General features: G+C 37.8%; 34 protein-coding genes, 10 tRNA genes, 3 rRNA genes and 2 pseudogenes (2 of these 49 running past the window's edge). 44 read left to right on the top strand and 5 right to left on the bottom strand.

What is annotated here, in order from left to right:
* Window positions 1–534 carry the 3' portion of a KinB-signaling pathway activation protein gene (locus RGU12_RS12775; protein ID WP_309536479.1) on the top strand. Its footprint begins 63 nt before the window's first position, so only the last 534 of its 597 coding nucleotides appear in the window; the start codon falls outside the window, past its left edge; its stop codon occupies window positions 532–534.
* 33 nt (window positions 535–567) lie between these two features.
* Here RGU12_RS12775 and pdaB read toward each other — a convergent pair whose 3' ends face one another.
* Window positions 568–1,332, bottom strand: a complete 765-nt coding sequence (gene pdaB / locus RGU12_RS12770; RefSeq protein WP_309536478.1) for a polysaccharide deacetylase family sporulation protein PdaB — start codon at window positions 1,330–1,332, stop codon at window positions 568–570.
* A gap of 144 nt (window positions 1,333–1,476) precedes the next feature.
* Between pdaB and RGU12_RS12765 the strand changes: the two genes are divergently transcribed.
* The 28 genes and pseudogenes from RGU12_RS12765 to RGU12_RS12630 all read left to right on the top strand — a co-directional run bounded on the left by RGU12_RS12765 (window position 1,477) and on the right by RGU12_RS12630 (window position 27,417).
* Window positions 1,477–1,707 (top strand): hypothetical protein, encoded by a 231-nt coding sequence (locus RGU12_RS12765; protein WP_116354098.1) that lies wholly within the window; start codon window positions 1,477–1,479, stop codon window positions 1,705–1,707.
* A 280-nt stretch (window positions 1,708–1,987) separates the two neighbouring features.
* Window positions 1,988–3,539, top strand: a 16S ribosomal RNA gene (locus RGU12_RS12760).
* 271 nt (window positions 3,540–3,810) lie between these two features.
* Window positions 3,811–6,742, top strand: a 23S ribosomal RNA gene (locus tag RGU12_RS12755).
* A 59-nt stretch (window positions 6,743–6,801) separates the two neighbouring features.
* Window positions 6,802–6,917: ribosomal RNA gene (rrf, locus tag RGU12_RS12750) — 5S ribosomal RNA — on the top strand.
* The 16S, 23S and 5S rRNA genes sit together here with 10 tRNA genes alongside, the layout of an rRNA operon.
* Window positions 6,918–6,923: 6 nt before the next feature.
* Window positions 6,924–6,998 (top strand) — tRNA-Asn (locus RGU12_RS12745).
* A 2-nt stretch (window positions 6,999–7,000) separates the two neighbouring features.
* A tRNA-Thr gene (locus tag RGU12_RS12740) sits at window positions 7,001–7,073 on the top strand.
* A 22-nt stretch (window positions 7,074–7,095) separates the two neighbouring features.
* Window positions 7,096–7,170: transfer RNA gene (locus RGU12_RS12735), tRNA-Glu, on the top strand.
* 5 nt (window positions 7,171–7,175) lie between these two features.
* Window positions 7,176–7,251 (top strand) — tRNA-Val (locus tag RGU12_RS12730).
* A 14-nt stretch (window positions 7,252–7,265) separates the two neighbouring features.
* Window positions 7,266–7,341: transfer RNA gene (locus RGU12_RS12725), tRNA-Thr, on the top strand.
* Between the two features lie 8 nt (window positions 7,342–7,349).
* Window positions 7,350–7,434: transfer RNA gene (locus RGU12_RS12720), tRNA-Tyr, on the top strand.
* Between the two features lie 208 nt (window positions 7,435–7,642).
* A tRNA-Gln gene (locus RGU12_RS12715) sits at window positions 7,643–7,717 on the top strand.
* Window positions 7,718–7,882: 165 nt separating this feature from the next.
* Window positions 7,883–7,955: transfer RNA gene (locus tag RGU12_RS12710), tRNA-Lys, on the top strand.
* Window positions 7,956–7,963: 8 nt separating this feature from the next.
* A tRNA-Gly gene (locus RGU12_RS12705) sits at window positions 7,964–8,038 on the top strand.
* Window positions 8,039–8,062: 24 nt separating this feature from the next.
* Window positions 8,063–8,138 (top strand) — tRNA-Ala (locus RGU12_RS12700).
* A gap of 431 nt (window positions 8,139–8,569) precedes the next feature.
* Window positions 8,570–9,472, top strand: a complete 903-nt coding sequence (rocF, locus tag RGU12_RS12695) for an arginase (RefSeq protein ID WP_309536477.1) — start codon at window positions 8,570–8,572, stop codon at window positions 9,470–9,472.
* A 170-nt stretch (window positions 9,473–9,642) separates the two neighbouring features.
* The gene (sigW, locus tag RGU12_RS12690; protein ID WP_309536476.1) at window positions 9,643–10,206 is read left to right on the top strand and encodes an RNA polymerase sigma factor SigW; all 564 of its coding nucleotides are present in this window, start codon (window positions 9,643–9,645) and stop codon (window positions 10,204–10,206) included.
* 12 nt (window positions 10,207–10,218) lie between these two features.
* Entirely contained in the window at window positions 10,219–10,842 is a 624-nt protein-coding gene (locus RGU12_RS12685) for a zf-HC2 domain-containing protein (RefSeq protein ID WP_309536475.1), read from the top strand.
* A 139-nt stretch (window positions 10,843–10,981) separates the two neighbouring features.
* Window positions 10,982–11,803: a diadenylate cyclase CdaA gene (gene cdaA / locus RGU12_RS12680; RefSeq protein ID WP_116354751.1), complete on the top strand. Its 822-nt coding sequence runs from the start codon at window positions 10,982–10,984 to the stop codon at window positions 11,801–11,803.
* Window positions 11,796–13,034: a CdaR family protein gene (locus RGU12_RS12675; RefSeq protein ID WP_309536474.1), complete on the top strand. Its 1,239-nt coding sequence runs from the start codon at window positions 11,796–11,798 to the stop codon at window positions 13,032–13,034. The genes cdaA and RGU12_RS12675 overlap by 8 nt, the downstream gene beginning before the upstream one ends.
* Window positions 13,035–13,066: 32 nt before the next feature.
* A complete protein-coding gene (gene glmM / locus RGU12_RS12670) occupies window positions 13,067–14,413 on the top strand; it encodes a phosphoglucosamine mutase (protein WP_309536473.1) in 1,347 nt (448 codons plus the stop codon).
* Window positions 14,414–14,870: 457 nt separating this feature from the next.
* Complete coding sequence (glmS, locus tag RGU12_RS12665; protein WP_309536472.1) at window positions 14,871–16,673, top strand: glutamine--fructose-6-phosphate transaminase (isomerizing); 1,803 nt, start codon at window positions 14,871–14,873, stop codon at window positions 16,671–16,673.
* A gap of 353 nt (window positions 16,674–17,026) precedes the next feature.
* Window positions 17,027–17,866 (top strand): TnsA endonuclease N-terminal domain-containing protein, encoded by an 840-nt coding sequence (locus RGU12_RS12660; RefSeq protein ID WP_309536471.1) that lies wholly within the window; start codon window positions 17,027–17,029, stop codon window positions 17,864–17,866.
* Window positions 17,863–20,055: a TnsB C-terminal domain-containing protein gene (locus RGU12_RS12655; protein WP_309536470.1), complete on the top strand. Its 2,193-nt coding sequence runs from the start codon at window positions 17,863–17,865 to the stop codon at window positions 20,053–20,055. Before RGU12_RS12660 ends, RGU12_RS12655 begins: the two co-directional genes overlap by 4 nt.
* A complete protein-coding gene (locus RGU12_RS12650) occupies window positions 20,052–21,758 on the top strand; it encodes an ATP-binding protein (protein ID WP_309536469.1) in 1,707 nt (568 codons plus the stop codon). Before RGU12_RS12655 ends, RGU12_RS12650 begins: the two co-directional genes overlap by 4 nt.
* An 11-nt stretch (window positions 21,759–21,769) precedes the next feature.
* Window positions 21,770–23,632, top strand: a complete 1,863-nt coding sequence (locus RGU12_RS12645) for a TnsD family Tn7-like transposition protein (RefSeq protein ID WP_309536468.1) — start codon at window positions 21,770–21,772, stop codon at window positions 23,630–23,632.
* 27 nt (window positions 23,633–23,659) lie between these two features.
* A pseudogene (locus RGU12_RS12640) lies at window positions 23,660–23,865 on the top strand (4-hydroxyphenylacetate 3-hydroxylase C-terminal domain-containing protein); the annotation flags it as partial.
* A 497-nt stretch (window positions 23,866–24,362) separates the two neighbouring features.
* Window positions 24,363–25,841 carry a TniQ family protein gene (locus RGU12_RS12635; RefSeq protein ID WP_309536467.1) on the top strand — a complete coding sequence of 493 codons (1,479 nt, stop codon included), beginning with the start codon at window positions 24,363–24,365 and terminating at the stop codon, window positions 25,839–25,841.
* A 280-nt stretch (window positions 25,842–26,121) separates the two neighbouring features.
* A pseudogene (locus RGU12_RS12630) lies at window positions 26,122–27,417 on the top strand (IS110 family RNA-guided transposase).
* Window positions 27,418–27,946: 529 nt separating this feature from the next.
* On the opposite strand, the gene RGU12_RS12625 reads toward RGU12_RS12630, so the two are convergent.
* Entirely contained in the window at window positions 27,947–32,635 is a 4,689-nt protein-coding gene (locus RGU12_RS12625) for a pectate lyase-like domain-containing protein (RefSeq protein WP_309536466.1), read from the bottom strand.
* 351 nt (window positions 32,636–32,986) lie between these two features.
* Between RGU12_RS12625 and RGU12_RS12620 the strand changes: the two genes are divergently transcribed.
* The 7 genes from RGU12_RS12620 to RGU12_RS12590 all read left to right on the top strand — a co-directional run bounded on the left by RGU12_RS12620 (window position 32,987) and on the right by RGU12_RS12590 (window position 42,698).
* Window positions 32,987–34,762, top strand: coding sequence for a glycoside hydrolase family 2 protein (locus RGU12_RS12620; protein ID WP_309536465.1), 1,776 nt, complete (start codon window positions 32,987–32,989; stop codon window positions 34,760–34,762).
* A 284-nt stretch (window positions 34,763–35,046) separates the two neighbouring features.
* The gene (locus RGU12_RS12615) at window positions 35,047–35,679 is read left to right on the top strand and encodes a YesL family protein (RefSeq protein ID WP_309536464.1); all 633 of its coding nucleotides are present in this window, start codon (window positions 35,047–35,049) and stop codon (window positions 35,677–35,679) included.
* A gap of 186 nt (window positions 35,680–35,865) precedes the next feature.
* Window positions 35,866–37,227 carry an ABC transporter substrate-binding protein gene (locus RGU12_RS12610; RefSeq protein ID WP_309536463.1) on the top strand — a complete coding sequence of 454 codons (1,362 nt, stop codon included), beginning with the start codon at window positions 35,866–35,868 and terminating at the stop codon, window positions 37,225–37,227.
* Between the two features lie 93 nt (window positions 37,228–37,320).
* A complete protein-coding gene (locus tag RGU12_RS12605) occupies window positions 37,321–39,153 on the top strand; it encodes a cache domain-containing sensor histidine kinase (RefSeq protein ID WP_309536462.1) in 1,833 nt (610 codons plus the stop codon).
* Window positions 39,131–40,744: a response regulator transcription factor gene (locus tag RGU12_RS12600; protein WP_309536461.1), complete on the top strand. Its 1,614-nt coding sequence runs from the start codon at window positions 39,131–39,133 to the stop codon at window positions 40,742–40,744. The genes RGU12_RS12605 and RGU12_RS12600 overlap by 23 nt, the downstream gene beginning before the upstream one ends.
* A gap of 163 nt (window positions 40,745–40,907) precedes the next feature.
* A complete protein-coding gene (locus RGU12_RS12595; protein ID WP_309536460.1) occupies window positions 40,908–41,852 on the top strand; it encodes a carbohydrate ABC transporter permease in 945 nt (314 codons plus the stop codon).
* Between the two features lie 12 nt (window positions 41,853–41,864).
* Window positions 41,865–42,698: a carbohydrate ABC transporter permease gene (locus RGU12_RS12590; RefSeq protein WP_309536459.1), complete on the top strand. Its 834-nt coding sequence runs from the start codon at window positions 41,865–41,867 to the stop codon at window positions 42,696–42,698.
* Window positions 42,699–43,330: 632 nt separating this feature from the next.
* Here RGU12_RS12590 and RGU12_RS12585 read toward each other — a convergent pair.
* A complete protein-coding gene (locus tag RGU12_RS12585) occupies window positions 43,331–44,566 on the bottom strand; it encodes an IS110 family RNA-guided transposase (protein ID WP_309536458.1) in 1,236 nt (411 codons plus the stop codon).
* Window positions 44,567–45,379: 813 nt separating this feature from the next.
* Between RGU12_RS12585 and RGU12_RS12580 the strand changes: the two genes are divergently transcribed.
* The 8 genes from RGU12_RS12580 (at window position 45,380) to RGU12_RS12545 (ending at window position 55,268) form a co-directional block, all read left to right on the top strand.
* Window positions 45,380–46,858: a type I restriction-modification system subunit M gene (locus RGU12_RS12580; RefSeq protein WP_309536457.1), complete on the top strand. Its 1,479-nt coding sequence runs from the start codon at window positions 45,380–45,382 to the stop codon at window positions 46,856–46,858.
* Window positions 46,848–47,951 carry a restriction endonuclease subunit S gene (locus tag RGU12_RS12575; protein ID WP_309536456.1) on the top strand — a complete coding sequence of 368 codons (1,104 nt, stop codon included), beginning with the start codon at window positions 46,848–46,850 and terminating at the stop codon, window positions 47,949–47,951. The genes RGU12_RS12580 and RGU12_RS12575 overlap by 11 nt, the downstream gene beginning before the upstream one ends.
* Before the next feature lie 17 nt (window positions 47,952–47,968).
* Window positions 47,969–51,373 carry a DEAD/DEAH box helicase family protein gene (locus tag RGU12_RS12570; protein WP_309536455.1) on the top strand — a complete coding sequence of 1,135 codons (3,405 nt, stop codon included), beginning with the start codon at window positions 47,969–47,971 and terminating at the stop codon, window positions 51,371–51,373.
* Between the two features lie 161 nt (window positions 51,374–51,534).
* Complete coding sequence (locus RGU12_RS12565) at window positions 51,535–52,410, top strand: ATP-binding protein (protein ID WP_309536454.1); 876 nt, start codon at window positions 51,535–51,537, stop codon at window positions 52,408–52,410.
* Window positions 52,411–52,471: 61 nt separating this feature from the next.
* The gene (locus RGU12_RS12560; RefSeq protein ID WP_309536453.1) at window positions 52,472–53,053 is read left to right on the top strand and encodes a hypothetical protein; all 582 of its coding nucleotides are present in this window, start codon (window positions 52,472–52,474) and stop codon (window positions 53,051–53,053) included.
* A 461-nt stretch (window positions 53,054–53,514) separates the two neighbouring features.
* The gene (locus RGU12_RS12555; protein WP_309536452.1) at window positions 53,515–53,766 is read left to right on the top strand and encodes a multiubiquitin domain-containing protein; all 252 of its coding nucleotides are present in this window, start codon (window positions 53,515–53,517) and stop codon (window positions 53,764–53,766) included.
* Entirely contained in the window at window positions 53,741–54,913 is a 1,173-nt protein-coding gene (locus tag RGU12_RS12550; protein WP_309536451.1) for a ThiF family adenylyltransferase, read from the top strand. Before RGU12_RS12555 ends, RGU12_RS12550 begins: the two co-directional genes overlap by 26 nt.
* Window positions 54,894–55,268 (top strand): ubiquitination-like system serine protease family protein, encoded by a 375-nt coding sequence (locus RGU12_RS12545; protein ID WP_309536450.1) that lies wholly within the window; start codon window positions 54,894–54,896, stop codon window positions 55,266–55,268. The genes RGU12_RS12550 and RGU12_RS12545 overlap by 20 nt, the downstream gene beginning before the upstream one ends.
* 126 nt (window positions 55,269–55,394) lie before the next feature.
* Here RGU12_RS12545 and istB read toward each other — a convergent pair whose 3' ends face one another.
* Both istB and istA read right to left on the bottom strand, forming a co-directional pair.
* Window positions 55,395–56,165: an IS21-like element helper ATPase IstB gene (istB, locus tag RGU12_RS12540; RefSeq protein WP_309536044.1), complete on the bottom strand. Its 771-nt coding sequence runs from the start codon at window positions 56,163–56,165 to the stop codon at window positions 55,395–55,397.
* On the bottom strand, window positions 56,165–57,671 hold the 3' portion of the coding sequence (istA, locus tag RGU12_RS12535) for an IS21 family transposase (RefSeq protein ID WP_309536043.1). It continues 44 nt past the right edge of the window; the window shows 1,507 of its 1,551 coding nt (coding positions 45–1,551); the start codon falls outside the window, past its right edge; its stop codon occupies window positions 56,165–56,167. Before istA ends, istB begins: the two co-directional genes overlap by 1 nt.

The raw sequence follows: 57,671 nt of genomic DNA, 5'->3' as shown, positions 1-57,671 counted from the left end.
ATCATTTTTGGATTTGCCGTTAAATGGAGTGAATATAAAGATTTATTTTTAGCCGCTGATGTCGTTGAAATCCTTCTAGTAGTATTTTGGTTTATTGGCGCTGGATTTATTTTTAGTATTATTAGCCAAATGGGCTTCTTTGCTTATCTTACTGTACACCGTTTTGGACTTGGATTATTCAAAGGAGCATGGGCGCCGGCGCAGATAGTGTTAATTGCTTTTGTTTTCTTTGATTTAATTTATTTCCGTTTTAAGGTATTTGCAACTGAGGGTGAAACCATTTCTTCATATGTATGGATACCTATATTGATATTGGTATTTTCATTAATCGTTGCATACTTGAAAAGCAAACAAACAAATAACAAGGCGTTTATTCCAGCAGTCTTCTTTATGTTTGTTGTGTCTGTGATAGAATGGATGCCTGCAATCCGAGTGAATGATACAAGTTGGTTGTATTTAATGATTTATCCACTTTTAATTTGCAACGCCTATCAACTATTAATACTGCCAAAAATAACAAACCAAAAAAGCTGATCGAACGGATCAGCTTTTTTTAATGGCGATTTCTTATTCAACCACTTCACTTTTTACATCAGCGTTATTAAGCATATCGCTAACCGTTACAAACGAGAGACCTTTTGCCTTAATTCCTTTTAAAACACCAGGAAGAGCTTCAGATGTTTGTTTGGCGGAATCTGAAGCGTGGAATAAAATGATATCCCCGCCTTTTACCTTATCTAAAACATTGCTCGTAATTTTTGCGACTCCAGGATTTTTCCAATCATTTGAATCTATGCTCCAATGAATAAGTGTATATCCAAGAGAGTCTAATACCTTTACAACTCTTGAATCGAAATTTCCGTCAGGCGTTCGCACGAATGAAACAGTTTTTACCCCCATTTTTTTAAATGCATCCTGAGCCTTGTAAATATCCTTTTTAATCTGGGCATCCTCTAATTCTGTGTAGTTTTTATAATCATATCCTTTGACGCCAATTTGATGTCCATCCTTCACAATCCGTTCCACAATCTGTGGGTGACGCTCAGCCCAGGAAGCAGAAAGAAAGAATGTTGCATTTTTGACACCTTCCTTTTTTAAGGTGTCGATAATAGGGAGTGCCTTTGTATCTCCCCAACTAATATTAAAAGTAAGTGCAACCGTCTTTTCGCTTTTTTCTCCTGTATAAATCACACGTGGACCATTTTCTGTTGAAAAAACAGGAGCAATATTGCCTTTCTCTATATAAAAAATACTGGCTGTAAATAAGGAAGCGAAAAGAATAATAAATGTTTGTTTAATCCTTTTGCTACTCAGGATGTAGAAAAAATTCATTTTTATCCTCCTTGTCCAATACATCTTCTGTAAAAATAATATGCTTGTCACCGCATTTGTATGTGTAAAACTCTTGGGGAAATTGATTCATAAAATAACTAATTCTGGTAATAACTAGAATTACAATAAATTTGAGGTGAAACTATGATTGGATTATTAGTTGATCAGAAGGAAGTTAAAGAATTAGAATACCTTCTAAAAAGAGAGATGGACGAAATCCTATTTGATGTGGGCGATGCAAGGATCGACCATATCGTAAAAAGAGCAATGGAAGAAAGATATCAAATCTTATTTCGTTTATTTAAAAGAATTGCTGAACCATCAGAATGCAGCAGGTATATTCGTTCAAAGAAGGTAAATAGTAAAAAGGGATAAATGAAGTGGTGAGGATTATATTACATAGATATGGTCCTCTTTTAATAATGAAAATAGATTATTGACATGCGATTTAGATGATGATATATTAATAAACGTCGTCGATGACGATGATTGATTTCAAAAAAAGTTTCAAAAAAATGTTGACTCCAATTTGTCAGCATGTTATATTAAAAAAGTCGCTTCTGAGCGATAAATCAAAAAAGTTCTTTGAAAACTGAACACAATACAAGCGTCAACGTTAATTCTAAGTAACAAACTTATTGAGCAATCAATACTCTTATTGGAGAGTTTGATCCTGGCTCAGGATGAACGCTGGCGGCGTGCCTAATACATGCAAGTCGAGCGAATCTGAGGGAGCTTGCTCCCAAAGATTAGCGGCGGACGGGTGAGTAACACGTGGGCAACCTGCCTGTAAGACTGGGATAACTTCGGGAAACCGGAGCTAATACCGGATAACATATGAGACCACATGGTCTCGTATTAAAAGATGGCTTTTAGCTATCACTTACAGATGGGCCCGCGGCGCATTAGCTAGTTGGTGAGGTAACGGCTCACCAAGGCGACGATGCGTAGCCGACCTGAGAGGGTGATCGGCCACACTGGGACTGAGACACGGCCCAGACTCCTACGGGAGGCAGCAGTAGGGAATCTTCCGCAATGGACGAAAGTCTGACGGAGCAACGCCGCGTGAGCGAAGAAGGTCTTCGGATCGTAAAGCTCTGTTGTTAGGGAAGAACAAGTATCGTTCGAATAGGGCGGTACCTTGACGGTACCTAACCAGAAAGCCACGGCTAACTACGTGCCAGCAGCCGCGGTAATACGTAGGTGGCAAGCGTTATCCGGAATTATTGGGCGTAAAGCGCGCGCAGGCGGTCCTTTAAGTCTGATGTGAAAGCCCACGGCTCAACCGTGGAGGGTCATTGGAAACTGGGGGACTTGAGTGCAGAAGAGGAGAGCGGAATTCCACGTGTAGCGGTGAAATGCGTAGAGATGTGGAGGAACACCAGTGGCGAAGGCGGCTCTCTGGTCTGTAACTGACGCTGAGGCGCGAAAGCGTGGGGAGCGAACAGGATTAGATACCCTGGTAGTCCACGCCGTAAACGATGAGTGCTAAGTGTTAGAGGGTTTCCGCCCTTTAGTGCTGCAGCAAACGCATTAAGCACTCCGCCTGGGGAGTACGGTCGCAAGACTGAAACTCAAAGGAATTGACGGGGGCCCGCACAAGCGGTGGAGCATGTGGTTTAATTCGAAGCAACGCGAAGAACCTTACCAGGTCTTGACATCCTCTGACACTCCTAGAGATAGGACTTTCCCCTTCGGGGGACAGAGTGACAGGTGGTGCATGGTTGTCGTCAGCTCGTGTCGTGAGATGTTGGGTTAAGTCCCGCAACGAGCGCAACCCTTGATCTTAGTTGCCAGCATTTAGTTGGGCACTCTAAGGTGACTGCCGGTGACAAACCGGAGGAAGGTGGGGATGACGTCAAATCATCATGCCCCTTATGACCTGGGCTACACACGTGCTACAATGGATGGTACAAAGGGCAGCAAAACCGCGAGGTTAAGCCAATCCCATAAAACCATTCTCAGTTCGGATTGCAGGCTGCAACTCGCCTGCATGAAGCCGGAATCGCTAGTAATCGCGGATCAGCATGCCGCGGTGAATACGTTCCCGGGCCTTGTACACACCGCCCGTCACACCACGAGAGTTTGTAACACCCGAAGTCGGTGGGGTAACCGTAAGGAGCCAGCCGCCTAAGGTGGGACAGATGATTGGGGTGAAGTCGTAACAAGGTAGCCGTATCGGAAGGTGCGGCTGGATCACCTCCTTTCTAAGGAAACTGAAGTTCTACGAACTTCATAAAAAGACGCTTTGTATTGTGGTCAGTTTTGAGAGTGCTTTTGTACTTTCAAATTCGTTCCTTGAAAACTAGATAACGTAACAAAACATTCATTGAAGTAAAGTTCTTTAAAACTTAAAGGTGAATGAGAAGCGAGAATGTCGAGGAACCGATTGAGGAATCACCGGAGCGTACTTTAACGTACGTGAGGATGATGACGAATGAGGTGACAAAGAGATTCGACGCTTATCAAAGCCGAATAGGTTAAGTTATGAAGGGCGCACGGTGGATGCCTTGGCACTAGGAGCCGATGAAGGACGGTACTAACACCGATATGCTTCGGGGAGCTGTAAGTAAGCATTGATCCGAAGATTTCCGAATGGGGAAACCCACTGCTCGTAATGGGGCAGTATCCTTACCTGAATACATAGGGTAAGAGAAGGTAGACCCGGGGAACTGAAACATCTTAGTACCCGGAGGAAGAGAAAGCAAACGCGATTTCCTGAGTAGCGGCGAGCGAAACGGAAGATAGCCCAAACCAAGAGGCTTGCCTCTTGGGGTTGTAGGACACTCTATACGGAGTTACAAAAGAGCGAAGTAGACGAAGCGACCTGGAAAGGTCCGTCAGAGAAGGTAACAACCCTGTAGTCGAAACTTCGTTCTCTCTTGAGTGGATCCTGAGTACGGCGGGACACGTGAAATCCCGTCGGAAGCTGGGAGGACCATCTCCCAAGGCTAAATACTCCCTAGTGACCGATAGTGAACCAGTACCGTGAGGGAAAGGTGAAAAGCACCCCGGGAGGGGAGTGAAATAGAACCTGAAACCGTGTGCCTACAAGTAGTCAAAGCACATTTATGTGTGATGGCGTGCCTTTTGTAGAATGAACCGGCGAGTTACGATCCCGTGCAAGGTTAAGTTGAAGAGACGGAGCCGCAGCGAAAGCGAGTCTGAATAGGGCGACATAGTACGTGGTCGTAGACCCGAAACCAGGTGATCTACCCATGTCCAGGGTGAAGTTCAGGTAACACTGAATGGAGGCCCGAACCCACGCACGTTGAAAAGTGCGGGGATGAGGTGTGGGTAGCGGAGAAATTCCAATCGAACTTGGAGATAGCTGGTTCTCTCCGAAATAGCTTTAGGGCTAGCCTCGAGTATAGAGTCTTGGAGGTAGAGCACTGATTGGACTAGGGGCCCTCATCGGGTTACCGAATTCAGTCAAACTCCGAATGCCAAAGACTTGATTCTCGGGAGTCAGACTGCGAGTGATAAGATCCGTAGTCAAGAGGGAAACAGCCCAGACCACCAGCTAAGGTCCCAAAGTATACGTTAAGTGGAAAAGGATGTGGAGTTGCTTAGACAACCAGGATGTTGGCTTAGAAGCAGCCACCATTTAAAGAGTGCGTAATAGCTCACTGGTCGAGTGACTCTGCGCCGAAAATGTACCGGGGCTAAACGTATCACCGAAGCTGTGGATTGTTCTTACGAACAATGGTAGGAGAGCGTTCTAAGTGCAGCGAAGTCAGACCGAGAGGACTGGTGGAGCGCTTAGAAGTGAGAATGCCGGTATGAGTAGCGAAAGAGGGGTGAGAATCCCCTCCACCGAATGCCTAAGGTTTCCTGAGGAAGGCTCGTCCGCTCAGGGTTAGTCGGGACCTAAGCCGAGGCTGAAAAGCGTAGGCGATGGACAACAGGTTGAAATTCCTGTACCACCTCATTACCGTTTGAGCAATGGAGGGACGCAGGAGGATAGGGTAAGCGCGCTGTTGGATATGCGCGTCCAAGCAGTTAGACTGGTAAGTAGGCAAATCCGCTTACCGTAAGGTTGAGCTGTGATGGCGAGGGAAATATAGTACCGAAGTTCCTGATTCCACACTGCCAAGAAAAGCTTCTAGCGAGGTAGAAGGTGCCCGTACCGCAAACCGACACAGGTAGGCGAGGAGAGAATCCTAAGGTGATCGAGAGAACTCTCGTTAAGGAACTCGGCAAAATGACCCCGTAACTTCGGGAGAAGGGGTGCTTTTTAGGGTGAATAGCCCTGAAAAGCCGCAGTGAATAGGCCCAGGCGACTGTTTAGCAAAAACACAGGTCTCTGCGAAGCCGCAAGGCGAAGTATAGGGGCTGACACCTGCCCGGTGCTGGAAGGTTAAGAGGAGGGGTTAGCGCAAGCGAAGCTCTGAATCGAAGCCCCAGTAAACGGCGGCCGTAACTATAACGGTCCTAAGGTAGCGAAATTCCTTGTCAGGTAAGTTCTGACCCGCACGAAAGGTGTAACGATCTGGGCACTGTCTCAACGAGAGACTCGGTGAAATTATAGTACCTGTGAAGATGCAGGTTACCCGCGACAGGACGGAAAGACCCCGTGGAGCTTTACTGCAACCTGATATTGAATTTTGGTACAGCTTGTACAGGATAGGTAGGAGCCTTGGAAGCCGGAGCGCCAGCTTCGGTGGAGGCGTCGGTGGGATACTACCCTGGCTGTATTGAAATTCTAACCCGAAGGCCTTATCGGCCTTGGAGACAGTGTCAGGTGGGCAGTTTGACTGGGGCGGTCGCCTCCTAAAGAGTAACGGAGGCGCCCAAAGGTTCCCTCAGAATGGTTGGAAATCATTCGTAGAGTGTAAAGGCACAAGGGAGCTTGACTGCGAGACCTACAAGTCGAGCAGGGACGAAAGTCGGGCTTAGTGATCCGGTGGTTCCGCATGGAAGGGCCATCGCTCAACGGATAAAAGCTACCCCGGGGATAACAGGCTTATCTCCCCCAAGAGTCCACATCGACGGGGAGGTTTGGCACCTCGATGTCGGCTCATCGCATCCTGGGGCTGTAGTCGGTCCCAAGGGTTGGGCTGTTCGCCCATTAAAGCGGTACGCGAGCTGGGTTCAGAACGTCGTGAGACAGTTCGGTCCCTATCCGTCGTGGGCGTAGGAAATTTGAGAGGAGCTGTCCTTAGTACGAGAGGACCGGGATGGACACACCGCTGGTGTACCAGTTGTCCTGCCAAGGGCATAGCTGGGTAGCTATGTGTGGAAGGGATAAGTGCTGAAAGCATCTAAGCATGAAGCCCCCCTCAAGATGAGATTTCCCATAGTGTTAAACTAGTAAGATCCCTCGAAGATGACGAGGTTGATAGGTCAGAGGTGGAAGCATGGTGACATGTGCAGCTGACTGATACTAATCGATCGAGGACTTAACCAAAATCACTTCTAATGAATGTTTTAGTTATCTAGTTTTGAGGGAATGAATCCTTCATATAGTCTAGTGGCGATAGCGAAGAGGTCACACCCGTTCCCATACCGAACACGGAAGTTAAGCTCTTCAGCGCCGATGGTAGTTGGGACTTTGTCCCTGTGAGAGTAGGACGTCGCTAGGCATTTATTCCGCAGTAGCTCAGTGGTAGAGCTATCGGCTGTTAACCGATCGGTCGTAGGTTCGAATCCTACCTGCGGAGCCATTGCTTCCATAGCTCAGCTGGTAGAGCACTTCCATGGTAAGGAAGAGGTCAGCGGTTCGAGCCCGCTTGGAAGCTTAAAAAAAGGGAATTCTTAATTGGCCCGTTGGTCAAGCGGTTAAGACACCGCCCTTTCACGGCGGTAACACGGGTTCGAATCCCGTACGGGTCACCATTTTTGGAGGATTAGCTCAGCTGGGAGAGCACCTGCCTTACAAGCAGGGGGTCGGCGGTTCGATCCCGTCATCCTCCACCATTAATTTAACTTTTGCCGGTTTAGCTCAATTGGTAGAGCAACTGACTTGTAATCAGTAGGTTGGGGGTTCAAGTCCTCTAGCCGGCACCACCTTAAATGGAGGGGTAGCGAAGTGGCTAAACGCGGCGGACTGTAAATCCGCTCCCTCAGGGTTCGGCGGTTCGAATCCGTCCCCCTCCACCATTTACGGTTTTTTATAAGCCTTTATTCTTTCTTTGGACGAGTTCAAACGGATGAAGTAGGCTATTTTTATGGGAATTGTAGATTTAATTAGTAAAATTACTCATATTTTGTAGCTGATTGCGCAAGATAATAGGGTAATTGAATACAACAAATTTCCGGATGAAAGTTCGTGAAGCATTTTCGAAGAAGTTTCATGAAGTTTAATCAATGGGCTATAGCCAAGCGGTAAGGCAACGGACTTTGACTCCGTCATTCGTAGGTTCGAATCCTGCTAGCCCAGCCATTTTAGAGCCATTAGCTCAGTCGGTAGAGCACGAACGAGTAAGCTTCGAAGCATAAGCTTCAGCGTACCAATCGAGATGCTACTTGAACTGGCTTTCTGAGATTGGGACGTCGTAGATGTACTCAATTCGATTACATAAACACATTATTCACCAATCTCGCGTACGAGCCATTAGCTCAGTCGGTAGAGCATCTGACTTTTAATCAGAGGGTCGAAGGTTCGAGTCCTTCATGGCTCATCTCTTATGCGGAAGTAGTTCAGTGGTAGAACACCACCTTGCCAAGGTGGGGGTCGCGGGTTCGAATCCCGTCTTCCGCTCCACGAACTACTTCTTTTTCATATTTAGGGGCCTTAGCTCAGCTGGGAGAGCGCCTGCTTTGCACGCAGGAGGTCAGCGGTTCGATCCCGCTAGGCTCCACCAATACCATGATGTATATTCAATAAACCTCAAAGGTTTATTTTTTTTTGCCTTAATCTAATGTCTTTTCTGTTTTACAATTTCCTGACTTAATATAGGTATGGGGTGTAATAAGGGCGCTTAACAAGCACAGCATCTCCTAATGATCTCCAAATGCGGGCGTGATAACGCTCTTAACAAACAAGGTATCTCCTAATAATCTCCAGTTGCGGGCGTAATAACGCACTTAATAAGCACTGCATCTCCTAATAATCTCCAGTTGCAAGGGTGATAACGCGCTGAATAAATTTATTATTTCCTAACTTTATCCAGTTGCAAACAAAATACCATCTCATCCCCCTTCCAAACTGTATAGATATACATGATTTTGTTGAGTTGAGTCAATCTGTTGAAAGCAGTTACAATAGAATATATGGGAGAGGGGGCATTTTATCATGAAGAAGGATATATCAATCATTGGGGTGCCAATGGACTTAGGTCAGATGCGTAGAGGGGTTGATATGGGACCAAGTGCCATTCGTTATGCTGGTGTTGTTGAACGATTAGAAAGGCTTGACTATGATATAGATGATTTAGGCGATATCGAAATCACCCGTCCAACTCGTGAGGAAGTGGCCAATGATGAAAATTTGAAAAACCTTGAGAAAGTATCTGAAGCCAATGAGAAGCTTGCTGCTACGGTTGATGAGGTGATACTGAATGGAAGATTTCCACTTGTTTTAGGTGGTGACCATAGTATTGCCATTGGAACTCTCGCTGGGGTTTCTAAACATTATAAAAATTTAGGGGTCATATGGTATGATGCTCACGGCGATTTAAACACGGCTGATACATCGCCATCTGGCAATATTCATGGAATGCCACTTGCTGTAAGCCTTGGACTTGGTCATAAACGTCTTACTGATATTGCTGGATATAGTCCAAAGATCAATCCCGAAAACGTTGTCATTATTGGGGCAAGATCACTCGACGAAGGTGAGAAAGCATTAATTAAGCAGCTAGGGGTTAAAGTGTATACGATGCATGAAATTGATCGTCTAGGGATGACAAAGGTCATGGAAGAAACGATTCTATATCTAAAAGAAAGAACAGATGGTGTACACTTATCATTAGATTTAGATGGTCTTGATCCACATGATGCGCCAGGCGTGGGAACCCCAGTACTTGGCGGGATTAGTTACCGTGAAAGTCATTTAGCGATGGAAATGTTGGAGGAATCCAAATTAATAACATCTGCTGAATTCGTAGAGGTTAATCCAATATTAGATGATAAAAATAAAACAGCTTCAGTTGCTGTTGCTTTAATGGGTTCTTTATTTGGAGAAAAACTTTTGTGAGGACGCCACAGTATCTCTTTAAGTGAGGTACTGTGGTTTTTATTTATAAAGTTTTGATTTCCACCACATAAACTAGCCAAAATTTGTTAAAATGAAAATTATGGAGAAAATGAAACCTTTTTAAAGGTGAATCGTAAATAATGATACCCGCAGTGGCGGAGGTATACAAAATGGAGACTATCATCAAAAACAGAATTAGGCAGATAAAAAATGGAGATCAGAATGCATTTGCGGAAATAGTAGAATTTTACAAAGACAAGGTTTTTCAAATATGCTATCGTATGCTTGGAAACCGACATGAGGCAGAGGATATTGCACAGGAAGCCTTTATTCGAGCATATGTTAATATTCATAGCTATGATTTGAATAAAAAGTTCTCAACATGGCTATATCGGATAGCAACGAATCTGTCGATTGACCGCATTCGTAAGAAAAAGCCTGACTACTATCTAGATGCTGAGCTTGCAGGCTCAGATGGACTAACTATGTACTCGCAGATTGCCGCAGATGCTGCATTACCGGAGGACGAGCTAGAAACGATGGAACTTCAAGAGTTAATTCAATCGGAAATAATGAAGCTTCCAGATAAGTATCGTTCGGTTATTGTTTTAAAATACATCGAGGAGTTTTCGCTAAAGGAAATTAGTGGAATTCTTGACCTACCGGTGGGTACGGTAAAAACAAGAATTCACAGAGGTCGAGAAGCATTACGAAACCAGCTTCGACATGTATAGGGGTGAGAAAGAATGAACTGTTCAGAAAACAACATGATTGAACTAATGCACAATTACCTAGATGAAGACATTTCTGAAGAGGAAGAGAAGCTACTACGTGAGCACTTGCTAACATGCGAATCATGTCATCAACATTTTCATGAGCTAAAGAAAACCATTGCGTTGGTACAAAGTACTTCTCACATTTCCGCACCTAACGATTTCACATTAAAGGTCATGCAAAATCTACCGAAGGAAAAACGTACTGTGAGTTTTAGACGCTGGTTTAGAGAGCATCCAATGTTGACAGCAGCCTCACTCTTTCTATTATTAATGGCAGGAAGTCTTTTTTCAGTCTGGAGTGAAAGTGAGCAATTCTCTGTTTCAAAGCAACCAAATTTAATTGTGGAAAACAATACCGTCATAGTTCCCGAAGGCGAAACAGTAAAAGGTGATGTCGTTGTAAAGAACGGAAAGATTGTAATTGAGGGAGCAGTGGACGGAGATGTCACAGTGATAAATGGTGAGAATTATATGGCCTCAGCTGGAAATGTTACTGGTGAAATTAAAGAAGTCAACCAGATGTTTGAGTGGCTTTGGTACCATATAAAAAAGGTAGGAACAGATGCAATTCACATTTTTGATCAAGAAGAATAGGCCATCGGTCACGGTGGTCTTTTTCTATTTTGAATTTGTGCTTATCCTCCTACCAATTTGTAATTGGTACATGAAAGTTATATGATATAATATTATAGCTAACTATGTTGTTGGATTATTTCATAGAGGAAGTGTGAGAATGTCATTTAATGAACTCCCATTACTAGGTTACCTCGGCATTTTTTTAGATGTTCTCCTTGTCTGGTATGTGATATATAAATTATTATCCCTTATACGCGGAACAAAAGCTGTTCAGCTATTAAAGGGCATTATCGTAATCGTTTTTATCCGCTTATTGAGTAGCCTATTAGAATTACATACATTGTTTTGGTTAGTGGACCAGGTAATGGATTGGGGATTCTTGGCGATTATCGTCATCTTCCAGCCTGAATTGCGAAGGGCATTGGAACAGCTGGGGCGCGGAAAAATATTCTCCAGAAGTGGTACGGATGAAGATGATCAGCAGGCCAAATTAATTGAAGCGATCACAAAAGCTACCGATTATATGGCAAAACGCCGTATTGGTGCACTCATTTCAGTTGAGCGACAAACGGGAATGGGGGATTATGTAGAAACCGGGATCCCACTTCATTCAGCTATCTCATCAGAGTTACTAATCAATATTTTTATTCCAAATACTCCTCTACATGATGGAGCCGTCATTATTCAAAAAAATCAGGTCGCGGCTGCGGCTTGTTACCTACCGCTTTCAGAGAGTCCATTTATCTCAAAAGAATTAGGAACGCGGCACCGAGCTGCACTTGGGATTAGTGAGGTAACAGACAGCATTACCATCGTTGTATCAGAAGAGACCGGAGCTGTGTCATTAACAAAGAATGGAGAATTACACCGTGATTTGAAACCTGATGCATTTCGGGATTTACTAAAACAAGAACTAATTACGAACGAAAGCAATACCTCTCATCCACTTTGGCAATGGAGGGGGAAAAAGAATGGATAAATTAATGGATAATCGTTGGGTTACACGGATTATTGCCTTATTAATTGCTTTGCTCTTATTTGCATCTGTCAGTTTTGAAAATCAACCTGCATCCAAGAGTCCTGCAGGGATTCCGTTATTTTCAAATTATTCAGAGACACTAACGGAAATTCCGGTAAATACTTACTATGATGATCAAAATCTAGTGGTATCGGGGGTTCCTCAATACGTAAATGTTACTATAGAAGGTCCATCAGGCGTTACCAAGAGAGAAGGTCTTCAAAAGGAAATTGAAGTATATGCAGACCTTACTCAGTTATCTGTTGGCACCCATAAGGTAAAATTACAATATCGAAATATATCTGATAAAATTAAAGTGAAAATTGATCCTGCTGAAATTACCGTCGTTATTCAGGAAAAGGTGACAAAGGAATTCCCTGTTGAAGTCGATTTTGTTAATCGTGACCAAGTAGCAAATGGATATACGATCGAACAACCAGTAGTGGCACCTCGAGTTGTTAAAATAACCGGGGCCTTAGAGGAAATTGAAAGAATTGCGTTAGTAAAAGCGGTTGTCGACCTTAAGGGAGTTACGGAAACATTTACACAGGAATCAAGAGTAGCTGTGTATGATAAAAATCAAAATGTATTGTCGGTCACGGTTGAGCCGAATGTTGTTGAAATTACGGTACCAATTGTTAGCCCGAATAAATCCGTATCATTTACCCTTAAGCAGAAAGGAAAACTTGCGGATGGGTTAAGCTTAGTTAATATTACGCCAACGCCAAATCAGGTTACAATATTTGGTCCAAAAGAGATCATTGATGCCATTTCTTCTATAGAAGGTGAAATCGATCTTGATAAAATTAAGGAAGATTCAACAGTTAAAGTGAAGGTTCCGATTCCGAAAGGGGTTATCCAGGTATCCCCACAGGAAATCGAAGTAACAGTCGATGTCGAAGAAGAGATATCGGAAACCTTCTCAGATTTATCAATTAGAAGCCAAGGATTGGGTGCCCAATTTGCACTAACCTTTTTAAATCCTGAAGCAGGGACCCTCGATTTAGAAATTCAGGGTGCACCGAGTGTCATAGCAGGGACAAGTCCTACCAACCTTGATGTATTTATCGATGTGACTGACCTAGGAATTGGTGAACACGATGTAGATATAAATGTGAAGGGCCCAGATAATGTGACATGGGCATTACCTCAAGAAAAGGCAAAGATACGAATCACCGAAATAGAAGGGTAAGGAAGTATCTGCAAAAGGAGAGATCATTTAAAATGGGAAAATATTTTGGTACAGATGGTGTACGTGGTGTTGCAAATAGCGAATTAACTCCAGAGCTTGCATTTAAGGTAGGAAGATTTGGAGGTTATGTGTTAACAAAGGATAAAGAAAGACCAAAGGTTATAATAGGCCGCGATACCCGTATTTCAGGTCATATGCTAGAAGGTGCGCTTGTAGCAGGTCTATTATCCATTGGGGCAGAGGTTATGCGCTTAGGTGTCATTTCGACTCCAGGTGTAGCGTATTTAACAAAGGCTTTAGGGGCTGAGGCGGGCGTAATGATATCTGCCTCACATAATCCAGTCCAAGATAATGGAATTAAGTTCTTTGGTCCAGATGGATTTAAGCTTTCTGATGAACAGGAAAATGAAATTGAAGCACTATTAGACTTACCTGAAGACCAGCTTCCGCGTCCAGTTGGGGCTGAATTAGGACAGGTAAATGACTATTTCGAGGGTGGTCAAAAATACCTTCAATTCTTAAAGCAAACAGTGGAAGAGGATTTCACAGGTATCCATGTGGCATTAGATTGCGCTAACGGGGCAACATCTTCCCTAGCTACGCATTTATTTGCTGATCTAGATGCAGATATTTCTACAATGGGGACTTCTCCAAATGGCCTTAATATCAACGATGGTGTAGGTTCTACTCATCCAGAAGCGCTAGCAGCTTTCTTAAAAGAAAAGGGCGCGGATGTTGGATTGGCATTTGATGGCGATGGAGACCGTCTTATTGCAATTGATGAAAATGGCGATATCGTTGATGGTGATCAAATCATGTATATTTGTGCAAAGCATATGAAGGAACAAGGTCGATTAAAGCAACAAACAGTGGTTTCCACGGTAATGAGTAATTTAGGCTTCTATAAAGCTTTGGAAGAGAATGATATTGCAAGTGTACAAACCGCTGTTGGTGACCGCTATGTTGTAGAGGAAATGAAGAAGAGTGGATATATCCTAGGCGGTGAACAATCAGGACATATCATTTTCCTAGATTACAATACAACTGGTGATGGACTATTAACAGGTCTGCAATTAGTTAATATCATGAAGAGCACGAAGAAACCTTTATCACAGCTTGCAAGTGAAATGAAAAAGTTCCCGCAGCTATTGGTGAACGTGAAAGTTACAGATAAATACCATGTTACAGATAATCCTGTGATCAAAGAGGTTATCGAACAGGTAGAAGCTGAAATGAATGGTAATGGTCGCATCTTGGTACGACCTTCAGGAACTGAGCCTTTAGTAAGGGTAATGGCAGAAGCTCCAACAGAAGAGCAATGTAAAGAATATGTAGACCGTATCGTAGCTGTTGTAAAAACAGAAATGGGTGCGGAGTAATTATACAATTTGATTAAAAATATGCAAACTTGGCACAACCTGTTCCACGTTTGCATATTTTTTTAGTATACATGGAAAATTTATTCCATGTTTTGATTGACGATTTTGGATTTTCTGTAGTATTATTGTTCTTGTTCTTTTTTATTGTGGAGAAGGAGGGATAAGACTATCATTCATAATCATTTTTAAAGCGCCAGAACTAAACCATGAACGGAAAAAGTAACAAAGCATAGGCTGTTGTTACAGGTTTAGTTGACGAGGAGGAGGTTTATCGAAACTTCGGCGGATGCCTCCCGGTTGTCATCAATCACGACCGCAATTCCTTTTTGGTAAAACAGAGGGGTGACTCTCTGCACAAACAGAAGGATATGATTGAGTAAACAGATAAATATGGAAAAAAAGGGGCAAGTTAGCCCCGTGCTTTCTTGTTCCCTTTTTTAGGGAGGAAACTTAATTTATGTGCGGAATTGTAGGTTTTATTGGACAGAAAGACTCTAAGGATATTTTGTTAAAGGGACTAGAAAAGCTCGAGTATCGTGGATATGATTCAGCTGGAATTGCAGTGATGAATGATGAAGGTGTTCATGTTTTTAAAGAAAAAGGTCGTATTGCAACACTTCGTGAGGCGGTAGATCAAAGTTTATTTGCTACGGCGGGGATTGGGCACACACGTTGGGCAACACATGGAGTGCCAAGTAAAATCAATGCACACCCACATCAAGCATCTTCTGGACGGTTCACTCTTGTTCATAATGGTGTAATTGAAAATTACACACAGCTTAAGGATGGGTATTTACAAAACGTGGAGTTAAAAAGTGATACGGATACAGAGGTTGTTGTTCAAGTACTTGAGCAATTTGTAAATCAGGGACTTGAAGTTGAAGAGGCATTTCGTAAGACATTAAGCCTTCTAAAGGGATCCTATGCGATTGCAATGCTTGATGAGCAAAACAAGGAAACGATCTATGTTGCGAAAAACAAAAGTCCACTTCTTGTTGGTCTTGGAGACAATTTTAATGTTGTCGCAAGTGATGCAATGGCAATGCTTCAGGTAACCGATCAATATATCGAGTTAATGGATAAAGAAATTGTCATTGTTAAAGAAGAGTCTGTCACAATCAAAAATTTAACGGGTGAAGCAATCAACCGTGACCCATATACAGCAGAGCTAGATGCAAGTGATATTGAAAAGGGAACCTACCCACACTATATGCTGAAGGAAATTGACGAACAGCCTTTGGTAATGAGAAAGATTGTTCAAGAATATCAAAACGATAATGGTACATTGTCAATTGATCCTTGTATTGTCGAAGCAATGAGGGAAGCAGACCGCGTCTATATCATTGCTGCTGGAACTAGTTATCATGCTGGTCTTGTTGGGAAGCAATTCATTGAAAAAATGGCGCACATTCCAGTAGAGGTTCACATTTCTAGCGAATTCTCTTACAATATGCCACTACTATCTGAGAAACCATTATTCATCTTTATTTCACAAAGTGGAGAAACTGCTGACAGCAGAGCGGTTTTAGTACATGTCAAAGAAATGGGCCACAAGTCCATTACGATTACTAATGTCCCAGGTTCAACACTGTCTCGTGAAGCTGATTACACTTTGCTATTACATGCAGGTCCTGAAATTGCAGTGGCATCAACAAAGGCATACACTGCTCAGTTAGCCGTACTTGCAATCCTGGCCTACGTAACCTCAGAATCAAAGGGAATCATGGTGGGGATGGACCTAGCCAAAGAGCTCGGTATTATCGCAAACAGCATGGAGGCTCTTTGTGATGACAAAGAAGTAATGGAAGCAATCGCGTGGGAGTATTTTACAACAACTCGTAACTGCTTCTTTATCGGTCGTGCGATGGACTTCTTTGTTGGTTTAGAAGGTGCCTTAAAGCTAAAAGAAATCTCCTATATCCAAGCAGAAGGTTTTGCTGGAGGAGAATTAAAGCACGGAACAATTGCCTTAATCGAAGAAGGAACACCGGTTATCGCTCTAGCTACACAAGAGCATGTGAACCTAAGCATTCGTGGGAATGTCAAAGAGGTTGTTGCACGTGGTGCACATCCATGTATCATTTCTATGAAGGGCTTAGAAACAGAGGAAGACCGTTATGTGCTCCCGGCTGTTAACGAAATGCTAACACCACTAATCTCTGTTATCCCATTACAGCTTATCTCCTATTATGCAGCGCTTCATCGTGATTGCGACGTTGATAAGCCACGGAATTTAGCAAAGAGCGTAACGGTGGAATAAGGAATAAATATAAATTAAGACTGGTGTTTAGAGACAAAAAAGATGGTAACTAACAAAAAAAGTTGAACACTAGAAAAAAAAGAGTGGAACCAACAAAAAAAGTTGTAAATTTTAATTAGTTGAATAATTAATAAGAAAGTTTACCATATTAATGCTTAATAAAAAAATAATTCTGGTGAAAAAATGAAAATTTATACCTTAATATTCATTAATAATAAAATAACAACTTTTTTAAAAAACTCTGTCCATAACAAGGGCAGAGTTTTTTTTCTTTGTATAGAGTCTAATATTAGACTCTATACAAAAAACCTATACGTAGCAAGGGATTGACAGAACTTAAAAGGAGAATAAATGTGGCTAAAAGAAAAAGAGAAACTAATCAGGACCAAATAAGTCGGTGGATAAAAGAAGGGCGTGGAAAAGGAGAGGGTTCCAATTATAAACCCTGGTTAACTATTCATGATGTTCCTTCAAAGGGGATGGTAACTAGGTCTAAAGGATGGAAGACAGAAAGAATTCATCATGTACTATCTGACCTAGAATTACATTATTTTTTTACTTTAGAATGGTCTGACTCTGTAATTGATATAAGGGAACAGTATCCACTCCTTCCTATAGAAAGAACATTAGAAATTGCAGAGTTTTTAGGTGTTAAGCATCCAACTGATCCAAAATCAAATGAATTTGTTGTAATGACAACAGATTTTTTTATAACAGTAAAGACAGAAAAGGGAATTGGGTATAAGGCAAGGCAAATAAAACCTGCTAGTAATTTAAAGAAAAGAGAGGGTGAAAAATTTGCAATAGAACAACAGTTTTACAAAGAACTAGGAATTGATTGGGGCATTGTAACAGATAAAGATTTTTCTGAAATATTTATAAAGAATATGGATTTGATTTATAACGCGAAGTATTTAAGCTATTCAGGTTTGAATGAAAAAATAGTTCATAGGATTGCACCAACATTATTTAATGAAATCTCAACTTCTAAGGAACCCTTATCAATGGTTGCATTACAATGTGATGAAAAATTTGGATTTGAGCTAGGGACGTGTTTATTTATCGTAAAATATTTAATTGCAAATAAGTATTGGCTAGCCGATATGGAACAGGAAATCAACCCAACAAAAAAGGTCAATTTATTAATTAATAATAGAAGTCAAATATATAAAGGTAAGGAGATGTTCGGATGAATGAAATCTCGGTGAATTCAATAATAGAATGGTCTGATGAGGAGAATAAACATCTTTTTCTTGAAAGGGTATTATGGATATCTCCTAATTTAGAATATGTTGTAGTAACTAAAATTGGAGAGAAAAAGCAACAGATGCCAATATGGAGAACATATAGTGAAATTATTGAGGCGCTTGAAACCCCTTTTGTAAGGAAATTATCGAAAGAACCATTTATTAAATTACTTTTTCCTGAACAAGAGTATCTTCAAAAGCATTCTATAGAAAGGGACGAAGCGTGGGAAATCCTAGAGCCCGTTTTGCAACTAGAACCACAGATATATGACCGAAATTACAGAGGTGAATTAGTAAATGAACTAATTAGAAAACACGGTATAAAGAAGAAATGGATATATAAAAAAATGAAACAATATTGGGCTTTTGGAAAAGTGAAAAATGCGCTATTACCAATGTATGTAAATAGTGGTGGTCCCGGAAAAGAAAAAAAATTGGGCGATAAAAAAGTAGGAAGGCCACCAAAGAAAACACAAGAAGATATAACCTTAATTGGTGTAAATGTAACTGAGGCTGATAAAAAAATTTTTAAAATAGCTATTCGATTATATTATGAAAAAGCTGAAGTTCCTGATTTAAAGTTTACACACGACCAAATGTTGAAAAACTTTTATCACCAAGGATATCACATAGTAAATAGTGTGAAAAGCCACATACTTCCCAAAGAAGAGGAAGCACCAACGTACAGACAATTCGTATACTGGTTTAATAAAGAATATAGCGTAAAAGATAAATTAATGATGAAGTTTGGGGAAAAAGATTACTTGTTAAATTATAGAGCGAAAACAGGGAATGCAACTAAACGGGCGGCTGGTCCAGGTGCAATTTTTGAAATTGATGCAACTGTTGCTGATGTGTATCTTGTTAGTTCACTAGCACGGAACAGGATCATTGGCAGACCAGTTGTTTATTGTGTAAAGGATGTTTTTTCGAGAATGGTGGTTGGATTATATGTTGGCTTAGAGGGGCCATCATGGATTGGTGCAATGATGGCATTAGAAAATTGTTCTCTTAATAAGAAAGAGTATTGTCAATCTTTGGGGATTAATAATATTGGTTCAAGTGACTGGCCAGCCCATTATTTACCTTCCTCTATTACTGCTGATAGAGGGGAACTAGAAAGTGGCAATATAGAAAATTATATTGATGGACTTGGGATATTTGTTAAGAATACTCCTCCATATAGAGCTGATTTAAAAGGTATTATTGAGCAACATTTTCGAACTATCAATACAAAAATAAAAAAATGGATTCCAGGAGCTGTACATAAAAATTACAAAGAAAGAGGTAGCAAAGATTACAGGCTAGATGCAAAACTTACATTGAAATCATTCGAGAAAATAATGGTTCTTTCGATTATTGAGCATAACAAAAAACTTTTAAAAGATTATCCTCTTTCACCAGACATGATAAAGGATAATATAACGCCTACTCCATTAAATTTATGGGAATGGGGTATTAAAAATAGGTATGGACACCTAAAAGAAATAAGTAAAGACTTGGTTCGTTTGCATCTAATGCCCAGTGGTAATGCATCAATAAGGGAAGCGGGGGTATATTTTAACCGTCGGTATTATTCCTCTGAATATGCTATAAAAAATGAGTGGTTTGAAGCGGCTCTAATAAAAGGGAGTAAGACTATTACAGTCTCTTATGATCCAAGAAATATTAATAATATTTATTTTCTTAAACCTGATGGAGAGTTTGAAAGGTTCGACATGACTGATAGTCTTCATGACGGTGAGGAAGTTACACCGAGAGTTGAAGATTTACTAGAGTATTATGAAGACAAATTCGTTAAAGAAGAACTTTTGAAAGGAGAACAGAGGCAAATGTCAGCAGATACTGATGCACAGGTTGAGGCTATCATTGAAGAGGAGTCAACTAAAACAAATAACGCTCAAATTCCAGGGCAAAGTAAGCATAGTAAAACAAAAGATATTAGGAAAAATCGGGGTATCGAAAAAGAGACTTTAAGAAAGAAGCAGGCCTGGAATGATACTCTAAAACCAAATAACCCGACTAAATCGGCAGAGATTATAGATATTAAAATGCATGTCCCGTATGAAAATAAAGATGAAAAAGGAATAATAAATTTATTAAAAAATTTAGGAAGTGGTGAAGAAAATAAGTGAAAAAAGAATTAAATATAGGAGGTAGTATTATCTATGCTCTCATGGGGAGACAATGTAGAGCGGTTTATAAAGAACAGGAAATAGATGACTATAGTAAAAATCCCTTGATAGAGGCACTACCAAAAATATATACAATGAAAGAGGTAGCAGAACTACTATTTAATCTACCAAAATTAAGAGAAGGTGATTGTGATAAACCACCTGAAATTAGATTACATATCGTTGAACAGATTCGTAATTTTATGCAACCATTACCTCTCCATTTAAAAATAGAATTTGAGATATCCTTATTAATTAGGAGAGGGTACGTTGGTAGGAATCCATTATCGCCTTTTTATGCAAGGCAATTTGCGGTTGGTGTAAAAAATATTTTGGACCATGATTTAGATGAAAGTGGTAAAAATTTGATTGGAAATCGTTCAACAGCTAATTGTTATACAGTAATGGGGATAAGTGGTATTGGTAAAACAACCGCTGTTGAAAAAATATTATTAATGTACCCTCAAGTAATAGTTCATACCAATTATCAAAGAGGGGAATATTCCTTAGGGTACTTAAAACAAATAGTTTGGATTAAAATAGAATGCCCTTTTAATAGTAAACGGAAATCTTTATGCCAGAACTTTTTTAGGGTAGTAGATCAAATTTTACAACAAAATTATTTTGATAAATTCGTAAAAAGTCGTTCTACAGAGGAAGAGCTAATTGATGATATGGCTCATATCTGTGCATTACATTGCGTAGGAGTCTTAGTTATTGATGAAATCCAACGGATGAAGCCTGGGGAATCTGGACAAGAAATGATTGATTTTTTTGTTGAATTATCAAATAAGTTGGGTATTCCTATACTATATATAGGTACTTATAAAGCTGCTACGCTATTTAATAAGTTAATGGCAAACGGGAGGAGGGCTGAAGGTAACGGTGCAACGTTCCTAGATCCAATGATTAAAGGAGAAGAATGGGAATTATTTATTAATAAATTATGGGAACTTCAATTGACTAAAGAGCGTGTTGTACTTTCTGAAGAGATAAAAGATACATTTTATGAATTAACTATGGGTATTACCGATTATATAGTAAAACTCTTCATTAAGTCACAACAACATGCAATCGCTTTTGGGCAAGAAAAGTTATCTAGTAGATTAATTAGAACTGTTGCTCAAAACAATATGAAATTTGCTCAGCCTGTTATTCAAGCACTAAGGGCAGGAGATAAACAAGCAATTATCAAATACTCAGATTTAAAAGCTGATTGGGTGGATGTAAATGAGTATATAAAAGCACTCGGAGACAGGTTAGATATATATGGTAAGGGGGAATTAGAACATAAAAGGGCAATGAATCAGGTTAAGAATCATATAAATTTCGATAACTTGGTAGAGATAGCAATGAACCTTGGTTTAAATGATGATGAAGCAATAAGAGTTGTATCTGAAGTAATGGAATCTAATATTGCTATGGATAATATTGTTGAAGTACGAAAAAGAGTTGCTAGTATCGTACTTCAAATGCAGGATTCCGAAGTTAAAGATTCAAACACTTCTAAAGGAAAAAAATCAAAAGGAAAGAAAAATATTCATTATTCAGGTAATGATGATATTCGTTTAATCATGCAAAAGGCTTTAGAAAAAGATAGAGCTATTGAGGAAGCACTTAGGGAAGTAGGTATAATTAAACCTTTTAATGAATTTATAAGTTAGGGTGAGAAAAAATGCTAAGTTTTTTCCCTAGATGTTATGACGATGAGTTACTTTATAGTGTTCTTTCTAGATATCATTTGCGAAGTGGGAACCACAGCTTTAAAAGAACAATAATGGAGCTATTTAGTATTGATAGCCTAATACCTACATCAGATTTACCATGTAATTTAGTAGAATTATGTAAAAATATAGGTTTTTTGTATGATCCAATTTACCTAAGAGATAACCATACATTATTGCCATATTACCGTCCTTTTTTGAAAGAGAGCATTGTAGAAAAGGTAGAAAATATGATGCTTTATGAAAAAGGGAGTAGTTTGCATATGAGTCTTGGAATAATGGGTAGTAATATTCCATTTCCGAAAAATCTCAAATATTGTTTAGACTGTTATAATCAAGATCAATTAAGATATGGTGAACCTTATTGGCATAGGAGTCATCAATTGCCAGGTGTATATATTTGTCCCATCCATAATTCTCAGTTAGTATGTTCTGATGTGTCATTTAAAATCCAAAGTACTAGACAGAAATTCTATGCTCTAAGTGAGGTTGATATTGTAGAACCATATGAAGGTTTATTACACCACTTTGAAATCTTAAAGTTTATTTCTAATGAATCTCAAGCACTCCTTAAACTAAATCTTGATGTAATTGGGTTAAAAAATTTAAGAAATTATTATTTGATGAAATTAAAAGAATATAGTTATACGACGACTTCTTCCAGAGTTAATATGGCTAAATTTGTTCCACAATTTATAAGTAAATTCGGACGTGATGCCTTGAAATTATTGGAGTGTAATATTAATTCTGATGATCAAGATACATGGTTACACAAAGTACTGAGGAAACCACGTGTTTCGTGTCATCCTTTAAGACATTTATTGTTGCTATATTATTTCAATACTAATATTAGTTCATATCGTATTGTAAAAAAGCATTCGAACCTTTTCTTTAATGATCCTCCTTACCCATGTTTAAACAAAGCATCAGATCATTTTGGAAAAGCAATAGTTACTAATATCAAAGAAAAATTTGATAGGAAAAATGGGCAACCGATAGGAATATTTACTTGTAAGTGTGGTTTTGTATATACAAGGGTAGGACCTGAACGATGTTATTCAGATAGATATACTAAAAGAAGAATAATATCCTTTGGTGATATCTGGATTAGTAAAGTAAAGTATCTATACGCGAAAGGTGACTCCATATACAAAATAGCAAAAAAATTAGAAGTTGATTACAACACTGTAAAAAGTATTATTCAACGTAAAGATATAGTGGAAAAGCCTAATCAAGTAAATAATTCAGCCTATAACAGGAAGTTTGAGTATAGAGGAAGATGGATACATCACAAAGAAAACGGAATAGGATTAAGTAGAACTGAATTAAGAAAGTCATTGCCTAGTGTTTATATTTGGCTTTACCGTAATGATAGAGAATGGTTATTTAAAAACTTACCACCAAAATTAAAACCGGTTTGTAAAAAAAATATCATCAATTGGGAAAATAGGGATAATGATATTTTTTTACTAATAAACAATGAATTTTTGAAGTTGATTAATACTGTACCGTTAGTAAGGATAACGAAAAGTAAGATAGGAAGAGCGGTTGGGAAGATATCATTATTAGAAAAACATTTGGATAAGTTGCCTAAGTCTCGTAAGCTTTTGGAAGAGGTTACAGAAACAGTAGAAGAGTTTCGAATAAGGAGAGTTAGGCACGCTGCTAAAAGTCTTAGGAACAAACATTCCAGAATAACGAGATGGAAGTTAGTTAGAGCTGCAAACTTGCCTCAAAATTTTGGAATTAATGTAAATGAAATAATAAGTGAAGAATTAAAAAAAAATAAAAATAATCAATTTGATATTTCATAAAAGAGAAGAGGTTTTAAAGTGGGAGGGGTCCAGGCATACAGTAAGAATGCTGAAGAACGAGTAAAACTATTCCGTTTAGCATGGGAATTAACAATGAGTCCATTTGGCACAAGGCAAACCCAGTATGAAAGGTACTTCTTTGGTGATCCCATTCGAAAAGCCATACTTTGGACTCAATATATCTCAAGGATAAACACGTAGAAAAAGTCCGTTCATTTTTAGATTTAGGCTGATTGTGAAGTAATGTATTTAAAGTAACGGGTGCGATGCTTCAATAGCGAAGATCGCCCTTTCTTATTGAAGTAAAGGTCCAGGTTATTTGAAAAGAGAAATTTTAAAAAGATTGTTTTTTTGCGTTAGAGTTAATTACAACCTTTCATATTCTGGACCAACTCTTCAATTTGAAATTAGGTAATAATGATGATAAATATAGGAAATTGTATCCAAATGTTTTTGTTGTAGGAACTGGCTTAAGAATAATATGGTATAGGTCATTTTTTGAAGGTACCCTTTTTTGTTAATTTATTTTAGTAACGAGGCATGATAGTTCAACAAGGTTCGCAGCTAAAAACCTTAGACAGAAATTTGGAAATATAAAAAAGTGGAAGCTAATAAGAGAGGCTAACTTACGTCTTAATTATGATCCTCTTGTAGATAAGATTATAACAGATGAAATTAATACAAAAACTTGGTTATTAGAGTAGTGAAAAACACTTTAGGGGGATTCTTTTTGTTTGAAACTATCGCATTTTTCCCTGTACCTTATAAAGATGAAGATTTTAGAAGCATTGTTCATAGATACCATATCCGTTCAGGAAATCCATCATTTAAATTAACAAAGCTCGAATTGTTAAATTTTAATACACATAAAAATTTACATTTTCCAAGGAACTTGGACTATCTAATAAACAAGTTACCAAAGGATAATTTCATTTCAAAAAATAAAATAATAAATGAGCATACTGTATTTCCAATAATCAAGCCTTTTATCTCTATGGATAGATTGCCAATAATTTTTGAGGATTTAGGGGGAGGAACCAGTAGAAAAACTTTTAATGTGGGGGGGCTCTTAGGTAGGCGGAGTAACAAAGTAATTCATGAAAAGATTCATTATTGTCCGGAGTGTTTAACTTTTGATGATAATAATTTTGGTGAAGTATTTGTTCATCGGTTGCATCAAATTAGTTTTTTGAAGCATTGCCCAACCCATAAAAAGAGATTATTATCTAAATGCCCAATTTGTAATGATCCTTTATCAAAATCAAATGATACCAAACTAATTACTACTCCATATTGTTTTAATGGGCATAAGTTATATAGTGAAGATAGTTTAGGCATATCCAATGTTATTCAATTAATGATAAAGAATATAGATAGGTTAATAAACTACTCAAATGAAATAAATAAGAATATCTTTGTTTCTAAACTTAAATTTTGGTTAAAAATAAGGGGATATTCATTTGGAAAAAACAAAATAGATAGAAAAAGGTTTATTTTTGACTTGTTGCGGTATGCATCAATAGATCTTGAAGAGCTTAATTTATCTAGCGATTATATAAATTCTAAAGATGTATATACGAGTTTAATGTCACAGGAAATTATTTCAGATATGAGACTAAATTTATTAGTAATACAATTTCTTGTAGGGTCAGTTGATGATTTTTTTTATGGAGAATATGATGTAAACCTAAACGAAAATAAGCTTAGATTCGATATAGAAAAATTGGCGAAGACAGAAATTCTAGAAGGATTTAAAGAGGTTTCTGCAACAGTTGAGAAAGTAACAGATATTAAATCTAAAAATAGAAGAACGTTAAATTTGCAAAATTTCACACTTGATTGGGTCAGCATTGATATTGAACTAAGTGCGAAAATCAAGAAAGCAGCTAATAAAGCATATCGAGAAAACCAAAATACACCAATCAAAAAGAACACAATAATTAGATATTTATCATCATTAGAAAGAGGGAGAATAAGAAGAACAGGTAGTAATAATATTTTGCCTATAAGTAATCGAACTTTAGAAGAATATGTTGAAACTCTAGAAGACTATCTAATAAAAAAGATTCCAATGGTTATACGTCAGCTTAAGAGAAAAGGATGCAAAAATATCACATTTAAGACTATTGTTAGTCATAGACCAATATATAAAGATTGTAGTCAAAAAGTTATAAATGAGATTGAAAAGAAATTATTGATGGAAGGTTAAAAGGGTGTTTGCTATTCATTGATAACTAAAAAAAGACAAAAATAATTTATTGAGGAAATTAGTATATAAAACTATTAAACGTACTAAATTATCTTTATTCTATATTAAGGGTGCGATTCTACTATAACAAAAGATTATTTTCCTTATTCAATTAACGGGGCAGCATTCCTGTAATGAATGAAAATGGGGTTTGAATAAAAAAATAACCTCTTGGTAGAATGAGAGAGTCCCAAAGCCGGCAAGCGAAAAGGACGAACTCAATTAACCAGGAGGATATAAAATGAATTATAACCAAAATGAAAAGATTGCTCAAATCACTTCTAAGACTCTTATTATTGGTGTTGATATAGCCAAGTTTAAGCATGTTGCACGTGCACAGGACTATAGAGGAATGGAGTTTGGATCGCCTTGTTTTTTTGATAATACGAAGCCGGGATTTTAACTGTTTCTCGATTGGATCAATCAATTAAAACTAAAACAACATATGAAAAAAGTGATAGTAGGTATGGAACCTACCGGACACTACTGGCTAAACCTAGCACATATACTGAAAGAAAATCATATAAAGTTTGTTGCAGTAAACCCGTTACATGTAAAGAAAAGTAAGGAACTCGACGATAACTCACCGACAAAAAACGATGTGAAAGACGCTAAAGTTATCGCACAGTTGGTCAAGGATGGGAGATACGCCGAACCAACGATTCCACAAGGTGTCTATGCAGAACTCCGTGTGGCGAAAAAAATACGCGATCTCCTAACTGATGACCTTCAAACGGTCCAAGGCCAGGTTCACAATTGGCTAGATAGGTATTTTCCTGAGTTCCTAACAGTCTTTAAGAGTTGGGAAGGAAAAGCAGCCTTGCAATTTTTAAGGCTAGGAGCCTTACCGCATGAACTGATTCATTTCACTGATCAGCAATTATTGGATCATTTACGGAAAGCAGTTAGTCGCAGTGTAGGATTAAACAAAATACGAGAGTTAAAACAAGCAGCTAAAGAGTCCATCGGACTTCTTCAAGGTGCTGATATGGCTAAATTAGAACTAGCCACTCTTCTTGATAAATATGACTTAATACAAGGGAAGTTCGAAGAACTAGATAATAAGTTAGATAATTTAATTGAACATATCCCTGGTGTTCAACAAATGTTAGCTATTAAGGGAATAGGGAGAGATACGGTAGCAGGCTTCTTTGCGGAAGTGGGAAATCTTCAAGATTATTCTCACCCTAGACAAATCATAAAGCTAGCTGGATTGAGCTTGAAGGAGAACACTTCTGGCAAGCATAAGGGGCAAACAAAAATTACAAAACGAGGCAGGAAGAAGCTGAGGGCTCTACTCTTCAGGGTTTGTATGATTTTAGTTGCGAAGAATTCAGCCTTTAAAGCGCTGCATACCTATTACACGCAGCGCCCTGATAATCCACTAAAGAAAATGCAGTCCTTGATAGCCCTGTGCAATAAGTTAATTCGTATATTCTTTGCCATTGGTAAGAAACAATTTGAGTTTAGTGAAGAGAGAATGTTGCAGGATATCCCTCATATGAGATCAAACATAGAAGTAGAAAAAGCCGCTTAATCCAATAAGAAAAGTAGAGTAGAAAAGAATTTTTAGTGTTTTAAGTCTCGTACATTTGAAGCACGGATTAGTCAGCAAAGCAACTAAACTTCGGGCAAGGACCCTGTGGGGCAGCATGACTGACATCCACCTCATGGAAAGGTTGGACGAAGGAATTTGAGAGCGAAGACTCTGTGAGGCATGGGAGGGTTGACCTCCATGAGAAATGTGGACATCCACCAGTGCAGTCATATTTTAACTCATCCACCATTTTTTGTAAGTGTGTGGCTAATGGGCTATTAGTCTTTTTGCTTCAAAAGCCCAAAATTATCCTTACGAGATAAATCCATCCATAATTACGAGTAGTAACTCTAAAAATAACATTCTATAAAATACTGAGAATACTGGAGAAAACGTGAGTTTTCACTTTGTTTATTGAGGGAGTTTAGTTGAACATTAGCTTTATTTAACAAACGGGCATGGTTGTAGAAAAAGTCTCTTATAACAAGAGGCCATGATGATGCTGATCATAGCCTCCATTTTATTAGTTTTAAAACGAAATTTGATTGCCGTTCATTTCGAAATAATTAAATTCGGCAGTTTTAGTAGCTGGACCTAATTTCCTTGTGAAGATGCCCACTTTGGGATCTGTTAACGAAATATCGATGGAACCGGCATACGCCCAAGTTACACCATCACTGCTATAAAATGCACGATACGTATCATCTGTTTTTTCAATTTTTAGCTGAATGTCTTGTGCGCTTATAGTGTCAGTATAATTTTTGTCAGTTGCTCCGCCATTGCGACCTTCCGTAAACCTGATTATTTTGCTCCCGGAGAACGCTCTCCCCAGGGATACATAGTTTTTATCATCTTGATACACGATGAGTCCTGCAAATTCAAAATTTTGCGTGGCATCAAATTTGACTTTCGTGGAAATTGTGAAATCACCAGCTTCGTTTGTGAAAGGATCCCTTAACAATATATTGCTGGGCTTTGCTGTTTGCGTGTTCGTAAAGCTTCCATCCTGTGTCGTAATTTTCATGATTTTCGGATTGCCTTCCACGTACCAATGGCTACCGGTTTCTCTCACCCAAAACCATCCACTGCTCAAGTTTTTGCCGGGACGCGGTCCGGGTTCCGGATATTGTCCGTTATAGCTGTATACTCTGACATAATCAACAAGCATTTGTTTCGGTGTCGACCAATCCGTGGTCACGTCAGGATTTCCTGGCCAATCGCCGCCAACCGCCAGATTTAATCGGAGATGAAAGTCTTGGTCAAAAGGTGCTGGATAAGGGTATTCCACCACTTCATTGTTGCTTTTGCTAAACCAATCGTTTTTGGTGGCGTATAGATTTCCATCAACGAACCATTTGATTTCACCCGGAGCCCATTCGATACTAAATGTGTGGAAATCATCCGAAAACTTTTGGTTGTCGGGAAGTGTATAATTTCCTCCAGAGTGTACATGAGGATTGCCATAATGAATCGTTCCGTATATCTTGCCCGGATCATGACCGAGCAATTCCATAATATCAATTTCACCGCCAACCGGCCAACCACCGTATTCATTGCTGGTGGGCATCATCCAGATGGCAGGCCACATCCCTTTACCTTCAGGTAATTTGGCGCGGATTTCGAATCGGCCATAAGTCCAATCGCCTTTGTTTTTAGTGTCCAGCATGGCAGAGGTATATTGGTTTCCTTGATAATTCTCTTTTCGTGCTTCAACCACTAAATTCCCATTATCAATACGGATATTTTCAGGGCGATTCGTATAGTTCTGCAGTTCGTTGTTCCCGTAGCCGCCACCACCTTGGACATAGTTCCATTTGGATTCATCCAATGAATTGCCATCAAACTCATCGCTCCACACAAGCTTCCATAGTGGGTCATTCGAATCGCCGGGTTCTGTCCCTTCTTCGTTTTTGCCAGGGGTTCCTTTACCTTTATCGTGCGGGACAGTCACGATTCCTGTTGCCGTTGTTGTTTCCCCGGATGTAAAGGTAATTGTATATTCAATCGTATAAACTCTTCCTATTCCATTCCCTAAACGAGTGGCGCGCAACTCGAACTCATAATCAGCAGTGCCAAATTTAGCTCCGCTTATATCGTTTTTTGCCTGTTCATTACTTGTAATTGATGTTAATGATACGCCGGCAATATCTTTCGGGTCGCCATCGTATTGCAGTGTTGCATGAATCGGAACCATCTTATTGTTTGCAGGCCAAAGTTCTGTCTTATCCAATGTGAGTGTTATCTTCCCATAGTCTTGGACTGTTTGACCGCTAATATCAATCGTCATGCTACCTGTGACACCGGAACCGTCTTTGGCAGTTGCCACGACTTTCACCTGTCCATCTTTCACTGCAGTTAAAAGTCCATCAGTATCAATGGTCGCTTTGTCTGTTTCCGTACCGTCCGGATTTATGACGGACCAAATGACTGTTTTATTATCGGCATCTGCGGGCAACGCCGCAGCAGACATCTGCAGTGTACCATCTTTAGCCGTAATTGCTGTAGCTCCGCCTTCTCCCGTTACAGTAATAGAAGCAACAGGATTCCAGAACGGAATTATACGATCATTTAAAGTAAAATTCGTAAATTCCGCAGTCTTAACAGGAATAGAAGTATTTAATTTTCGTACAAAAATTCCCACTTTGGGATTCGTTAGTGAAATCGTAAAGGTATCGGCCAATTGAGTCCATGTGACTCCGTCCTTGCTGAAATGGCCGGTATAAGTATTGCCTGTTTTTTCGATTTTTAAATAGATATCTCCAGGTGTAACCTGGTCCGGGTAATTTTTATCGGTTTGCACAAGGTTCGGACTGCTTTTTCCTTGTGAGAATCTGATTTGTTTAGCAGCACCAGGGTTTGATCCATTTGCCTGGCGGCCCAAGGAGATAAAGTTGCCATCATCTTGATAAATAATCAATCCCGCCCATTCAAAGCCCATGGTTGCATCAAACTTCAGTTTAGTGGAGATGGAAAAATCCCCAGTTGTCCCAGGATTCCTCAAAAGAAGACTTGGTTTCGTTCCTCCCCAGCTTCCTTCTTGTGTAGTTAATTTCATTACATTCTCATTTTTGGGGTCAATCGCCCAATTCTCTTTGTTTTCTCTTACCCATGTCCAGTCATTCCCCAAAATCATCGTTTGGCCACTGATGGTAATTGTCTTACTCCCAGTGACACCAGATCCGTCCTGTGCTGTCGCGATTACTTTCACGGTTCCGTCGCCTTGTGCCTTTAACAACCCTAAAGAATCAATTGTTGCTTTGCCTGTAACGTTTTCAACAGACCAAGAGACTGTTGCGACATCGGCATTGGCAGGAGTCACAGCCACAGACATTTGCAGGGTGCCGCCTTTCGTTGTGATGCTAGTTGCTCCGCCTTCTCCCGTTACGGTGATGTCAGTAACGTTGACGTTTCGCCCGCTGTATTCCGTAATTGTTTTCCTGTGGCCGGCATAGGTTACAGCTTCACCAAAATTGTTTACAATATGCGTAATTTCACTTCCAGCCATACCAGCTAAAAACACACTGGTGGCATGTTTAACTTTTACCCCTGGGGTATAAGGAACCTCTATCGCGCTATTGAGTTTCACAGCCGCATCCCTAAAAAACGAATAAATACCAAGTCCATAGGCTTCATGTGTGGTCACCGACTCTGCTACTTTATATGATGCGTAGCCATTCACCGTGCCGTTGTTGCTCATCCAACTAGATTGGTCAGGAACATCATACGGGATTTCAGATTGATAGAAGTACATTCGGCCATTATCGCCATTCCATAACGTTTGGTACTCATGAAAGTGTTCAACAAACAAACCATATATCGTTACATCGTTTCCATTTACAACCAAGCCATTTGTAGTAGTGTTTAAATCCCATGCAACATCTTTGCCATGATCGGCACGCCATACCCAGAAATGGTCGCCAATGACATTGTTGCTGTTTATTTTAAGGCTGACATCAGCTCTTCCAACTGCATCTCCGCCGCCGACTCTAAAGAATAGATCGTGCAGAGATGTAGGGTTGTCAGAGTGATCGGCTGAACTTCCTACCGGTCCAACTTCCATTAAAGTAGGTGAACTTTCCGAGCCGGCATCAAATAGGAGTCCTGCAACTTTTACGCCATCTACATCTGAAACCGATAAAGCGGCAACTCCTCCGTGTGGCATCAGAGTGGCGAATCCAAGGCCAAGTACAACAGTGTTGGGTCTTGTTACCCGAATAGTATCATTGAGATGATATATTCCTGGGGTAAACAAAAGATTTTTACCCTGAGCAAGCGCAGCATTTATGCTTGCAGCATCTGATGTTTCCGGTTTTGCGATATAGAACTCTTCTATAGGTATTGATTTTCCTGCCGTTTTCCCGCTTGCCCATGTGGTTCCCTTTGCGTCAGCATGAAGATCCGGAACAAAAACATGGTATCGATCATTTTCGTTTATGGTAAGGAACGGTTTTTCCCGCATAATCGGTGCTTCGTTAATGACTGTATTTGAATTCGTAGGCCAGTTAGACTCAGGTGGATTATCAACCCCAAGGAAAAAAGTGTTCCAAAGTCCACCAGACCAGCTTTTCATTTCACTATTTCTAGTAAACCATTGCTGTTGTCCTCCGGAAGTGATTTGATTATCAATTTTAGAATCAGCTAGGAAGCCTCCGCTTGCCCAACCTCCGTCATGAAGCTGCAGATTGCCCTGAACATGCATACGTCTAAAAGGCACCGCTTGCGATACAGCCCATTTATTGGTACCTGTGGCAGGTTTAATTGCGAAATTTTCAGCTGCACGCCAAAAGTTTTTGGTAGCATTCCCGGGTGGCGTATTCCACCATTCTGCATCAACTGTTACTCCACCATTAATGGTGACATCGTCGGGTAGCTGCCCCAGGCCGGCTACATGTGTGTAAAAGCCTACTCTGATATTTGCGTTATATGTACCTGGCTTGAAGAGAAGGGCATACCTTTCATTTCCAAATTCATTTGATTCTTGTTTTTTAAATACTTCGTTAGTAATTCTTTGTATTTCTGAATCTGGGGTTGAATCATCAAATACATAGACATTGGGACCAAAAGGTCCAGTGGATGCCTCTAGTGCCTCGTCTGCATTAGTGATCATTGGTTTGGGTGCTTCCAGTGATTCTTCTGCATTGGTAATCCCCGGTGTAGCTGTGAAAAGACTTACGAACATAGAGAATAAAAGAATGATAGATAAACTTCTATTTCGCATATTCACCCTCCTAAAAGTTTAAATTTACCTTCGAACCTTTTTACTATCTAAATTCACTATTTAAAAGCACTACAATTATTAATCCACCTCCTTTCTTTCTGTTACTTTCTCTTGGTTTGAAAGCGCTGTCTATTTTGAGCGCACTGAAGACATACGAGAATATTCATATATTCTTAATTTAACAGTTTTCTAATAATAGATATTTGACTATTTTGAAAATAATTTGACATCCCCAACGAATCGAAAAAGCATTTAGGTAAAAATATTTTGGATTTTGGTCAATTCTCTTTCTTGTTCTTAGTTTTCCTAAGAGATTTAATTAATGGTGTATGATAACAGAAAGAGGTGTTTATGGTGGAAAAAGCTCCAAACTTTGTCGATCATCTTCATAATGAAAATTTTGAACAGCCATATCTATCAAAAAGTATTACTCATCATAGCATGGTCTACGATAGCGGCAGGGAGAAAGGATCTCTAAGCGGTTTTTGGAATTTTGGAATCGATCAGTATGATACTTGCCTTAGGGCTAAATGGTATGAAGAAATTTACGTGGATGATGAAGGTCGAAGGCATCCCATGGATTTCAGCTTTGATGAATGGGAGAAAATCAAGGTTCCTTCCTGCTGGAATACACAAAAAGAGAAGTTTTTCTACTATGAAGGAAGCGCGGTGTACACTCGAAACTTTTTATATACCAACCACGGAGAAGAGAGGGTTTTTATTAAATTTGGTGCGGTCAATTATGACGCTAAAATCTTTTTGAACCGTAAATATCTTGGCTTTCACAAAGGCGGTTCGACTCCCTTCTTTATAGAAGTTACAGGCGATCTGAAGGAAAACAATCGGATACTTGTAGTGGCAAACAATACACGCAAACCGAGCAATGTTCCTACTGAGAATACAGATTGGTTTAACTACGGAGGTATCTATCGGGATGTAGAATTAATCCGCCTTCCTGGAACCTTTATTAATGATTTCATCATCAGTTTAGTGCCTGGCAGCAATTTTTCGAAAATCAAAGTGGAACTCGCTGTTAATGGAACGGAGCTTGACGGCCGTGGAGTATTGACGATTGACGAGCTTGGGATTAATACTTCGTTTGAGGTAACTGGCGGAAAAGGAGTGCTTGTACTTGATGCACAGCCAGAATTATGGAGTCCTGAGAATCCAAAGCTATATGCTGTAACGGTTGCTTATAAGGATGATGTCATCCATGAAAAAATCGGGTTTAGAGAAATTCGAGTTGTGGGCACGGACATTCTTTTGAATGGAGAGAAGATCTTCCTTAAGGGAATCAGTACGCATGAAGAAAGCGTGTTGAATGGTAAGGCCATTACGGATGATGAAATTATTGAAAACTTCAAACTGGCCAAGGAAATGAACTGTAATTACATGAGACTTGCCCATTACCCTCATACAGAAAAAGCAGCCAAACTGGCTGATGAAATGGGAATCATGCTGTGGGAGGAAATCCCTGTTTATTGGGCTATCCAATTTCATAATGAGGAAACGTACAAGGATGCTGAGAATCAGTTAACGGAGCTAATTAAAAGGGATCGCAATCGAGCTAGCGTCATTATTTGGTCAGTTGGCAACGAGAATGCCGATACGGAGGCAAGGCTTAAGTTTATGAGTTCACTTGCCCTAAAGGCGAAGGAATTGGATCCGACTAGACTTGTGTCAGCTGCATGTATGCTTGATCATGTTAACCATATTATTGATGATAGACTAGCCAAGTACTTGGACGTTATCGGGGCCAATCAATATTACGGCTGGTATCAGACGAATTTCAACGATTTGATAAGGCTATTCGAGAACAGCCTGCTGGATAAACCCGTAGTCTTGACTGAGTTCGGTGCTGACGCCAAGGCAGGACATCGAGGGACAATCGATGACAAGGGTACCGAGGACTGCCAGCTTGACATATATAAGAAACAAGTGAAAGTAATTGGGGAAATTTCTTATGTTAAAGGAACTAGCCCATGGATTCTTTATGATTTTCGCTGTCCTCGCAGGCTACATCCAACCACTCAAAACTATTACAATACAAAGGGACTGCTTTCCGAAGACAAGAACTATAAAAAGCCAGCTTTTTTCGTTATGCAGGAGTTTTATAAGAATAAATAACGCTAACACAAATGTGGGTTGCCATCAGTTTGAGGGAGCTTGGATAGATGAAATGATAAACAGACTTTTTCTCAAGAAAAAAGTTGAATTTATTAAAATTGGGAGGCTTAGACTCTTTCGCCATTTAGCATAGCGGCAGAGTCTTTTTTTAATCCAGTCCTATATGGATAAAAAGATGTAAAAATATTTCTGATATTAGTCAAAAATATGCTAAAGCGTGGCTGGGTTTTCCTAGTAAAATTAATTATTCAAAGAAGCGTCTATGAAAAAGGGGGGATATCCTTATGGAATCTACCGGTTGGATGGATAAAATTTATAGTCTTTGTCAATGGATTTCCCGATTAGCCTATGTAAATCTTCTCTGGCTCCTTTTTATGGGAATCGGTTTGTTTGTCCTTGGGGCAGCTCCGTCAACAGCGGCGATGTTTTCCATTTTTCGCAAATGGATCAAGGGGGAAACCGGCATACCTGTCTTTTCATTTTTTTGGGAAAACTATAAAAAAGAATTTTGGAAGGCGAATTGTTTGGGAACTGTATTAACAGGAATCAGCATTGTCTTATATCTTGATTGGCGTTTAATTAGTTCAATACAAGGATTTTTAAAGCCGATTTTAATAGGTTGTTTACTTGGTGTTGGTTTCCTGTTTCTGGTTGTGATGATTTATATTTTCCCAGTGTATGTCCATTATGACTATAAAACGCTGCAATATATTAAAACTGCATTTCTCATCGGAATCTCTTATCCATTACACACGATTGCCATGATTTTTTCTGTAATATGTGTAATTTTAATCAGCATTGTATTTAATGGTGTTGGCCTCCTCTTTTTTGGTAGTGGTTTAAGCTATATCCTAATGTATATTTCTAATCTTCTGTTTAATAAAATCTCGAAACAATATAATCCACTAGCTTTATAGTGCTGTCTATTTCACAAGCATAGAAATAGACAGCATCTGGTGATTTTCATTTACTTAGTTTCCTATAAACTTAATTCTTGTCAAAATAATCATATAACAAGTAAATTTATTGATATACTTGTAAAAATTGAATTTGTTACACTTTTTATGTAAGGGTTTCCAATATATTAGGCAGGGGGAAAAGTAATGAAGAAAAAACTTTGGTCAATGTTAATCCTCACCATGGTAGTTTGTCTTGTCCTATCCGCATGTTCGGGAAATGATAACAAGGAAAAGGCATCTTCGTCATCGGATGTACCAAAAAAAGAGGAACAAGTCACGATTAAATTCCATACTCATGGAACGGAAGAAAATTACAACTGGAAAACCACTATCGCGGCATTTGAAGAAAAGTACCCTAACATCAAAGTTGATTTAGAGCTTCTCAGTGAAAAGGGAGATTCGCAGGAGGCCATCAAAAAGCTGGATCTTGCGGCTGCATCTGGAGAGCAACTGGATGTGCTGATGTTTACTGACCCGGCATTTTATGCCCAGCGTGTAGGCATGGGAATGGCGGCTCCCATTGATGAGTTCATAAAGGAAGATGGATATAATGTTTCCGAAGAATACAAAGTAGATACACAAATTGATGGCAAGTATTATGCGCTGCCAGGTAAATTCAACCCTTGGTATGTTCTTTTAAACAAAGACCATTTAGATGCATCTGGTCTTGAGGTACCGAAAGATTGGACATGGGATGAATTTGCTGAATATGCAAAGAAATTGACGCGTGACGGCCATTATGGGACATACTTCCATGGACCGCAAGATGGCGGCTGGATGGAGTTTACGAAACTTGCACAGGCAAGTGAGGCTGATAATACTGAATTTATTACAGCGGATGGCAAGTCAAATGTCAGCAATCCACTATTCAAGAAGACACTTGAACTAAGGGTGGAAATGGAAAAAGAGGACAAGTCTGCTGTTCCATATACAGATATTTTATCTCAGAAGCTTCATTACCGTAACCAGTTCTTTAATCAGGATGCAAGCACCATCGTTATTGGCAGCTGGATGAATACCGAACTTGGCGGGACCGACCAATTCCCGTTAAACTTCAATATTGCAGTTGCTCCATATCCGAAAAATAAGAAAGACGATAAGGGCGGTTATGCACCGGTTACGACCGACTATATGTCAGTTGCTTCCGCATCGAAACACAAAAAAGAAGCCTATACCTTTATCCGTTGGTATACTACCGAAGGACAAATTGTTCAAGGTAAAAGCATCCCTTCGTGGAATAAAGTAAGTGAAACTGATTTAATTGGTATTGTCGATAAGATTCTCAGCACTCAAAAAACGCCTGAAAAGGTCGATAAAGACTCCTTGATTTACGTATTACAAAATACAAAATCATCGAAGATTATTCCACCAGTATCCTATCAGGCCGAAATCTATAAAGTGATCAATGAAGAGTATGAAAAATTGATTTTAGGCGAGCAGGATATTGACAAGACGATTAAAGCTTCAGAGGAAAGAGTTCAGGAAATTATTAATAACAACAAATAATCATAGACAAATGGTTGAGATAAAATGATAATTTAGAAAGAGGGGTTGTAATTTATTACAGCCCCATCTTTCTATTAGAAAGGGGGACCTCATGTGTGGAATAAAAAACAGCAGCGTATGAAGGCACCTCGATCTTTTCGTTTTAAAGTCATTTTCATTTCGATTATTTGTCTGGTAATCCCCGCAACGCTTACGTTATTTATCTATAACTATTTAACAAAAGACACGTTAATGAATCAGGCGCTTGCCAATGCGAACCGGGAACTGACAATCGCAAATGAATATGTAGAGAAACTCTTGAAAGATATGATGTACATTGTCAATTTTATTCAACTCGATGCCGAAATTAATACCATTTTAAAAGACGTTGCCAAAAGTAAACCAGAATCGGAGTCGGATTATCAACGGTTTATCGATGAAAGCAAAATTAATAGAACGATTGAAAATATTACATTGGTGGGAGAAAAAGCGTACGTAACGATTATTTTAAAAAATGGGAAATCGTACACCAACTATTCTTATTATGAATTCGACCCTAGTAACTTAGTGACAAAAGATTGGTTTAAGCAATTAAACAAATTACAAGGATATGAGTCGGCCTGGATTGCAAGCCAGCCGACCATGATTAATTCGGAACAAAGGAACAATCCTTATCAAATATCAGTTGGAAGGACCTTAAGGGACGAAAACTTAAAGATTTACGGGTATGTACTCGTCACCATCATGGAAAACAAGGTGAATCAAGTATTTGAAAAGCTTCAGGGCCGAGAGGAAATGATGATTCTGGATTCATCGAACCATATCATTTCACATCAGGATAATTCCAAAATCGGTGAGCAATTTCAATATAGTGACCAACTCACGAAAAATAATTCTTCCAATATTTTTCAAATATCAAATCGAAATTATTTAATTGCGGAACACAATATTTCATTTGTGGGGTGGAAGCTGGTCTCGATTATTCCATACAAACAAGCTATAAACCAAATTAATGTGATTTTTAATAAAGTGTTTATTATTCAAGTTCTTTCTTTTACTATTTTTCTTCTTTTGATGACTTATCTGTTGCGAACGATCACGAAACCAATCGTCTACTTAGGGACTATTGCTGAAGCGGTTAAACGGGGGAATTTATCGATTCGTTCCCGCCTTCGGAACAACGATGAGGTTGGGAGATTATCTGAATCATTTAACCATATGCTAGACCGTATCAATGAAATGATTGAGGAAATAAAAGATACACAGGAAAGAAAGCGAAAAGCTGAGCTGGCGATGCTTCAAGCGCAAATTAATCCCCATTTCTTGTTTAATGTCCTTAACTCGATCCGAATGAAGGTATTGGTAAAAGGAGATAAGGATAGTGCAGACATTATCAGTTCCTTGTCCAAATTGCTTCGTATGACAATCGACAAAAATAAAGAAACCATCACGTTTCGTGAAGAAGTCCAAATTATCTTAGACTATATCAACATCATGAATATGCGGCAAAAAGAGAAGATCAATGTTGAAATATCAGTCAATGATGCGGCATATGCGGAACGGTTTCCGCGTTTTATCCTGCAGCCAATCATCGAAAATTCCATTATCCACGGCCTTAATCAGGGAGCAGGAACTATCATCCTAAAGTCAGAATTAACGGAAAATCAGCTAGTGATTATGATTGAAGATAATGGACAGGGGATGGATATGGAAACGTTAGGTCAATTGCGAAGCAGGCTAATTCAATCGAATGGAATAGAGCAAGGCGGTCATGGAAATAACAAAGGGTTCTCATCATTGGGTTTGTCAAATGTTTATGAACGAATGTATATCACCTTTGGTAAATCATTTCAAATGGATATTCAAAGTTCACCCGGAGTAGGTACAAAGGTCATTTTAACCATTCAAAAAGGAGGAAATTCTGATGTACAAAGTAATGCTAGTTGACGATGATTATCCGGTATTACAATTGTTATCCGAAGTAATTGAATGGGATCAGCTTGGGGTGACACTAAAAAGCATGCATGAAAATGGCGCCAGTGCCTTTGAATCAGCTTTAGCGGAAATGCCTGATATATTAATCACTGATATTGGTATGCCGAAAATGAATGGCATTGAATTGACGCAAAAATTAAAAGAGAGAAATCCAAATTTACAGGTTGCAATTTTATCATGCCATGCCGATTTTGAATATGCCCATCAGGCACTCAGGCTGCAGGTACAAGATTATCTGGTTAAAGACACCTTTGTCCCTGAGGAATTATCGGAACTTATAAGGAAATTTAAGAAAAATCTCGATGAAAAAACCAATAAAGCCTTGAAAGAAATTGAGCTAAAACAGGTGTTCAACCAAAACAAGGAGAGTATTAAAGAACGGTTCATTAGGAAAGTCATTGACTCTTCTGCCCTAAATGAGAACGAATGGCTGACAGAGGCAAAAACGTTTGGTCTTGATTTTGGTAAGACCGGGTATATTGGCGCCATTGCAATGATTCATCATTTCCAAGTTCTAAAGGAGCAATTTAAATCAGAGGATGCGTTGACATTTGCGATTAATAATGTTGTATCAGAAGTGGTTGGAAAATTCTGGCGAGATTCAGTCCATTTTCAACTAGGTGCCAGGCAGTTCTATATATTTATTCCCTCCTCTTTAAAGTTAAAAAGGAGTTCAATTTCTAATGTTAAGGAATGTTTGAGAAGTATTCAGCAATCAATAAATAAAACGCTTAATATATCGTTATCGTTTGTTATAGGTGAAGGTTGTAGTACAATGTTAGAGTTCAAGCGGGAGCTAGTCCTTTTACAGAATAGCGAGCATCAAAGTTTTTATTTGGAGCCTGGGGAGATTATAGAAAGAATGGAAGTGCTTGAAGCGCCATCTGAAGATTTATTCTCCAAATATGATGAGGCTGCAGTACAAATGAGAGAGTTAATCATGCTTAGGGATCAGGATAGCATTACTCGTTTTGTTTCCAAATGGATTTCGTTTTTAAAACAACGTCAATTCCCACCTGAATTGGTAAAAGAATGGGTCCTTAAATTAGTATTGGATTTAAGAATAAAGCTGAGCGCATTACAGTTTTTTCGGGCCCAACAAACGGTTGAATCTCAGTACGAAGAAATTTTGGAGGTTAAATTTCTGAGTGAGTTGGAGTCATGGCTTATGGATAATTTTCATTCTATCATCTCCATTGTTAATGAAGTATATGAGCAAACCCGGCGCAAAGAAATCTTGGATGCTTTTAAATATGTGGCAATGAATCTGGAGAAGAAGATTAGCTTGGAAGAAGTTTCCGGCCACTTGTATTTAAATCCAAGCTATTTTAGCCGCTTGTTCAAGAAAGAAGTTGGAGAAACGTTTGTAGAATACGTCACGAAGATAAAAATAAACCGGGCAAAGGAATTGCTAGAACAAACAACGGACTCCGTCGGAAAAATATGCGACAGGCTTGGTTATGATAATCAAAGCTATTTTATCAAGATATTTAAAAAAAATGTCGGCGTCACCCCTATCGAGTATCGGGGCGGGAAGGCATGACAAAAAGTCCAGATCATTTCGATGCTGGACTTTTTGTCATTCTGAAAAACAACTCACATACAGGAAGAAGTCAAAATTGTGTATGTATTTATCAAAATACCGTTAATCGAAGAATCCGCCATGACTTTATAATAGAAGTATACTAAAAATCGAGGTGAAGACAATGAACTTAAAAACTGAACTCACCACACCTGTAAAGGTCTCAGAAGCTCCTAAACAGAGAAAGGTTCGTAAGGAGAAAAATGAAAATTTAATAGGCTTGCTTTTTGTATCGCCAATGCTCATCGGGGTTTCCATCCTAGTGATGCTCCCAATTATCGCCACTTTTGTTCTTAGTTTCGTAGACTGGAGCTTTATCACCCCGCTCTCAGAATTGAAATGGGTAGGATTCGATAATTTCAGCAGATTGTACCAGGATAAAGCTTTTTTAAAATCACTTATGAATAATACACTCTTTATCTTAACTGTACCGACCTGCATGATAATCTCGCTTCTATTGGCTATTATCATTGATAGAAATGTATATTTCAAAGGATATTTTAAAGTAGCCTTTTTTATGCCGTATATATCAAGTATTGTAGCTATTGCGGTTGTCTGGCAGGTTCTTTTTCACCCATCAGCCGGGCCGATTAATCAGGTGCTTATGTCCTTGGGTATTGAAAATCCGCCAAAATGGATTGCTGATCCAAATTTTGCGCTCTTTTCTATCATGCTTATTCAGGTATGGATATCCATTGGTTTTAACTTGATTGTCTATTTAGCAGGACTGCAGAACATTCCAAAGGACTTATATGAAGCGGCAGAAATTGATGGTGCAAATGCCTGGGTGAAATTTCGACACATTACTTTGCCGATGATTTCACCCACGTCATTCTTCTTATTTATCACCGGCATTATTGCAACCTTTAAGGTGTTTGACCTTATTGCCGTACTGACAAAGGGTGGACCAATAAATTCTACCTCCATGATCGTCTGGAATCTCTATGAAACCGCTTTCGTTAATCTGAAGATTGGCCCAGCTTCAGCCATGGCTGTTGTACTCTTCGTAATTGTATTCACAATTACGGTAATTCAATGGGTCGGACAGAAAAAATGGGTGAATTATTAAGGAGGGGAAGACATGGCAAAGTCATTAAATATTAGAAAAAGTATTATCACAATCATTATGCTCGCCTGCAGCATTCTGTTCCTATTACCATTTGCGTGGATGCTTTCGACATCTTTTAAAATTGAAGCAGATGTCTTTAAATTTCCAATTCAATGGATCCCGGAAAGATGGAATGGTGTATCTAATTATAAGGAAGTTTGGTTTGGAAAACATCCATTTTACATTTATTACTTGAATACGATTAAAGTAACGGTATTAACTACACTGATCTCAGTTACTGTATCTTCACTTGCCGCTTATGGTTTTTCCAAGGTCAAATTCCCATTGGGAAAAGTCCTCTTTATTTTTGTATTGGCAACTTATATGGTACCGCAGCAGGCAATTCTCGTTCCCCAATTTATTATATACAAAAATATTGGCTTATTCGACAGCCATTTGGGACTGGTGTTGCTCGGCAGTTTTAGTGTTTTGGGAACGTTTATGCTGAGGCAATTTTTTATGAGTATTCCTAACGACTTGATTGAAGCTGCAAAGATTGATGGTGCAGGGCACTGGAAGATTTTTTGGTCCATCGCTATGCCAATTGTCAGACCGGCAATTGCGACGTATGGGATACTCAGATTTATTTGGACCTGGAATGACTATCAAAATCCACTGATTTTCTTGCGTACTGACAGTTTATTAACGATTCCGGTAGCAATGCAGAAATTTTCCACTATCAATGGAGAATTTTATTCCTTGATTATGGCTGCAGCAGTATCAGCGATTCTACCGTTAGTGATCGTCTTTATTATTGGCCAGAAACAAGTGATTGAAGGGATTGCATTAGGAGGAGTAAAAGGGTAAGGGGCTAAAATAAGTTGATGTTAGCTCCCTGCTGAAGGTATCCATTTTGGCTAGTTTAGGAATTGCCGATTCCTCCTTTACAAGAAAGATGGTGCAAGCCCCGCCGTGGTTTATTGTTTGGCGACAAGAATAACTAGTCCATGGCTATTTTAATGCCGGATAGCAGCACATCAACGAATACCTACATAAGGGCTTCAAACTTTGACTAAATGCTCGCCCTCAGTGATAGAAGTAATGGACATTATACTTAATAATATTCATATGTATGCTAATTTCGAGGGAGTCAATCCGTCAGGGATGAATTAATTTTTTGAATGACCATTATTGTGCAAACGGGTGCGTTCAACAAGCCAACGATTTTAGGACTAAATCCATTTTTTTGTTATTCCATTAAAGGACGCTTTTCTTTAGTAAAGGCGTCTTTTTGATATGCTCTCACACATTAAGGGAATAGATTTTGTTTAGATGAAAAAGATGGAATATTTTCACTTAAACTAAACCAGCTAATAGTTTGTCAATATTTTTCAATAAAAACTTAAATTATCTCATGCTATACTAAATTTATGCATGCCAAATAACCTTCCAATGTTCGATGTTTGGAAAGTTTTGGTCTGTTTAGTTATATTTTTAAATTAGGCTAGATCTTGGAAAGCTGATTTACTTTTTAAAAGTGCATAAATCCAATGTAAGAGTTTATTCGCACATGCTATTACAGCCACTTTATAGGGTTTTCCTTCTTCACGTTTCTTATCATAAAACTCTCGTAATCGCTTGTTACGAGGAAGGATTTCATCTGTCGTTTTCTGTTTCCGGCAATCACGAATGGCACATTTAACGGCCATATACAGGGCATGTCGTAGTCTACTAGAACCTCTTTTGGTAATCCGATTTAAAGTACCTTTGAATGTACCAGATTCAAAGACACTTGGATCAAGTCCGGCAAATGCAACTAACTTTTTAGGGTGATTAAACCGATCAATTTCCCCAATCTCAGAAATAATCGTGGCAGCGATTTTTTCGCCGATTCCGTGGATTGATTGGATAATTCTATATTCTTCAATACTTTTCGCTAAAGCATTTAACTCATTTTCAAGCTTGGATAGATGCTTTTTGTATTCGAGAAGCATATTAATATACATACCCAAGCTTAAAGAAAGGCTATGATATAAGGTTTTCTGGAATGGGTTTTGAACCGCGGCAGCCATTAGTTTTTCTGCCTGATTGTTTGCCCATTGTTTTGAACGACTTTTACATAGCTCCTTTATTTTATTAGCGATGGTTTCTTTGCTTTCTTTCAAGATTTCTTCTGAAGTGGGAAATGCTTGTAGCGTTAGTAAAGAAACATCCGAATATAAGGACCCAAAAACCCCACAGTATTGAGGAAATACTTGATCCAGAACTGCCTGAAATTGCAGTTTAGTTTGTACAAACATGCCTGTAATATTTTCATGTTGCCTTGTCAGATTACGCAGATTTAAAAGTTGGATTAATCGTTGTCTATAAGGCTCCAAGTCTTCTTTATAGTACAGCTCGCAGAGGTGATGAGCATCAACAATATCCGTTTTTACCTTGCGTAAACTAGAACTCTTAGCCCGATATGATATGAGAGGATTGACGATAATCAATAAATATCCTCTGTCCTCAAAATATTGCATAATCGGTGTGTGATAATGTCCAGTGGATTCTAATACAATAGGAGGTCGTCCTCCTGATACGTCCTCTACCTCTTTAATGAAATCTAGAAGAATACTTAATCCTTCGAGAGTATGTGCTATTTTAAAACTCTTTTTGTATGGCTGCTTTTTATCCAAGAATGCTTGAACCTGACTTTCGCCTTTTGCCACATCCAGGCCTATGACTGGATTCATCATTTATCTCCTCCTGAAATTCTATTAACCGGTAACCCCTATCCCTCCATGTAGTTTCATAGCTTCGCTTGTTATACGAGATCATTGTCCCAACCAGCCTCAATCATGTTTCTACAAGTAGGGGGCGAACTGTTTAGTTGACGGGATCAAAGTCCCACGGGTGCTTACGTTCTACCCCGGCTACGGTTATCATATATCGATATAAAAAATGGTCAACCAGAAAAATTTTCTTTTCTGATTGACCTTATAATACGATCGGGTGCTTTAACACAATAAGGAATAAAATAAAATAGCCTAAAATATGCAGTGTTTTATGCATTACCTGCGTATTTTAGGCTTTCTTATATTCATAAGAGATACTGCCATTAACATCATTTTTAAAGTGCCAAATACACATGTGGAAACTCTGTAGCAGATAATTGATCCACTTTTCTTAATAAAAAAATCTTGACGGTTATATGTCAGCTTAAGAGAAAAGGCTGCAAAAATATCACATTTAAGACTGTTGATAGTCATAGACCAATATATAAAGATTGGAGTCAAAAAGTGAGAAATGAGATTGAAAAGAAATTATTGATAAAAGGTTAAAAGAGTGTTTTTTATTAATTGCTATTTTGAAAAATAGACACTTATTGAAAGAAATTGGATGTTTATTATATTGTCTAGTCAATGGATAATTAGATATAGGTGAAATTTAATTAAGTATAGTAAAAGTGTTTTGCCTATTAATATGGTATTATATTGGTAAATAAGTACTATTAGTATAGACTAAGAAATTTTATTATTATAACAGAAAGCATTAGGTGAACCAAGATGATTACTGGAGAAATAAAACATAAAATTGATAAAATTTGGACGGATATATGGGCAGGGGGAATTACACAACCTCTCACCGTTATTGAACAACTGACTTATTTGATGTTTATCCGCTCTTTAGATGAAAAAGAAATTGAATATGAAAGCCTTGAAGCAATTGGTGTGGAAGTGAAAAACAAGATTTTCCCACAGACCGAAGAAGGTCAAGCTATGCGTTGGTCAAAATTCAAAAATAAAGATGCAAGGGATATTTATGAAACAATTGGTCAAAGGGTGTTCCCCTTTATTAAATCAATAAATAGCAATAAAACATCTGCATTTTCAAGATATATGGAAGATGCCATGTTCCTTATTCCAACACCACAAGTGTTACAGAAAATCATCACCGGATTAGATGAATTATACGAACATGACATTAAAGATTTAGATATGCAGGGGGATTTGTACGAGTATATGCTCGGTAAATTGTCTGTGGCAGGTCAAAATGGACAGTTTAGAACACCGAAACACATACGAGATATGATGGTTAAGTTACTCAATCCTACACCTGATGACAAAGTTTGTGACCCAGCCTGTGGAACTGCTGGTTTTCTAGTTTCTGCTGCGGAACATATTAGACATCGGTATGAAAGTGAAATGACTACTGGACAGTGGGAGAAATTTGAAGGTGAGGCTTTTAGTGGGTTTGATACGGATCGAACGATGCTTCGTTTATCCGCAATGAATCTAATGCTACATTCTATCCCCAACCCACAAATCAATTACGCTGACAGCGTATCAAAGGAAAATGACGTATCAGATACTTATGATGTTATACTAGCAAATCCACCTTTTACAGGCACAATAGACCCTGAAAGTATTCATGAAAACTTAAAAGCAATTAGTAATACAAAGAAGACTGAATTACTTTTTGTAGCTTTATTTATTAGGATGCTTAATGTTGGTGGAAGATGTGCTTGTATTGTCCCAGACGGTGTACTATTTGGTACATCAAAAGCTCATAAATCACTGAGACAGGAATTAGTTGAAAACCAGAACTTACAGGCAGTTATTTCTATGCCAAGTGGAGTATTTAAACCATATGCTGGAGTTTCTACGGCAATTCTTGTATTTACCAAGACAAATGCAGGTGGCACAGATAAGGTATGGTTTTATGATATGAAGTCGGATGGTTATTCATTGGATGATAAGAGAAATAAGTTGGGGGATGAAGGTGATATCCCTGATATTATTAACAGATTTCATAATCTCGAAAACGAAAAAGATCGGAAGAAAACAGAACAAAGCTTCCTTGTTGATAAGGAAGAAATCAAGAACAATGGATACGATCTATCGATAAATCGATACAAAGAAATTGAATATGAAAAAGTAGAATATGAAAAGCCGGAAGTAATAATGGCTCGCCTTGATGAATTGGCAATCAATATAGGTTCCAAGATGGAGGAATTGAGAGGTCTGATGGAAAATGAGTGTTGATTTCATAAAAGAATGGCAAGATGTGTTAGAGATTAAAAATGGTAGAGATTATAAAAAAGTAAAAGATGATAATGGAGAATACCCTATTTACGGTAGTGGGGGAATTATGGGACACGCTAATGATTATATTTGCCCTCCACACACTGTAATTATCGGTAGAAAAGGAAGTATTAATAATCCTATATATGTAAAAACAAAGTTTTGGAATGTGGATACTGCTTTTGGTTTAGTAGCAAATCCAAACTATTTATACCCCAAATATTTATACTATTTTTGTGTGGATTTTAACTTTGAAAAATTAAATACTACAGTTACAATACCTAGTTTAACCAAAAGTAACCTTCTAAAAATAAAAATGAAACTTCCAAACATCGAAGACCAAAAAAAGATTGCAGATATCCTTGATAAAACACAAGAAATCATCGATGGTCATAAAAAACAGCTTGAAGAACTTGATTACTTAATTGAAGCAACTTTTTATGATATGTTTGGTGACCCTATTTTGAATGAAAAGGATTGGGAGAAGGTACCTCTTAGTAAAAAAGTAGATGTTATTGGTGGATATGCTTTTAAAAGTGGTGGATATGTAGAAGATGGCATACCGGTTATAAAAATTGGAAATATAAATTCTGGTACTTTTAAAAATGAAGGAATTAGTTTTTGGACAGAAGATAGTAAATTGACAAAATACATTGTATACCCAAACGATATTGTTATTTCCTTAACAGGAACAGTTGGTAAGGACGATTATGCTAATGTTTGTGTATTACCAAATACCTTTCCAAAATACTATTTAAATCAACGAAATGCCAAATTGGAAATTAAAAATCCACTGAACACTAGATATTTACAGTACTTATTAAAGGATAAAGAAATAAAACGAAAATTAACTGGCATTAGTAGAGGAATACGTCAAGCTAATATATCAAATGGGGATATATTAAATTTAATTATTCCTTTTCCTCCACTAGAACTTCAAAACAAATTTGCAGAAATAGTATTAAAGATTGAAGAGAAAAAATCAATTGTAAAACAATCTATCACAGAAAGCCAAAATCTTTTCAATAGTCTTATGGGTAAATATTTCGATTAGCGAAAGCAGGTGATTATGTGGCAACAAATTTTCAGTTTTTAAAAGATAGCACTGAATATAAGCTATTTTCCAAAGCTTGCTTGGATGCCGAAAATGTATTAATAACTTCTCCTGCCATGTCTGCGGTTGGAAGTAGAAAGGCGTTCGAGTTAGCAGTTAAATGGGTTTATTCTGCAGATACTACCATGAAAATGCCATATAAAGATAACCTGCAGGCTTTAGTGCACGAAGAATCATTTCGTTACGCCGTAGACCCGACTACATGGGGGAAACTTCAGTATATTGTTAAGGTTGGGAACATGGCTGTACATACAGAAAAATCAATTTCTAAAAATGATGCGATTCTATCACTTTCAATTTTATTTGAATTTATTCAATGGATTGATTATTGCTATGGATCTGATTATGAAGAAAGAAAATTTGATGAGAAGCTTATACCGAAAGGGGAAGACAATGCGGAATTTGCAAAGAAAATCGAGACTCAATTATCTAATGAACTTAAAACCTTTAAAAAGAAAACTGATAAGTTAATCAATGAAAAGGATAAGGAAATTGCCAGACTTGTGGCAGAGCTCGAGAAAAAGAGTAAGGAATATACTGCAAATAAGGATGAGCATAAAACAGAAAGAAAATTCACAAGTAAAGATCTCTCAGAATTTGCAACAAGAAAAAGGTATATCGATGTAGACTTAAAAACACTAGGTTGGAACTTTTCTCAAACTTCAAAAAAAGATTGTGTAGAAGTAGAAATGCCAGTTGTTGGAATGCCAAAGGAATTAGGTTCAGGACAAGGCTTTGTTGATTATGTACTATGGGGAAAAGATGGTACGCCTATTGCTATAATTGAGGCAAAAAGAACAATTAAGGATCCAAAGAATGGTACTCACCAAGCGTGGCTATATGCTAATTGCATAGAACAAATGACGGGTCATCGGCCAATCATTTTTAATACGAATGGATATGATTACTTTATTTGGGATGATAAGACCAGTCCTCAAAGATCAGTTAGTAGTGTCTTTTCAAGAGATGATTTACAAAAAATTTATAACCGGCGATTTTCGAGAAAGAATCTAAGTGAAATTAAAATAGATGATAAGATTACAGACAGATATTATCAAAAACAAGCAATAAGAGCTGTTTCTGATAACATCGAAAAAGGGCATATGCGGTCTCTTTTAGTTATGGCTACTGGGACGGGAAAGACAAGAACGGCTGCTAGTTTAACAGATGTCCTTTCAAGAGGCGGTTACATTACAAATATATTGTTTTTGGCTGATAGAACGGCATTAGTTACACAGGCAAAGAGCGACTTTAAAATTTATCTCCCGGATATGTCCTTATGTAATCTGATATCAAATAAAGATGATAAAAATGCTCGTATAGTATTCTCGACTTATCCGACCATGCTAAATTCTATAGACAGTGCTAGAAATCCTGACGGTAGTCGCTTATTTACCCCTGCACATTTTGACCTTATTATCGTTGATGAGAGTCACAGAAGTATTTTCAAGAAATATAAAGCAATATTTGACTATTTTGATGCATACGTTGTTGGTTTAACAGCAACACCAAGGGAAGACGTTCATAGTAGCACTTATGACTTTTTTCAGGTTCAAAAAAATGTGCCAACTTTTGCTTATGATTATGACACGGCAGTGTATAAGGACCATGTACTAGTTCCGTTCCGTAATATAGAGGTTACTATGAAATTTTTATCACAAGGAATTACCTATCATGATCTTTCTTCAGAAGAAAGAGAAAGATATGAAGAAGACTTTACGGATGAAGACGGTGAGATGCCAGAAGAAATTCCTGCACCTGAAATCAATAAATTTATCTTCAACCATAATACAGTTGATCATGTAATTAATGATCTTATGACGAATGGTTTAAAAGATGCGAGTGGTACACGACTAGGAAAAACAATCATATTTGCTACCAACAAGAGACACGCCCAGTTTATTGTGGACCGTTTTAATGAACTATACCCAGAATACAAAGGGGGATTTTGCAAGCGTATTGTAAGCGATGATGATTATGCACAGGACTTAATTTTACAATTTAAAGACCCGATTAAAGAACCACATATAGCAGTGTCGGTTGATATGCTCGATACAGGAATCGATGTTAGGGAAATAGTAAACCTTGTGTTTTTTAAACGCGTTCGTTCAAAAATTAAATTCTGGCAAATGATTGGTAGAGGAACAAGAATACGACCCGATCTTTTTGGAAAGGGAAAGGAAAAGGAATACTTTTATATATTTGACTATCTTGGGAATTTTGAGTACTTCAGAGAGAAAAAGAATGGAATTGAAGCAAGTGCAAGCATGTCTACACAAGCGAATATTTTTGCAAAAAGAATAAAGCTAATTTTCCATATGCAGGACTCAGCTTTCGTGGGAGAAGATTTTCAAGAGCTTAGAAGTACAATGGTGGAAAAAGTTTTTCAGCAAATTGCAATGCTGTCAGTTAATAGAATTGATGTGAAAATGAAAAGAAAGTATGTCGATAAATTTAACTCGAAAGAAGCTTTTATCTTTCTTACTGAACAAGACAAATCCGATTTAATCGGAAACATTGCTGACCTAGTTTCTATGAACGATAAAGATGAAAAGGCCGTTGAATTTGATAACTTAATCTATGGATTAATGTTGTCACAAATAGAGGGTACGAAGAGTTTAACAAGATTCAAAAACATAACAATTTCAAAGGCCTCCACCCTTTTAAAGAAAACAACGATTCCAGCTGTTAAAGCGAAGATCCCTATCTTAAAAGAGGTCACAGAAGATGAGTTTTGGGATGGAGCAGATATCCTGAATTCCGAAAGAATTCGGCAAGAGCTTCGTGATTTGATGAAATTTGCGGTAGCAGATGCACCAAAGTTTGTTTATACAAATCTTGATGATGTCGAATTAGAACGTACAGTAGGAAAAGAATTTGAATTATCCTATGATTTTGAGGACTATAAGCTTAAAGTCAATAAGTATATAGAAGAAAACAAGAACAATATAGCTATTCATAAATTAAGAAATAATATCCCTCTCAATGAGTCCGATTATAAGACATTGGAAAAAATCTTCACGGGTGAACTTGGGACGAAGGAAGACTATAAAAGTTATTTTAAAGACACGCCGTTTGGTTTACTCGTCCGTAGAATTGCGAAGATGGAAAGAGAGGCAGCATTAAAAGCTTTTTCCTCATTCATAAATGAGGAGAATCTTAATGCAAACCAAATTGCATTCGTAAACAAAGTCATTGATTATATTGAGCATAACGGCTATTTTGAAAATGTAGCTGAACTTACCAAGCCGCCTTTCGATAAACCACAGAGCTTTATCAAGTTGTTTGATGCAGGCAAACAGAAGAAACTTGTTCATATAATCAATCAGGTTAAAGAGAATGCGACGAAAACGATTAGTTAATACAAAAAGTCCTAGAGCTTTCATGTGAAGATTCTAGGACTTTATTTCAATTCATAATTTAGTACTGCTCAATAAACCTTAAATCCACTGAAGATCCTAACAACTCAATTGGATAAATTTGCTATAATCATATGGTACACATAACCGAAGGCGGTTTTTATATGAGAATAAAACCCTTTAACAAATTAGATAGTGTCTTTGCGATACAGGATTTATTGAATAAAACAATGGATGTTACTAGTACGCTAGAACCTGATGCGAAAATTAGCTTAGATTTAAGAGGATTAAAGTATATAACACCAATTGGTTATACAGGTTTGTTATCAATCCTTGAATTCTTGGAAAAAGAATATAATGTAAAGGTGAAAGTACCAAACGATGATCGTCCAGTTAAATATATGCAACGGATGAATTTTTTTGAGGTTTGTAGTAAAAATATCAAATCCCAATTTGATGATCAGATGTATATGGAGTCAATTTATAATAGAAACAGGTACAATCTAGAAACTGAACTAATGGAAACTAAAAAAGCTACAAATTATGAAGATATCGAAGAAATAAATGATTCTATAAAAAAAATTTTAAAGAATAAAGGGTTCCGGGGAGCACGTCTTTCAAATATACAAACATTTATTACCGAATTGGGGAATAATGTAATAGATCATACGGAAACACCATGCTTCATTTCTGTAAAAAGTAACAATGAAGATAGGGAAATGGAGATAGCTGTAACAGATAACGGTGATGGAATATATGAAAGTTTAAAAGATACGCTTCGTGGGTTAACTACTGATGAGGTTGTAAGAGCTGCTATAATGACGAAGGCTTCTAGACTGGAACAAGATGATAGAGGAAATGGACTATTAGATGTTAAACAGAAAGCCTTTCATCCTTCGAATGAAGTGATTTTAGATTTATGTACAAATAACACTGTGTATAGAGTCTCAAAGAAAGATGTTCAATCTTTAAATAAAGGATCTAAAAGTTTTGGAACCTTCTTTCAATTAAAAATAAAATACCCTCTTGACAATAGTTAATAATTGATATTAAATATAAATAGATTTCAAAATTGTAATTGAAGTCGAAAGGGCGAAAAAAATGCATATTATTGATTTAAAAATAAATGATTCTCAAGAACCCTTAAAACTACTAAGTCGTCCCAAACTTAAACAAGTTAATTACGAAATAATTAATCAAATTAAAAATACGCCATCAAAAACTATATTTAGGTTGGACATGACCCAGATTGGTGATTCAAATGCCTCTGGAATTGATGAAGTCATAGCTAAGCCTTTAAAGTGGATGATTGAACAATTTCAGGAGAATAAAATTGAGAAGTTTTTGTTTCTTGATAACTTAAGTCCTGAAGATGAATATGACCATGAATATAATATTGAAAGTACCTTGAATATTGAGGAATTATGTATTGTTGCAAAATCTAGTGATTTATATACTATTATTGGCTATATAGGCGGTACAAAGGAATCGCTTAAGGAAATCCTGGCTTTTGTTTATGACCATAAACAAGTTACTGCTAGAGATGTAATGGATAATCTAGGAAAGAAATTAAATACTGCCAGCACACAACTTTCCAAACTTTATGCGAAAAGATTAATCTATCGGGAAGAAGTTCAGATGCCTGAAGGAGGCAGACAATTCGTATATAAAAGCCTGTTTTAAGCAGGTTTTTTATAAAAATGGTATTCAATTTCAAAATTGAATACCATAAAAAAGAACGGTTTTCAATTTTGAAATTGAAGCTGAGAGGGGAGCAAGAGAAGTGGATATTCAAGTAATATGTAGAGGACCAACAAAGTTAAATATTTTAAAAAAATTATAGGAGAAGGGTGAATTATTATTACACATTTATATGATGTTTTAATTGCTAGGCTGTTTGGCCCTGTTATCACATTTTTACTTGCTGCATCTATATTAAAAGCATTAGGAATAGATTTAACCCAAATGCAAGAGTAATAAATGGATTTTCACAAAAAAATAGTGGAAAAAACGCCATCGATAGCTTTTCCACTGAAAAAAGTACGTAAATAAAATTATATTAGTTTAATAGTACACTAAGGTAATAGAGACAACAAGTATAGTTGCAAGGAATTATGAAAATGAAGTCTTAGGAGGATATGTATATGAACAAAGATAAAGGAAAAGTATTTAATTTAATTATAAACGGACGAATGAAAGAAGTTGATGAGAAAAAATTATCTTATCAACAAGTCATTAACTTAGCTTTTGGTCAGGTTGTTCCAACACCCAATATTGTTTTTACAGTTAAATATTCAAAAGGTAAGCATGAAGATAAGGGGTCCATGGTAGAAGGTGATGTAATTACAGTGAAAGAAGGGATGATTATTAATGTCACAAGAACTGATAAATCGTAGTCCGGACTTAAAAAGGTTAAGAGACGAAGGTTTTGAAATTGATGTCATAAACGGATACGCACTTGTTCACCATGTACCTTATGTAAATTCAAATAAAGAAATTAATTATGGGACACTCGTTTCAACCCTTTGTTTAGCTGGAGACAAAACAATTAAACCAGACAATCATGTAATTCATTTTATAGGAGATCACCCTTGTGACAAACAAGGGTCGATTCTTAGTGGTATTCAGTATACATCTACTCAACAAGTTTTAGCAGAAGGAATATCAATAAATCACTCCTTTTCAAATAAACCGCAGTCTGGATATAGTGACTACTACGAAAAGTTTACAACATATATAAATGTTATTATGGCTCCTGCCTATTCTATGAATGATTTAGTTACCGCAAAAACTTTCCGTACGGTGGGAACTAATAATGAAACAGTTTTTAATTACTATGATACTAATTCAAGTCGAGCAAATATTATTCAAATTTCACAAAAACTAAATGGGCTAAAGATTGGTATTATTGGACTTGGTGGAACCGGGTCTTATATTTTGGACTTGGTATGTAAGACACCGGTCTCTGAAATACACATATTTGATGGGGATATCTTTTTACAGCATAATGCATTTAGAGCACCTGGGTCACCTTCAGCGGAAGAGTTGGAAGAACAGAGTTACAAAACTCAATACTTTTTTAATATTTATAATAACATGCATAAAAAGATTACTTGTCATAATGAATATATTGATGAATCAAATATTCAGGAAGTTCTTTTGAATGATTTTGTTTTTATTTCTATTGATGATGGTGCTGCTAAAAAACTTATAATAGATAATTTATTAGAAAGTTTTATACCATTTATAGATGTTGGAATTGGAATTGAAGTCGTTAACGACTCCTTAATTGGTGATGTCAGGGTGACAACTGGTACACCAGAAAAAAATGATCATCTGTCTAAGCGAATTTCCTTTTCTAATAGTGTGGATGACGACTATTCTACTAATATTCAAATCGCTGAATTAAATGCATTAAATGCAGCTTTAGCAGTAATAAAATGGAAGAAGCATTATGGATTTTATCAAGACAACTATCTGGAACATGATACGACCTATTCAATTAATATGGGAGAATTAATAAATGAAGATCAAAGTGCTTAAACATTCTTTTGTATCACTGATTCCGGATAACATAGAAGAAAACAAAATTTATATAAGCTTAGATTATAACACTGCCATTCATAAATGCGCATGTGGATGTGGAGAAGAGGTTGTTACACCTTTGTCACCCAGTGATTGGAAGTTAATTTATAATGGGGAAAGTGTTTCTCTTTCCCCATCTGTTGGGAACTGGTCTTATATGTGTAGGTCCCATTATTGGATAAGGGATAATAGGATAGTTTGGGCTGAAAACTGGTCTGATGAAAAAATTAATAAAGCTAGAAAAGATAATGAAGAACAAGCGATTAAAGAAAAGAAAGGATTTTTCAATCTTCTTAGACGTATTTTTAGTTAGGAATACGATGTAAAATGTAAAAATACAAACAGAATCTCTTCAAAAATCCAGTAAAAAATAATTTGGATATTTATTATGATAGGAGAGATTTGTAACCGTCAAGTAGTTTTGAACACTTTTTGCTAATTAATTTTGAACACTTTCTTTTCCAAAAATGGTCGAACGATGTTTTATTCTATAGCTGTCATTTCCATTTAGTTGAATAACTTCTACTCTATGGAGGATGCGGTCTAAGATTGCTGTCGTGATTCCCTGATCTCCTATAAGTTCTCCCCATTCTTCCGGGCCTTTATTTGAAGTCAAAATTATAGAACTACGCTCGTAAAGGAAATTAATTAAATGGAAAAGGAGGTTAGCTTCTCTTTGGTCCATTGCCATATACATTAAATCATCGATAATGACCATATCGGAATCCTTTATGCGTTTTAACTGAATTTGAGATTTTCTAATATACTCTTCTGTTTTTAGTAAATGTACAAGTTCACCCATTGTTGAAAAGGCAACCTTATAGCCACTTTGAATGGCCTCTATACCTAGCCCAATACTAATATGGGTTTTACCCGAACCTGGCGGTCCCAATAAAATTAGATTATATTGTTGTTCTAGCCAGTTTAGCTCACTTAACTGACTTAATTGACGTGTACTCAGAGAAGTTTGTTCTTCGATATTAAACTCATCAAGTGTTTTGACATACGGGAATTTAGCCCATTTTAATCTCTTTTCAACGTTCTTTTCTTCCCGTTTCTTCACCTCGTACATTAGAAGTTCCTGCAGAAACTCTTGATAAGTCCAAGATGATTTCTCCGCTTTTCGTAGTAATACTGGCAACTCATCCGCCGTTTCCGCCATCCGAAGATGGCGAAAATGCTCTTGTAAAAGCTGTACAGTGCTAGTCATTATGAAACACCTCTGATTATGTTTGTGTAATATTCTATTTCCCTTTTTGCTGCTGTAGCTTTTGTTGCGAGGTTATCTTGTTTAGCTTCGAAAGAAGTTGGGGACACATCTTTTCCTTCTTTTAATCTAGTTAAGTGTTGTGCAATATCACGTAAGTCGTTTGCACTCCAAAGCTGTTCTTTTAGACAAACAGCGAGGGCTTCCTCGATTTGAGGGCGAAAATGGGTAATAGCGTATTGAATGATCTGCAACTGATCTCTTACATATCTCGGATATTGAGCGGATACTTCATTCACAAACTTTATAGCCTTTTCTTGATCTTTGAATTGACGAATAATTGTCTCTTTATAGGCTTGAATTCCCTTTGAACGATCTCTCGTATGTTGCCTGTTTTTTATCAATATTCCTTTTCCGTGACATATTTGATGTTTTGCTAATATTTCCCCTTGAAAGTCTGATTTAATAATGAGCATTTCATCTTGTATTTCAAGATATACCGTATTAGCTCCCCTTGGTCGGTATGTCCCTAATGGAAGAGAATAACGATTGGATTTATATTTGATAACATTGTCCTTATGAACAGTTCTTGTTATACTATTTTTATGGTTGCTTTCGAAAGAAAGCATGGAGGAGACTTTGGTTAAGTGTTGCTTTTCGAGGGCGTGCACTTCTACCGGTCTCTTTTTAGTTGTATGATGAATATTGTAATTTCCCGTCCTCTTTAACCACGCTAAACACTTCTCATTCCACGCTTCAAGATTTGGAAATACTCTATTTTTTGCAAAGTTCATTTTTACGTATTTCACTACATTTTCAACTTTCCCTTTGCTTTGTGGATCTGACTTCCTGCAAAGATATATTCGGAAACCACGTTCTTGCTTGTATGCTTGAAACTCTCCCGTTAAGATAATATCTCCGGCATTTTCACTGACTGTTATTAAATGGTCTTGATCATAGACGATTTCCTTCGGAATTCCCCCGAAAAATTGAAATGCCTTTTCATGACAACGAATTGTATCCTTTGTAGTAAAAGGTCTGTCCATCCATTCCACATATTTGTAACGAGAATGAGAGAGTACGAAAGTAATAAAGTATAATTTAACTGGCTTTTTATCTTGATTCTTTACGGTTATTTCCCCCCAATCAACCTGGACTTGATGTCCCATAGGCAGTTCTTCTACAGCTTCATGATCTCGAACACGAACTACCTTTGGAATATGGTAAATATTCCTTAATTCACTGACATACCCGCGGACTGTACTGCCGCCAACTTTTATAGTAGGATATCGTTCTTTCAACCAGTCCTCCACTTGTGCAGAAGAGAGATCTGGATGTTCTTTAAGCCAACTTAATATTAGATCTTGATGTGAATCTAATTTTTTGGTTCTACTCTTCGTGGATATAGCCCATTCAGATGCTTCGTCAAAATCCATATTCAGATACTTATAAACTGTGTTTCTTGAAATATTTAATTTTTTTGCAATGGCTGCTATTTTAAATCCTTGT

Source organism: Ferdinandcohnia sp. QZ13 (assembly GCF_031324165.1).
GTDB lineage: Bacteria > Bacillota > Bacilli > Bacillales > Bacillaceae_L > Ferdinandcohnia.
Note: the sequence above shows the minus strand (reverse complement) of the source record. Positions and strands in the feature narration are given on the sequence as shown.

What these genes read in the sequence shown, in the direction of transcription:
- istB (WP_309536044.1), bottom strand. Translation starts at nt 56,165, where the DNA reads ATGACTAGCACTGTACAGCTTTTACAAGAGCATTTTCGCCATCTTCGG.
- pdaB (WP_309536478.1), bottom strand. Translation starts at nt 1,332, where the DNA reads ATGAATTTTTTCTACATCCTGAGTAGCAAAAGGATTAAACAAACATTT.
- glmM (WP_309536473.1), top strand. Translation starts at nt 13,067, where the DNA reads ATGGGAAAATATTTTGGTACAGATGGTGTACGTGGTGTTGCAAATAGC.
- RGU12_RS12575 (WP_309536456.1), top strand. Translation starts at nt 46,848, where the DNA reads ATGAGTGTTGATTTCATAAAAGAATGGCAAGATGTGTTAGAGATTAAA.
- rocF (WP_309536477.1), top strand. Translation starts at nt 8,570, where the DNA reads ATGAAGAAGGATATATCAATCATTGGGGTGCCAATGGACTTAGGTCAG.
- RGU12_RS12565 (WP_309536454.1), top strand. Translation starts at nt 51,535, where the DNA reads ATGAGAATAAAACCCTTTAACAAATTAGATAGTGTCTTTGCGATACAG.
- RGU12_RS12645 (WP_309536468.1), top strand. Translation starts at nt 21,770, where the DNA reads ATGCTAAGTTTTTTCCCTAGATGTTATGACGATGAGTTACTTTATAGT.
- RGU12_RS12600 (WP_309536461.1), top strand. Translation starts at nt 39,131, where the DNA reads ATGTACAAAGTAATGCTAGTTGACGATGATTATCCGGTATTACAATTG.
- RGU12_RS12615 (WP_309536464.1), top strand. Translation starts at nt 35,047, where the DNA reads ATGGAATCTACCGGTTGGATGGATAAAATTTATAGTCTTTGTCAATGG.
- RGU12_RS12595 (WP_309536460.1), top strand. Translation starts at nt 40,908, where the DNA reads ATGAACTTAAAAACTGAACTCACCACACCTGTAAAGGTCTCAGAAGCT.
- sigW (WP_309536476.1), top strand. Translation starts at nt 9,643, where the DNA reads ATGGAGACTATCATCAAAAACAGAATTAGGCAGATAAAAAATGGAGAT.
- cdaA (WP_116354751.1), top strand. Translation starts at nt 10,982, where the DNA reads ATGTCATTTAATGAACTCCCATTACTAGGTTACCTCGGCATTTTTTTA.
- RGU12_RS12675 (WP_309536474.1), top strand. Translation starts at nt 11,796, where the DNA reads ATGGATAAATTAATGGATAATCGTTGGGTTACACGGATTATTGCCTTA.
- RGU12_RS12560 (WP_309536453.1), top strand. Translation starts at nt 52,472, where the DNA reads ATGCATATTATTGATTTAAAAATAAATGATTCTCAAGAACCCTTAAAA.
- RGU12_RS12555 (WP_309536452.1), top strand. Translation starts at nt 53,515, where the DNA reads ATGAACAAAGATAAAGGAAAAGTATTTAATTTAATTATAAACGGACGA.
- RGU12_RS12620 (WP_309536465.1), top strand. Translation starts at nt 32,987, where the DNA reads ATGGTGGAAAAAGCTCCAAACTTTGTCGATCATCTTCATAATGAAAAT.
- RGU12_RS12765 (WP_116354098.1), top strand. Translation starts at nt 1,477, where the DNA reads ATGATTGGATTATTAGTTGATCAGAAGGAAGTTAAAGAATTAGAATAC.
- RGU12_RS12580 (WP_309536457.1), top strand. Translation starts at nt 45,380, where the DNA reads ATGATTACTGGAGAAATAAAACATAAAATTGATAAAATTTGGACGGAT.
- RGU12_RS12610 (WP_309536463.1), top strand. Translation starts at nt 35,866, where the DNA reads ATGAAGAAAAAACTTTGGTCAATGTTAATCCTCACCATGGTAGTTTGT.
- RGU12_RS12655 (WP_309536470.1), top strand. Translation starts at nt 17,863, where the DNA reads ATGAATGAAATCTCGGTGAATTCAATAATAGAATGGTCTGATGAGGAG.
- RGU12_RS12585 (WP_309536458.1), bottom strand. Translation starts at nt 44,566, where the DNA reads ATGAATCCAGTCATAGGCCTGGATGTGGCAAAAGGCGAAAGTCAGGTT.
- RGU12_RS12685 (WP_309536475.1), top strand. Translation starts at nt 10,219, where the DNA reads ATGAACTGTTCAGAAAACAACATGATTGAACTAATGCACAATTACCTA.
- RGU12_RS12625 (WP_309536466.1), bottom strand. Translation starts at nt 32,635, where the DNA reads ATGCGAAATAGAAGTTTATCTATCATTCTTTTATTCTCTATGTTCGTA.
- glmS (WP_309536472.1), top strand. Translation starts at nt 14,871, where the DNA reads ATGTGCGGAATTGTAGGTTTTATTGGACAGAAAGACTCTAAGGATATT.
- RGU12_RS12590 (WP_309536459.1), top strand. Translation starts at nt 41,865, where the DNA reads ATGGCAAAGTCATTAAATATTAGAAAAAGTATTATCACAATCATTATG.
- RGU12_RS12550 (WP_309536451.1), top strand. Translation starts at nt 53,741, where the DNA reads ATGTCACAAGAACTGATAAATCGTAGTCCGGACTTAAAAAGGTTAAGA.
- RGU12_RS12545 (WP_309536450.1), top strand. Translation starts at nt 54,894, where the DNA reads ATGAAGATCAAAGTGCTTAAACATTCTTTTGTATCACTGATTCCGGAT.